Raw genomic sequence first — 56353 nt, forward strand, 5'->3', positions numbered from 1 at the left:
GCCGGGAAGTCGCGGCGTTGGCCGTAGTCGCCGATCCGGTCCAGGAATTCGTCGAACAGCGCATGGGCGCCGTCCGAGCCGGTGGGCATGGCGATCTCGGGCAGGTTGCTCGGCGCGAAGCCCAGGTCGGCCAGCGTGGGCAGGTCCCGACGATACTCGCCCGGTACCGGCGCCAGCGCGCGACGGTACTTATCCACAGGATAGGGGCGCAGGTCGAACGGCTGCACCGTGCGCAGCCACGCGTTCTTGTAGGGCGTGAACACGGCGAATGGCGCGCCCTGGCCGTTCAGGACCTCGTCGGCCTCGAAGATGACCTGGTCCTTGAAGGTGAACAGGAGGCGGGCGTCGGCGGCCAGCGCGTCGCGCACGGCGGCATCGCGGGCGTTGGCGGACGGTTCGTAGTCGTGGTTGGCGAACACCGCCTCGGCTTCCAGGGCGGCCGCGAGTTGCGGGATCGCCTCGCGCGCCATGGCATCGAGCACGATCAGACCGCCGCCCCACTGGCTCAGGGCCGCGTGCAGCGGGGCCAGTGAGCGCAGGATGAAGTCGACGCGACGGTCGGCCTGGAGCCCCCGTTCCAGCAGGGGATCGAGGATCTCGCGGTCGAAGACGAACACGCACCATACCTGCCGGCAGTGCTTAAGGGCATAATGCAGCGCCGCGTGGTCGTCGGCGCGCAGGTCGCGCCGGAACCAGACCAGGCCGCGTTCGAACCGTTGTTCGATACGATACGGCGCGCGGCCGGCGGCATCCATCGATTGGGGCTGGGACGATCTTGGCATCGTCGTACCCTAACATATGGATACCCCGGCATCACATCCGCATTTCAGAGCATTCCCATGGCCATGACACTCGATCGAATTCTGCAATCCCAAGGCTTCGGCACGCGCCGTTATTGTGGCGACCTCGTGGCCGCCGGGCTCGTCGAGGTCAACGGCGAGCTATGCGAAGACCCCGGCGCACGCTTCGAGGTGGATGGCCTGCAACTGACCGTGGATGGCGAGGCGTGGCTGGCCTGCACCAAGGCCTACCTGATGCTCCACAAGCCCGCCGGCTATGAGTGTTCGCAGCGGCCGCGACACCACGAGAGCGTCTACAACCTGCTGCCGGTGCCGCTGCGTCAGCGCGAAGTGCAGGCCGTGGGCCGGCTCGACCACGACACCACGGGCCTGCTGTTGCTGACGGACGACGGCCAGTTCATCCACGCCCAGACCTCGCCCAAGCGCAAGGTGCCGAAGTTCTACGAGGTAACCACGGCCGAGCCCGTGACCGAGGCGCAGGCCGAGGCACTSCGCACCGGCGTGAAACTCGACGACGAACCGGCCCCGATCGCCGCCGAAGGCTGCGAGATCACCGGCGAACACAGCCTGCGGCTGACGCTGATCCAGGGCAAGTATCAYCAGGTGAAACGCATGGTGGCAGCCGCCGGCAACCATGTGAGCGGGCTGCATCGGAGTGCCATCGGCCGCCTGCAGCTCGACCCGGYCCTGGCGCCGGGCGAATGGCGCTGGCTCACGGCGGACGACCTGGCCGCGCTGAAGCCGGCCGACTGACGGGCCGCATCGACGAACCCTCCGGTGACGGATGCTGCGCAGGCCGGCAGAAAGTTTCGGGCCGACCGGCAGCGATTTGATAAAATGCAGCCATGGCGACGCCCGAAGCTCCAATCAATCTCACGAATCAGTTCCTGATTGCCATGCCCGGCATGGCCGACCCGACTTTTTCGGGTTCCGTGGTCTACCTTTGCGAGCACAACGAACGCGGCGCGCTCGGCCTGGTCATCAACCGGCCGATCGACATCGACATGGCCACGCTGTTCGACAAGATCGATCTCAAGCTCGAAATCCAGCCTGTGGCCCATCAGCCTGTCTACTTCGGCGGCCCGGTGCAGACCGAGCGCGGCTTCGTGCTGCACGATCCGGTCGGTGTCTATGTGTCGTCGCTGGCGGTGCCGGGCGGGCTCGAGATGACCACCTCCAAGGACGTGCTCGAAGCCGTGGCCAACGGCAGCGGGCCGCACCGGTTCCTGCTCACGCTGGGTTATGCCGGCTGGGGCGCCGGGCAGCTTGAGGAAGAACTGAGCCGCAACGGCTGGCTGACCGTCCAGGCCGATCCCGAGATTATTTTCAGCGTGCCGCCCGAAGAGCGGTTCGCCGCCGCAGTGCGCCTGCTGGGCATAGATTTCACGATGCTCTCGGGCGAGGCGGGGCATGCCTGATCAGGCGGGGCGCGCGACGCCCCCGGACGGCACCGTCCTCGCCTTCGACTATGGCGAGAAAAAAATCGGCGTGGCGCTCGGTAATTTCATCACCCGGCAGGCCCGCGCGCTGACCATTCTTCCCAATGTGACCGTGGAAGGCCGCTTCGAGGCCGTGAGCGCGCTGGTGCGCGACTGGACGCCGGTGCAGTTCGTGGTGGGCATGCCGGTCAACCCCGAAGCCGGCCCCGACGATGCCGAACAAGCCTCCATGCGACTTGCGCGCCGCTTTGGCAACCAGTTGAACGGCCGCTTCGACCTGCCAGTGGCCTTCGTGGACGAGCGCTACAGCTCCCGCGCCGCCGCCATGGCTGGGGCGAAGCGCGGCGCGCTGGACGCCGAGGCCGCCCGCATCATCCTGCAACAGTATTTCGACGAGCTTCCGCTATGACCCAGACCTCCACTCCCGACGCCGAGGCGCTCTACCACGCGCTGCGCGACCAGGCCCAGGCGCTGATGCCGGCGGCCGAGCGCGCCAACTGGTCCGTGGCCGGCATCTACTCCGGCGGCGCCTGGATTGCCGAGCGCCTGGCAGCGGACCTGAAGCTCGACAGCCATGGCGTGATCAACGTGGCCTTCCACCGCGACGACTACGCCAAGAAGGGCCTGCACAGCCAGGCCGAGCCGACCACGCTGCCGTTCGACGTGCAGGACCGCAACATCCTGCTGATTGACGACGTGCTGGCCACCGGCCGCACGATTCGCGCCGCCGTGAACGAATTGTTCGACTACGGCCGCCCGGGGCGTGTGGCGCTGGTGGTGCTGGCCGACCGCGGCGGGCGCAACCTGCCGATTGCCGCCGACTTTGCCGCGGCCACCATCGAACTGCCCCAAGACAAGACCCTGGTGCTGTCCCGCCAGGGCGAGGGTGCCGCCACGCGCTTCGCCTTCGCCACCGAAGCCCGTGCCTGACCGGCCCCGACCCGCACCTCCGCAAGCCACCCAGACCGACCCTGCCCGCGCCCGACCTGCCATGACCAAGATGTTCCGCAACCCGCAGCTGACCAAGAATGGCGAGCTGAAGCACCTGTTGTCGATCGAGGGGCTGTCGCGTGACATGATCACGCACATCCTCGACACCGCCAGCCAGTTCGTCTCGCTCTCCGACTCGGACCGCGACGTGAAGAAGGTGCCGCTGCTGCGCGGCAAGAGCGTGTTCAACCTGTTCTTCGAGAACTCCACGCGGACGCGCACCACGTTCGAGATTGCCGCCAAGCGGCTCTCCGCCGACGTGCTGAACCTGAACATCAACGCGTCTTCCACCAGCAAGGGCGAATCGCTTCTGGACACGATCAACAACCTCTCGGCGATGTCCGCCGACATGTTCGTCGTGCGCCACGCCAGTTCGGGCGCGCCGTACCTGATCGCCGAGCACGTGGCGCCGCACGTCCACGTGATCAACGCCGGCGACGGCCGCCACGCACACCCGACGCAGGGTTTGCTGGATATGTACACGATTCGTCACTTCAAGAAGGATTTCACCAACCTGACGGTGGCGATCATCGGCGACATCCTGCATTCGCGGGTGGCGCGCTCGGACATTCACGCGCTGACCACGCTCGGCGTGCCGGAAGTGCGCGCGATCGGGCCGCGCACGYTGCTGCCGTCCGGGCTGGAGCAGATGGGCGTKCGCGTCTTCCACAAYATGGAAGAGGGCCTGAAGGGCGTGGACGTGGTGATCATGCTGCGYCTGCAGAACGAGCGGATGAGCGGCGCGCTGCTGCCGTCCGCGCAGGAATACTTCAAGGCGTACGGGCTGACGCCGGAGCGGCTGGCGCTGGCCAAGCCCGATGCCATCGTCATGCACCCGGGRCCGATGAACCGCGGCGTGGAGATCGACTCCGCCGTGGCCGATGGCTCGCAATCGGTGATCCTGAACCAGGTGACGTTCGGCATCGCCGTGCGCATGGCGGTGATGGGCATCGTCGCCGGCAACAATGATTGAGTCAGGCTCCCCCGAACAACCGAACGCCAAGCGACAGAACATGAAGATTCACATCCAGGGTGGCCGCCTGATCGACCCGGCCGCGAACCTCGACGCCGAGCAAGACCTGTTTATCGCCGCCGGCAAGGTCGTCGGCGTGGGCCGCGCACCGGCCGATTTCAACGCCAACAAGACCATCGACGCCCGCGGGCTGATCGTCTGCCCGGGGCTGGTGGACCTCTCCGCGCGGCTGCGTGAACCGGGCTACGAGTACAAGGCGACGCTGGAATCCGAAGTGGCCGCCGCCACCGCCGGCGGCGTGACCAGCCTGGTCTGCCCGCCCGACACCGATCCGGTGCTGGACGAGCCGGGCCTCGTAGAAATGCTGAAGTTCCGCGCCCGCACGCTCAACCAGACCCACGTCTACCCGCTGGGCGCGCTGACGCTGGGCCTCAAGGGCGAGATCCTGACCGAGATGGGCCAGTTGACCGAGGCCGGCTGCGTTGGCTTCAGCCAGGCCGAGATGCCGATCCGCAATACCCAGGTGCTGCTGCGCGCGATGCAGTACGCGCAGACCTTCGGCTACACGGTGTGGCTGCGTCCCGAGGACCCGTTCCTCGGCGGCGGGGTGGCGGCGAGTGGCGCGGTGGCGTCGCGGCTGGGCCTCTCGGGCGTGTCGGTGATCGCCGAAACCGTGCGCCTGCATACGATCTTCGAACTGATGCGCACCACGGGCGCGCGCGTGCACCTGTGCCGGCTGTCGTCGGCGGCCGGGCTGGAGCTGGTGCGGCAGGCGCGCAAGGAAGGGCTGAGGGTGTCGTGCGACGTGAACATGCACCATGTGGCGCTGACGGACGTGGACATCGGCTTCTTCAATAGCCAGATGCGCTTCTCGCCGCCGCTGCGCAGTGCGCGGGACCGGGATGCCATCATCGCCGCCCTGGCCGATGGCACCATCGACGCGCTGTGCTCGGACCATACCCCAGTGGACGACGACGAGAAGCTGCTGCCATTCGACGAGGCCTCGCCCGGCGCCACCGGCCTGGAATTGCTGCTGCCGCTGACGCTGCGCTGGGCCAACGAGCACAAGGTGCCGCTGGTGAAGGCGCTGGCGCGCATCACCAGTGAGCCGGCCCGCGTGATCGGCCTTGGTGCTGGCACGCTGGCCACCGGCAGCGCGGCAGACGTCTGCGTGTTCGACCCGAAACAGGTGTGGAAGGTGGAGCGTAGCGCGCTGAAGAGCCAGGGCAAGAACTCGCCGTGGCTCGGCTACGAGATGGAAGGGCGCGTGCGCATGACGCTGGTCGGTGGCCAGATCGTGCACGAAGCGCGCTGATCAGCACGGATCTTAGTCGATCAATATCATCCGAGAGCCCTTACGATGATCTGGTTACGCAAGACGCGCCTCATCCTGCTGATGCTGCGCGGCATGCTGATCTGCGCCACGGTGTTCCCGTGGGCGAGTGTGGCGATGCGCGAGCGGCTGATCCGCAACTGGTCGCGCAAGCTGCTGAAGCTGTGTGGCGTGGAAGTGGAGGTGCAGGGTTTGGCGCCCGGCCAGCCCGCGCCGCGTGGCGCGATGATGGTTGCGAATCACATCTCCTGGCTCGACATCTATGTGATCCATAGCTGGCATCCCGCACGCTTCGTGGCGAAGTCCGAGATCCGTAGCTGGCCACTCGTCGGCTGGCTATGCGAGAAGACCGGCACGATCTTCATCGAGCGTGGACGCAAAAGGGACGCGCACCGGGTGCTCCATCACATTACCGAGGTGATGCGCGACGGTGACTTGGTGTGCGTGTTCCCGGAGGGGACGACGACGGATGGGACGGAGGTGCTGCCGTTCCATGCCAATCTGATGCAGGCCCCAGTGGCGGGCGGGCTGCCGGTGCAACCGGTGGGGCTGCGGTATCTGGACGCAGCCACCGGCGAACCGACGGCGGCGCCGGCCTATATCGGCGATTTGTCGCTGCTGGACTCGCTCGACATGATATTGCGGTCGCCGCCGATCAAGGCGCGGCTGACGCTTGGGCCGCAGCTGATGGCGCAGTCGGCGAGTCGGCGGGAATTGGCGGAGTCGGCGCGGGAAGTGGTTGTTCACCTCGCACAGGGGACGCCGGAGGCTGCCATCGCCGTGGCCGACCGGCTTCACCAGCCCGCGCCGGCACTGGCGCCGGTGTCCGCTGCCATGAACTGAGGTTCACGGCTTCCCCGCTGGCGCGGGGCTGACGGACTCAGGCGAGCGGATCAGAATACTGCGGGCAATCGACCTGGACGATGGTCCGGTCCGCCGGATCGGATGCGAGTCGGGCGGCCGTCAGCTTGCCACCCCAGACACAACCGGTATCGAGCGCCATGAGGTTGGGCCGCGTCATCAGTCCGAGCGTGGACCAGTGTCCGCAGACCACGGTGACATCGGCGGTACGGCGGCCGGGCACATCGAACCAGGGCATGACGCCGTTTGGCGCGCCGCCCGGACCTTCCTTGGTTTTGAGATCCATGACCCCGTCCGCGGAACAGAAGCGGAGGCGGGTGAGGGCGTTCACGACCACGCGGTGGCGGTGGATGCCAGTCAGGTCATCTTGCCAGCGATCCGCGGCGTTGCCGAAGACATTGCCGAGGAAGTCTTGCCAGTTGGGCCCCTGCAGCTCCGCTTCCACTTCGCCCGCGAGATCGACGACCTGCGTCGCGGTCCATTGCGGCAGCACGCCGGCGTGGACGATCAGGAAGTCATTCTCCAGGATCGCTAGCGGCTGATGGCGCAGCCATGTGAGTAARTCRTCACAATCKGRGGCGGCSARGATGTCGTCCARGGTGTCCGAYTTGCTCTTCTTGCGCACSCCGGCWGCGACGGCAAGCAGRTGGATGTCGTGGTTGCCCAGCACGGTCCGAGCACGCGGCGCCATGTCCTTGACCATGCGAAGGGTTTGTAGCGAAGCCGGGCCGCGATTGACGAGGTCGCCGGCGAAGCGAAGGGGGGCCTCCCCCGGAAGTTGAGCGAGAAGCGGCGCTAGGGACTGAGCACAGCCCTGCGGATCGCCAATGGCGAACGGGACCGGCGTTGGGTTGGGGAGTTTGGGCATCTTTGCAGGTTGTCCGGAAATTAAGAAGTGCTCGCATTTCCGCGTAATCGTTTTCGCCGAAGGTTACAAGAGGCTACAAAAAGTTGAGGATTGGGCCAGAGCGGCAGGAGTTGCTCAGATAGAATACCGTCACCTCCACAAGGACTAAGCAATCCGCCATCCTGAAAGGGATGAGGCGGTGCCCCGGCTGTTGCCGGACACTCGAAACATATCGATAGGCAGGAGCAAGGTTTTGTCGCACATAATGATTACGGGCGGAGCAGGGTTTATCGGCGCCAATTTTGTCCTCGATTGGCTCAGTGAGCCTGCCGCAGACAGTGTTGTCAACGTCGATAAGCTGACCTACGCCGGCAATCTTAAGTCCCTCGCTGTGCTGGCAGACGATTCCCGCCATATTTTTTCCCGCACGGACATCTGCGACCGGGCAGCACTCGATGCGCTGCTGGCCGAGTATCGTCCGCGCGCGGTCTTGCATTTTGCTGCGGAAAGCCATGTGGATCGCTCCATTCACGGGCCGGCCGATTTTGTCCAGACGAATATCGTCGGCACATTTACCCTGCTCGAAGCGGTGCGGACTTACTGGTCCGGGCTCGATGTAGAGGCGCGGGCGGGGTTCCGCTTCCTGCATGTCTCCACGGACGAAGTCTTCGGCTCGCTCGGCCCCGGTGATCCCCAGTTCTCCGAATCCACAGCCTATGCGCCGAATAGTCCTTATTCGGCCTCCAAGGCCGCGTCGGACCATCTGGTGCGCGCGTATCACCATACGTACGGCCTGCCGGTGTTGACCACCAATTGTTCGAATAATTACGGCCCTTACCATTTTCCGGAGAAGCTGATTCCGCTGATTATCGCCAATGCACTGGCGGGGAAGGTTCTCCCAGTATATGGCGATGGTCAGAATGTCCGCGACTGGCTCTACGTGCGCGACCATTGCTCCGCAATCCGCGAGGTGCTGACGCGGGGCCGACTTGGCGACACTTATAACGTCGGCGGCTGGAACGAAAAAACCAATCTCCAAGTCGTCCATACGATTTGCGACTTGCTCGACGAACTGAAGCCGCGAGCGAGCGGTTCCTATCGCGATCAGATTGCGTTCGTGAAAGACCGGCCAGGCCATGACCGACGTTATGCGATCGACGCGCGCAAACTGGAGCGGGAGCTCGGCTGGAAACCTGCGGAGACCTTCGAAAGCGGATTGCGAAAGACCGTACAGTGGTATCTCGACAATCAGGACTGGGCGCAGGACGTGATGTCGGGCGAGTACCGATCGTGGGTGGCGATGCAATATGCCACGTAAGGCACATCGTGCTCGTGTGGTTCTTGTAACGGGAAGCAACGGGCAGGTCGGTTTCGAGTTGCGCCGAAGTATGGCGGTACTTGGCCATGTGATAGCGGTGGATCGTGCCGCCTGCGATCTGGCCGATGCCGATGCGCTGCAGGCGCTTGTCCGCACGGTGCGTCCGGACGTGATCGTGAACGCCGCAGCCTATACGGCGGTCGACGATGCCGAGACGGACGAGACGCGAGCCTTCGCCGTGAACGCTGCGGCCCCGGGCGTACTGGCGATGCAAGCGAAGGCGCTCGGCAGCCTGTTCGTGCATTACTCTACCGACTACGTCTTCGATGGCGCCGCAGACCGGCCCTATGTCGAATCGGATGCGCCGAATCCCTTGTCCGTCTATGGCCGAAGCAAGCTAGCCGGCGAGCAGGCCGTCGCCGAGTCCGGCGCAAGAGCTATCGTGCTGCGGACCTCGTGGGTGGCGGGTGCGCATGGCAAAAATTTCGCCCGGAGCATCTTGAAAGCGGCAGCCGAGCGGGATCGGATGGAAGTCATTGCCGACTGTTTCGGCGCACCGACCACGGCAGCGCTCGTGGCGGATGCGACCGCGCATGTCGTGGCGAGGCTTTGGGGGCAGCGCGGGGCTGAGGCCGCGCACGGTGGCGTGTGGCACCTGGCGGCCGCCGGCGAGACGTCGTGGCACGGCTATGCCAGAGAAGTGGTCCGCTATGCGCTGGCGCGGGGCGCGGCGTTGCGGCTGAAGCCCGAAGCCATTGCCGCAATTCCAACCTCGGCCTGGCCGCAGCGGGCGCGGCGCCCGGCCAACAGCCGGTTAAACACCGATAAGTTGTGTGAGACGTTTGACATTCATCTTCCGGAGTGGCGGCACGGCGTGCACTACCTGATCGATCAGATACTTTCCTGAACTGGACCATGCGCAAAGGCATAATTCTGGCCGGCGGCTCCGGCACGCGGCTCTACCCGATTACGTTGTCGGTGTCGAAGCAGTTGCTGCCCGTCTTCGACAAGCCGATGATCTACTACCCGCTTTCCACGCTGATGCTGGCGGGGATCCGGGACATCCTGATAATCTCGACGCCCGAAGATACGCCGCGCTTTGCAGAGATGTTGGGCGATGGCAGCAAATGGGGCCTGAGCCTGCAGTATGCGGTGCAATCGTCGCCGGATGGGCTTGCGCAAGCGTTCCTGATCGGCCGTGACTTCGTTGGCAATAATCCTTCGACGCTGATTCTCGGCGACAACATTTTCCACGGCCACGCGCTGATCCGGCAACTCAAGGACGTGACCGCTCGGGAGCGCGGTGCGACCGTGTTCGCCTATCACGTCCACGATCCGGAGCGCTACGGCGTGGTCGAGTTCGATGACCAGTTTCGCGCGTTGTCGCTGGAAGAGAAGCCTGTCCGCCCGCGCTCAAATTATGCCGTGACCGGGTTGTACTTCTATGACAACCAAGTCTGCGATATTGCCGCCGAAATCCGTCCGTCGCCCCGCGGTGAACTGGAAATCACCGATATCAACAAGCGATATCTGGAGTTGTCGCAGCTCGAAGTTGAAGTGCTAGGCCGGGGCTACGCGTGGCTCGATACCGGCACGTATGATTCGCTGCTCGAGGCCGCCAGCTTCATCGCCACGGTGCAGAAGCGGCAGGGGCTCATGGTTGCGTGTCCGGAGGAGATCGCGTTCCGCAACAAGTGGATTGGCGCCGAGGCCGTCGAGCAGATGGCAAATGCCCTGTCGAAGAACTCTTACGGCGCATATCTCCACGGCCTGATCTCGGAAAAATCCCGATGAGTGAGCAACCGGCCCTCCTGGCCACGCCAACCTCGATTCCGGATGTCCTGATCGTGGCGCCGCGGGTGCGCCGAGACGCGCGCGGACATTTCATGGAAAGTTTCAACGCGAAGGTGTTCGAGCAGGTGACAGGCATCCGGCGAGAGTTCGTGCAGGACAACGTGACGCGCTCCTTCAGGCACGTATTGCGGGGCCTGCACTATCAGACGCGCCGGCCGCAGGGCAAGCTGGTACGGGTGACTGCCGGGGAGGTGTTCGACGTGGCCGTGGACCTGCGCCGCGAATCGCCTACGTTCCGGCAGTGGGTGGGAGTGATCCTGTCCGCGGACAATTTCCTCCAACTCTGGGTGCCCGAGGGCTTCGCACATGGTTTCATGGTGATGTCGGATTATGCCGACGTGCATTACAAGATGACGGATTACTACGATCCTCAGTTCGAGGTCGCGATTGCCTGGAACGATGCCGACGTTGGCATCGACTGGCCGGCCACGGAAGCCCCGATCCTGCATGCCCGCGATGCGGCCGCGCCGCCGCTGCGGGATGCCGAGAATCCGTTCTGAGGGAAACCGTGACAGAAGAGTGCCTGCGACAGCATGGTGATTGCCATGACGCACTCGTGAGGGACGAGAGCCATGCGCTGTCGGGCCGCCGCGTCCTTCTCTTCTGCGCCAACACGGCGTGGTCGATGGTCCGCTTCCGGCACGGTCTGCTGGAAGACCTGATCCGTGACGGCTACGAAGTGCATGTGGTGGCGCCGGAAGATAGCGAGGTCCCTGCGCTGCTCGCCATGGGCTGCCGGTTCCATCCGATGGCGATGTCGGCCCAAGGACGCAACCCGATCCAGGACCTCCGCCTCGTAGGGGCACTGCTGGCGCTGTATCGGCGGGTGCGACCGGCGTTGATTTTTCATTACACCATCAAGCCGAACATCTACGGCTCTATGGCGGCGCGGCTGGCCGGCATCCGTTCAATCGCGGTAACTACCGGGCTGGGCTATGTGTTCATCAACCGCGGGATCGTATCCGTGTTGAGCAAGCTGCTTTACCGCCTTGCACTTCGGTTTTCGGGGCAGGTGTGGTTCCTGAACCAGGAAGATCGCATGGCGTTCGAGTCCGCTGGGCTGGTGGACGGCAGGAAGTGCACGGTTTTACCGGGCGAGGGCATCGACCTGGACTTTTTCGCGCCGCCGGCGCAGCCGGACGAGCCGGCGCCGGACCAGTTTCGATTTCTGTTGATCGCCCGGATGCTATGGGACAAGGGCATCGGCGAGTACGTGGAGGCGGCGCGTGCATTGAGGGCGCGCCATGCGCACATGCGCTTCCTGCTGGTGGGTCCGCCCGGGGGGGAGAACCCGAGCGCGATCGCCCAGCGGCAGGTCGATGCCTGGGTAGCGGAGGGGGTGATCGAGTATCTTGGCGTCGCGCGCGATATCCGACCCGTGATCGGCGCAGCGCACTGCGTGGTGTTGCCGTCGTACCGGGAGGGGATTCCCCGGGCCCTGCTCGAGGCGGCCGCAATGGGCCGCCCGGTGATTGCCACGGCGGTGCCTGGTTGCAAGGATGTCGTGGATCATGGCGAGACAGGCCTGCTCTGCCGCGCACGCGATGCCGCGGATTTGGAGGCCAAGATGGAAGAGATGCAGCAACGGAACCTTGATGCCTGGCGCCGCATGGGCAACGCCGGGCGGGCCAAGATGGCATCGAGCTTCGACGAGCGTTATGTCATCGCGCACTATCGGAAGGTCATTCGCGCCCTGGTCTAGCGGCACGGGCGGCACAACGGGCACGACGAGTGCAGATAAATTCGCTTCATGCATGAAATGAATTTATCTGCACGGCCTTTATGTTAAAGTTTCATGTTATCGGGAAGCCGAAGTCGGCGATTGCTATGACATTTGTTCCTGTGATTCTTTCGGGCGGAGCCGGTACGCGACTCTGGCCGGTATCGCGCGAGCTGCACCCCAAGCCRTTCATTCGGCTTTCGGACGCGCAGAGCCTGCTGCAGAAGACATTTCTGCGGGCCACCGCGTTGCCGGATGTCGCCGAGGTTCTCACGGTGACGAACCGCGACCTGTTTTTCAAGACGGAGGACGAGTACCGCGAGGTTAACGCGCAGGGCGTGGCGACGTCCTACATTCTTGAGCCGTTCGGACGCAACACAGCGGCGGCGATCGCTGCCGCCGCGCTCGACGTGGCGGAGCGCCATGACGACGATGCAATCCTGCTGATCCTGGCCGCCGACCATGTCATTCGCGACCAGGAAGCGTTCGGCGTTGCGATTGCCAGCGCGCGCGCGCTGGCCGCGAAAGGTGCACTAGTCACGCTCGGCATCCATCCCGACGGGCCTGAAACCGGCTATGGCTATATTGAGGCCGATGGGTCCGCCGTGCGCCGCTTTGTAGAAAAGCCATCTCACGAAAAGGCCGTGGAATATTGCGCCAGCGGTCACTATTACTGGAACGCCGGCATCTTCTGCTTTACCGTCGGGACCGYGCTGAAGGAATTGGAAGCCCATGCCCCGGACGTCCTGCACGCGGTGCGCGAATGCATGAGCCGGTCGAAGCAGCTACGCGGCGAACACCTGATCCAGCGAACGTTGGACGCCGTGGCGTTCGAACAGGTGCCGAACATTTCGATCGACTACGCGCTGATGGAGAAATCTTCGTCCGTGGCAGTCGTGCCCTGCGAGATCGGCTGGAGCGACGTGGGCTCTTGGAGCGCCATCAGCGACCTGTCCAGCGCAGACGACTGCGGCAACCGCGTGGAGGGGGAGGCGCTGCTGCACGATTCGTCGAACTGCTATGTGCGCAGCGAGGACCGTCTGGTCAGCCTCGTGGGTGCCACCGACCTCATCGTCGTGGACACTGCCGACGCCTTGCTGATCGTGGACAAGACGCGTGCGCAGGACGTCAAGGAAATCGTCCGGCAACTTAATTCCCAAGGCCATGCCGCCAGCCGCATCCACCGTAAGGTGCACCGCCCATGGGGCACCTATACCGTGCTCGAGGGCGGTTCCCGGTTCAAGATCAAACGGATCGAGGTGAAGCCCGGTGCTTCGCTGTCGCTACAGATGCACTATCACCGCAGCGAGCATTGGATCGTCGTGAGTGGTATGGCCAAGGTGATCAACGGTGAAAGGGAATTGCTGGTCAACACCAACGAATCCACCTATATTCCGGCCGGCAACCGCCATCGGCTCGAGAATCCCGGCAAACTGCCGCTCGTCATGATTGAAGTTCAGTGCGGGGACTACTTGGAGGAGGACGACATCGTCCGCTTCGAAGATTCTTACGGCCGCGCTTAAAGACAATACAGGATACGCAATGAAGAAGGTCGCCCTTATTACAGGCATCACCGGTCAGGACGGCGCCTACCTCGCAGAATTGCTGCTCGAGAAAGGCTACGAGGTGCATGGCATTAAGCGCCGCGCCTCGCTGTTCAATACCGACCGCATCGATCATCTGTATCAGGATCCGCACATCGATCAGCGGAATTTCATCCTCCATTACGGTGATCTGACGGACTCCACGAACCTGATCCGCATCATCCAGCAAGTACAGCCGGACGAACTGTACAATCTTGGGGCGCAGTCGCACGTGGCCGTATCGTTCGATAGCCCAGAGTACACCGCCAACAGCGATGCGCTTGGGACCCTGCGCCTGCTGGAAGCGATCCGGATTCTGGGCCTCGAGAAGAAAACGCGTTTCTACCAGGCATCCACGTCGGAACTCTACGGCCTGGTGCAGGAGATACCGCAGAAGGAAACTACGCCGTTCTACCCGCGCTCGCCTTATGCCGTGGCCAAGCTCTATGGCTACTGGATCACGGTGAATTACCGCGAGTCGTACGGCATGTACGCGTGCAACGGCATCCTATTCAACCATGAGTCTCCGCTGCGCGGCGAGACGTTTGTCACACGCAAGATCACGCGCGCCATCAGCCGCATTGCGCTCGGACTGCAGGACTGCCTCTACCTTGGCAACCTGAACAGCCTGCGCGACTGGGGCCACGCGCGCGACTACGTGGAAATGCAGTGGCTGATGCTGCAGCAGGAGAATCCCGAAGACTTCGTCATCGCCACCGGTGTGCAGTATTCGGTGCGTGACTTCGTGCGCGTTGCCGCCGCTGAGCTCGGCATCGCCATGCGCTTCGAAGGCGAGGGCGTGGACGAAGTCGGTATTGTGGACAGCGTGGACGCGCAGAAGGCAACCGCCGCCGGGATCAGGGTCGCGGCGGGTGAGACCGTCGTGCGCGTGGACCCGCGTTACTTCCGTCCGGCGGAAGTTGAAACGCTGCTCGGTGACCCCACCAAGGCGCGCCAGAAGCTCGGCTGGACGCCGCGCACCACCTTCGCCGAACTGGTCAGCGAAATGGTGGCCGCCGATTTCGATCTGGCGCGGCGCGACAGCCTCGTCAAGGAAGCCGGCTTCAAGGCATTCAACTATCACGAGTGAAGACGGCCATGCAAGCTCACGACAAGATCTATGTTGCCGGACATCGCGGCTTGGCGGGCTCGGCGATCGTGCGGCGGCTGCGCGCCTCCGGCTACGACAACCTGCTGTTCCGTACTCACGCGGAACTCGACTTGACCGACCAGGCTGCCGTCGATGCTTTCTTCGCTGCGGAACGTCCAGAGTATGTGTTCCTGGCCGCGGCCAAGGTTGGAGGTATTCATGCCAACAACGCCTATCCGGCCGAGTTCATCCGCGACAACCTCGCTATCCAGACCAACGTCATCCATTCGGCTTGGCAGCACGGCGCCACCAAGCTGCTGTTTCTCGGCTCGTCTTGCATCTACCCGAAGTTCGCGCCGCAGCCGATGCCGGAGAGCTGTCTGCTGACCGGCGAGCTGGAGCCCACGAACGAGTGGTACGCAGTGGCCAAGATCGCCGGCATCAAGATGTGCCAAGCCTATCGGCGCCAGTATGGGTTCGATGCAATCTCGGCAATGCCGACGAATCTTTACGGGCCCGGCGACAACTTTGATCTGCAAAACTCTCACGTGCTTCCTGCGCTGCTGCGTAAGTTCCACGAAGCGAAGGCGGCCGGAGACGAAGAGGTGGTGATGTGGGGGACGGGCACGCCTCGCCGCGAGTTCATGCACGCCGACGACCTGGGCGATGCACTGACATTTTTAATGCAGCAATACTCGGACGAGGGCATCGTCAACGTTGGGGTTGGGGCTGATGTGACAATTCGCGAGCTGGGCGAAATCATCCGGAACGTGACGGGATACCAAGGACGTATTGTTCAGGACCTTGGCAAGCCAGATGGCACGCCACGCAAGCTGATGAATACAGATCGCCTCAGCTCGTTGGGCTGGCGTGCGCGCATTGAACTAAAAGACGGGGTAGCAGCCACCTATCAGTGGTTCCTGGATCACTACAACAAATAGCCTTTTGGCTCAGGGAAAAATGTTTCATGACCCTGCGCCGAAGGGATGGACTGCAGTTTGTGGGAAATTGGATGAGTGCGAGCGACAACATAACCGTCCTGGCCAATGGCCGGTCTGCAAAAGACTATTGGACGGATTTCTTCATGCATCGCGAGTTGCTTTACTTCCTCGCGTGGCGCGACATTCTGGTCCGCTACAAGCAGACGCTCATCGGCGCGGGTTGGGTCTTGATTCGCCCGTTGCTGACAATGCTGGTCTTTACCGTGGTCTTTGGCAAGATCGCGGGTTTGTCGTCGGGGCCGATTCCATACTCGCTTGTGGTGTTCGCGGGCATGCTGCCATGGTATTTCTTTTCGAGTTCCCTGACAGATTGTAGTAATAGTCTGGTAACTAATGCCCAGCTACTATCGAAAGTTTATTTTCCACGCCTGATCGTGCCGTTCAGCACGATGCTGGTCAGTCTGGTCGACTTCACGATTTCCGGGGTTCTGCTGGTCGGCCTTATGCTCTGGTTCGGGCACTGGCCCGACTGGCATATGCTATTCCTTCCGTTCTTCGTTGTTCTGGCTGCCACATTCTCGATGGGACTAGGACTTTGGGCCGCAGCCCTGAACGTGCGGTATCGGGATTTCCGTCACCTCATTCCGTTTTTCCTGCAACTAGGCATCTATGTTTCACCGGTCGGCTACTCCGCGGAGCTGATTCCCGAGAAGTGGCGTCTGTTGTATTCGCTCAACCCGATGGTGGGAATCATTGCCGGTTTCCGTTGGAGTATTCTTGGCGGGGATACACAGCTTTACTGGCCGAGCGTTGTAATAGCCGCGTTCGCGGGAGTGTTGCTGACTTTCACCGGGATTCGCTATTTTCGAAAAGCCGAAGCCAGTTTTGCGGATGTGATCTGAACCATGACGGCTGCAATCAAGGTAGAAGACCTTTCAAAGAAGTATCTGATTAACCATCTGGTTGGCAATCAGCCTCGCTCGATTCGAGAGGCCTTGGGCCGTAAGCTTGCAAGAGTGCTTCCATTTGGCGCCGGACATGCGCGCAATGCCGTGATGGATGAAGGCGAATCGACAACCACAGAAGAATTCTGGGCGCTGCGTGACGTCTCCTTCGAAATCAAGGAAGGCGAGCGCATTGCCGTGATCGGCGGGAATGGGGCGGGAAAATCCACGCTGCTGAAGATCCTGAGCCGCATCACCGAACCGACTCGAGGACAGGTTACCATTCGCGGTAAGGTTTCCAGCCTGCTCGAGGTCGGTACAGGGTTCCACCCGGAATTGACCGGCAGGGAGAATATCTTTCTGAATGGCGCCATCCTCGGGATGCCGCGGGCCGAGATCCTGCGTAAGTTCGACCAGATTGTGGGTTTCTCGGGCGTCGAGAAATTTATCGATACGCCAGTGAAGTACTATTCGAGCGGCATGTATGTCCGGCTCGCGTTTTCAGTATCCGCGTGGCTGGATCCGGATATCTTGATCGTTGACGAGGTCCTGTCCGTGGGCGATCAGGCTTTCCAGAAGCGGTGCATGGATAGGATGCGCGAACTGACCGGATCTGGCCGCACTGTGCTGTTCGTCAGTCATAGCATGGCCGCGGTGAAGTCGATGTGCGAGAAGGCGTTGTATTTGAAGAAGGGCGAGGTTGTTTCGTTTTCGCCTGTCGAGGATGCCGCCACCGCGTACGTTCGCACCCTCGCTGATGAAACGGAGACAGGGGCTTGGCATAAGGCACAATTCCAGTTTCCGGACCCCGATATCAATGTGCAGATCGATTGCGCGGACTACGTGACGTGTCTGGGGGGCGGCATTCGGGATCACGACGGCAAGGAAACCGCCCACCTCGACATCGACAAGCCGTTCAGCATTGCATTGCGATATCGCGTCAACAAGGATGTGCCGTATAGGGTTGTTCCCAACTTCCACTTCTACGATGAGTCTGGAGGACGCGTGTTCATTGCATTCCCAGAAGCCACGCCGCCAAATATGGCTGGTGAGTATGAAGTGGTCTGTCATATCGATCCCTTTCAGTTCAATACGGGCCGCTTTAATCTCATGCCCGCCCTAAGCAGCTACGAGCTTGAGAATCCGCTGCATTTTGCGTTGGAGAACGCGTTGCGTTTCGAGGTCTACGAGCCGGGGTTGATCGATCCGCGCCGCCATGGCTGGACCGGCGGACTCCCGGGTGTTTCCCGGCCGCGTTTGAAATGGGATTGTCACAAGCTCTGAGGGGCGCCGTACGCATGTTTAAAAAAATCCTGGGAACACTTCGCGGTAGAGAGTCAAATACGAACCCTGCGCTTGCGGGCGAAGTACGTGACGATATCGTCAGCGAAGGACGCCGCTCCTTCGCGCAAGCCGGCGAGGACATGATTGTCGACTTCATCTTTCGGGCCATTGGCATCGACAGGCCAAACTATCTCGATATCGGTGCTCACCATCCCACTCGGCTCAGCAATACACATTTCTTTTACACCCAGGGTTGCCGTGGCGTAAATGTCGAGCCTGATCCGGATCTGTTCGACGCGTTCCTTGTAAAGCGTCCTGAAGACGTAAACCTCAATGTCGGGATTGGTGAGGGGAACGTGTCGGCGTTGCCGTTTCATGTAATGTCTACGCGAACCTTGAACACGTTTTCAAGTGCGGAAGCGGCCAGGTACGAGGGCACGGGCTTGCATCGTGTCGAGAAGATTATCGAGGTGCCGGTCGTCAGCATCAACACGGTCATCGAGACCCATTTCGGTGGTGCATCGCCTGATTTCGTGTCTGTCGACGTGGAAGGTCTGGACATTGAGATTGTCAAGAGCCTTGACCTAAAGCGGTTCCGGCCGGCCGTGATTTGCGTGGAAACATTGACATTCAGTGAAACCCGCGAGGAAGAGAAGATCCCGGAAATTGGCGATTATCTTGCCGCGCAGGGCTATTTCGCCTACGCAGATACCTATATCAACACGCTGTTCGTCGATCGGGCGCGGTGGAAGGGCAATTGACTGCCGCCGTTATTCAATGCGTTGGCGTCGGGGTGAAGGAAGATGAAGAAAATGATGTCCAAAATGGCTGCATCCGTGCAGCGATTGCTGTTGAAGGTAGTCACATATTCCGCGGAGCGCGGTGTCCGGATGCAGCCGGAAGATGTCGTACCGCTCCTGGCAACTTTGGTGAAGGCTCAACCGGGCCTTGCTGCTTCGGTGGGCCAGCAACTCGCTTCCGATGACGCCGGGCAGGCGCAAGCGCTGTTGCAAGGTGTGCTTGGCGATCCCGGCAATCGCGCGGCCGCGCGGGAGGACATGGACCAACTCATCAATTTTTCGGCGTACTGGCGCGATGATTGGGTCGCGAGGAAAGCCGCTGAGATGCCGATGGGCGCGCGCGTGCTGGACGCCGGGGCAGGCCAGTGTCGCTACAAACCGTTATTCGCGCATACGGCTTACAAGGCGCAAGATTTCGCACAGTACCAAGGTAGCGTGGACGGACCGCTGCGGGAAACTTGGGACTACGGCGCCATCGATTACGTCTGCGATATCACGAATATCCCGGTTGATACAGGGGTGTTCGATGTGGTGCTCTGTACGGAGGTACTGGAGCATGTACCTGATCCCATTAGTGCATTGCGTGAGCTTGTCCGGGTCACGACCTCCGGCGGGCGCCTGCTATTGACAGCACCGCTGGGCAGTGGCATCCATCAGGAGCCCTATCATTTCTATGGCGGATTTTCGCCATATTTCTACGAGCGTTACCTCGCCGACTTTGGTTGCGAGATCGTTGAAATTAAGCCGCTGGGCGGATTGCTGCGCCACGTGGCCCAGGAGGTACATCGTGCCGGGCGGACACTGACCGAACTGCAAAACGGGGTGACGCCGGCGCAGTCCTATGTGCTGATGGACTGGCTGCCAAGGCTACTGAGCCAAGCAGAGAATGACTGCCTAATCGAGCAGTTTACAGTTGGTTATATGGTCGAAGCGCGAAAGCTTCCCATCGCTTAGTCGGATTACAGTTCATCGTCATGTCGAAAATCATTACCAAACTGATAGGTGGCCTCGGCAATCAGATGTTCCAGTATGCTACGGGGCGCGCACTCGCCCATCGACTGGACGTGCCGCTTTCGCTCGATGCATCGGGGTTCGAGCACTATGATCTGCGACGCTATGAGCTCGGCGAGCTGGCCATCTGGGCCACCGTCGCCTCCGAGGAAGAACTCGCGCAAGCGGGCGTTACATCGCGGCCGCATTCGCTGGCTGACCGGGCGATGAAATTCCTCGGTGTGCGGCGCCCAGCCAACGTAATACGAGAAGCCACGTATGCCTATGACGAACGTCTGGAGTATGCGGGCGCGCCAGCGTATCTGGATGGCTATTGGCAGAGCGAGCGCTACTTCAGCGGCATCGCGGATCTGCTGCGACAGGAGTTCTCGTTGAAGGCTCCCGTGAATGATGCCAATGCGGCGCTGGCGCGGCAAATCGGTGCAGCAGGCAGCAATGCGGTGTCCTTGCATATCCGTCGCGGCGATTATGTCAGCAACGCACAAACTGCCCAGTATCATGGCGTCTGCTCGCTCGACTATTACCGGGCAGCGGTCGATCACGTGGCAGAACGCATCGATGTACCGCATTTCTTTGTTTTTTCCGACGACCATGCATGGGTCAGTCAGAACTTCCGGCTCGACCATGCCGCGACGCTTGTCGATGTGAATGATGCCGACCACGGTGCCTGGGATATGGCGCTGATGAAAGCGTGCCGTCACCACATCATTGCCAACAGCTCATTCAGTTGGTGGGGTGCGTGGCTCAATCCCCATGCGAATAAAATCGTCGTGGCACCCGAACGCTGGTTCAGCGGGGCGTCGCACGATACGAGCGATCTGATTCCGGCTTCTTGGAGTCGACTATGACGACACCTCTCATCAGCGTGGTCTTGCCCGTCTATAACGGGGCGGCGGATGTTGAAAGAGCCGTCGGCAGTATCCTGACGCAAACGTGCGACGACTTTGAGCTTATCCTGATCAATGATGGCTCGAAGGACAACTCGGCTGACGTGCTTGAATCTATGCGAGATCCGCGGATTCGCCTGTTTCATCAGGGCAACATAGGACTGGCCGGCACATTGAATCGGGGCATCGGGCTAGCGCGTGGTCGTTATATCGCGAGGCAGGATCAGGATGATCTTTCGCATCCCGAGCGCTTTGCCCGACAGGTGGAATTTCTCGAGCGCCATCCAGACCATGGCCTGCTCGGTTCCGCGGCCGAGATCTGGGTCGGTGACGCGCCCACTGATCGCACGCACGATCATCCGATTGACCATGGCGCCTTGAGCTTTGAACTCCTGTTCAACAATCCGTTCGTGCATAGTTCGGTAATGGTGCGCAAGTCGGCGATCGAGGCGGTAGGAGGATATACCACCGATCCTGCCCGGCAGCCGCCGGAAGATTATGAGCTTTGGTCGCGCATGGCGCGGCACACACGCGTGGCCAATCTGCCGGAGCGGTTGCTGATCTATCGCGAAGTACCCGCTAGCATGTCGCGCACGGGACCAAATCCTTTTCTAGAGCGTCTGGTGCTGATCTGCGCGGAGAATCTTGCTGCGGTGCTGGGTTACAAGGAGCCCCCAGTGGAAGTTCTGGACGTGGCTGCCCTCACGCATTCCGCCCTGCATCGATTGTCCCCGCATCCCGATATCGAGCGTATGTGCCAAGCGGTGCATGCCGCCGGGGAAAGACTGGCGAGCGAGTCGCCCCATTCCGATGTACCCCGCCGCCTGGCATCGCGCATTGAGAGCTTGCGCCACCAATACTTGATTCACAAGCACAACATGCATTGGGCTCGACCGATTGCGCGCAAGTTGCGCGCAATCGGTCGGCAACTCGGCGTTTTGCCACGCTGAGCGGGGGGCGAGGAATGCGATTACTGTTCTGCTGCGAATTCTATTTTCCGAGCGTAGGCGGGGTGCAAGAGGTCATGCGCCAGATTGCTGAGCGACTCGTCATGCAGGGGCATGACGTCACGGTCGCCACTACGCGGTTGGCGGAGCGGAACTTTTCGGCTCACAAGGGCGTGAAGATCGTGGAGTTCGGCATTACGGGCAACACGGTGCGTGGCATTCACGGGGAGGTGGAACGCTATCTCGAGTTCGTGACCGCCTTCGACGGTGATGCGATCATGATCAAGGCCGCCCAGCAGTGGACTTTTGACGCGCTCTGGCCAGTACTGGACCAGATCCGTGTGCGCAAAGTATTTATTCCCTGCGGTTTTTCGGGTCTCTATGAGCCATCCTATACCGAATACTTCAAGGCGCTGCCCGACGTACTCAGGCAGTTCGACCATCTGATCTTCTACGCGGAGCGATATCGCGACATCGATTTCGCGCGTGAGCATCATCTCGCGCCGTGCACCATCCTGCCAAATGGGGCAAGTGAGATCGAGTTTCTTGTGCCAAAGGATCCGGATTTCCGCCGGCGCCATGGCATTCCTGAGGAAAGTTTTGTTTTTCTCACGGTTGGCAGCATGACGGGCGTGAAAGGGCACAAAGAAATTGCTGAAGCGTTTGCCCGACTTCGCAGCGATCGCAGACATGTCACACTAATCCTGAACGGCAATCCGCCACCTGCTCCCGCCGTGATGATCACGGAAGGGCCTCGTGCCGGAGCCCAGTTCGTTGAGAGCGGCGGCACCAAGCGAGTACTCGCCTTCATCGGTCGCCGAATTCGGCGGGTGGCGGGCTTGGCTTGGCGGTCGATCAGTGTGTTGCGGCGGGAAGGTTTGCCTGGCGTAAGGTCACGCATCTCCGCATTGGCTGTGGCGCAACTGGAAGATATTGGACGTTTGCAGTGGGTACCGCGAAACTGGCGCAAATCTGCCGACCCTATTGGCTACTGGACGGAGCGTGCCGGCGGGCAGGCAAACAAGTACGTGCTCAAGGTTGACCTTGGGCGCCAGGAACTGGTCCAGGCGTACATGAATGCAGATCTGTTCGTGTTCGCCTCGAATATCGAGTACTCACCGCTAGTGCTATTTGAAGCCACCGCAGGCGGCACCCCCTTTCTCTCCGTGCCGGTGGGGAATGCGGAAGAGATTGCGCGATGGACGGGCGGCGGTTTCATCTGCCCCGCGCCGAAGGACGAGCGGGGATATACGCGCGCCGATCCGCAGCAGTTCGCGGCGGAGATGAAGCGATTGATGGACGAGCCGGAGGCGTTGTCGGAGGTTGGCCGCGTGGCGCGCGAACGATGGATGAAGCAGTTCACATGGGCTCGCATCGCGGAGCGCTACGAGTCTATTCTGCGTGGGTCTGAAGCGGTGCATCGCCCGGAAAGCACCGCTGAGCGGTCTGTGACGTAAAGAAGGCGGTTTTGCGAGTGAAAGTAACCAAGGTGAATCGATGATGCATTGTTCTGTGATTGGGGGAGCCGGCTTTATCGGCGCTTGGCTCGTCCGCGAACTCTTGGCGTCCGGGCGTGAGGTGACCGTGCTCGGCCGACGGCCGACGCGGCCTGTTCACTTATCCCAGGCGGCGCGCTATGTATCGGTCGGCCAGGGAGAGGTGGACTGGCGTGCCCAACTTGCTGACGCGCACGAAGTCATCGACCTTGCGTACGCGACCGTGCCGAAAACGAGTTATGCGGATCCTGTCTTCGACATCCTCGCCAATCTTCCCCCTACAGTCGGCTTGCTGGAAGCCGCATGCCAGTTGCCGTTGCGCAAGATGGTGATGGTTTCTTCGGGCGGTACAGTCTATGGTCACGCGTCCACACTGCCTATCGTGGAATCCAGTCTGACCAACCCGGTCTCGCCTTACGGAATCACGAAGCTGACGCAGGAAAAGTATTCGCTTATGTTCCATCGGCTGCATGGCGTTCCAATCAGCATCGTGCGACCCGCGAACGCTTACGGGGTGGGGCAGCAACCGTTCACTGGACAGGGGTTCATTGCGACGGCAATGGGCGCGATTTTGAGCCAGCAGGATGTGACCATATTTGGCGATTTCGGCACGATTCGCGACTATATTCACGTCGCCGATGTCGCACGCGGCATCATGGCCGTCCTCGACAGCGGAGTCGTAGGGGAAATTTACAACCTGGGCTCAGGTGTGGGTAGAAACAACCTTGAGGTAATGCGAGCGATCGAGCCGTTGACTGCGGCCAGCAACTTGCCGATGCGGATTCGTCACGAGCAGGCGCGGCAGTTCGATGTATCGGCAAATGTGCTGGATAGCAGCAAGCTGCAGGCGTGCACAGGGTGGGCGCCGGACGTCGACTTCCAGCAAGGCCTGTCGACAATGTGGGAAGCCATTTCCAGCGACATGGCGCGGCGGCAATGAGGGAGTGGAGCTGAGCCATGGGACCAACGATATCCATCCTTCTTCCAGCCTTCAATGCCGGGCAGACGCTGGGCCTGGCATTGCGCTCGCTGTGCGGGCAAACGTTTTCGGATTTCGAGATCCTGGTGCTCGATGACGGCTCGGACGACGATACGGTTGATATTGCGCAGTCCTTCTCCGATCCGCGAGTGCGTGTTATTCGAGACAGGCGCAGATTGGGCTTGGCGCGTCGCTTGAACATGGGAATTGAACTGGCGCAAGGCCGATATATCGCGCGGATGGATGCTGATGACGTGAGTTTTCCGGAGCGGCTGGCGCGCCAGGTGGCTTTCCTTGAAGCACATCCCCACATCGATCTAGTGGGATGCCGGGCGGTGGCGTTCCGCACAGACGGCGAGGTGCTAGGCCTTCTGCCGTTCGCGGGCACGCATGAGGCAATGTGCGTGCGGCCGTGGCGAGGTATTCCTTTGCCGCATCCGGGCTGGATGGGTCGTCGCGAGTGGTTTACGCGCTTTCGCTACGGCTTGCCGGAGGTCATGCGAGCAGAAGACCAGGAGTTGCTGCTGCGCAGTCATCGCGAAAGCCGCTTTGCGTGTCTCGAGGACGTATTACTTGGCTACAGGCAAGGCTACTTCAATCTGCGCAAGACGTTGTTGGCCCGTCGCTCGTTGCTAGGGGCACAATTGAGATATTTCATGCAGCAACGGCAGATCTCGTATGCTGCAGGCGCGCTGGCGCTGACTGGCGTACGTGTTGCGGTAGATTTGCTGGCTGCGTTGCCGTTTGCCGGCCGTCTTTATTTCATGCGCATGTCGGAACACGCGCCATTGGAAGTGGTCGCCACGCTTCGTAGCAGTCTGGAGCGGTGCGCGGCGCCTGTCGGCAAGCGATAGACTTTACAGTGACCTCCTGTACTTAGGCATGCCTGCGCAGTTTCCGGATTACCGCACCATACAGTCGTGCAAATACGGCAGTTGTGCGCCCGCCGACATACCAGCACAGCATCAGCAGCGCGTTGCATCGAGCATCTGCGTGTTTCAGTACTTTCCGATTCTTCCACAGAAACCGCGCGGTGTTATAGAGCGCATAGGCCTCATACGACAACCGGCCCCGTCCGCGTGCGCCGCCTGTCGCTTGGGATGGGGGCAAGTTAATTTGTAGGGCGCGAGGTTCATAGGTGATGGTCAACCCGCGCGCACGGCAGCGCACCAAGAAGTCTGTCTCTTCGCGATAGCAGTTGCCGATGTAGCCCGTATCGAAGTCCAGGGCCTTGGCTGCATCAGCGCGGATCAAGAACGATGCGTGGCACACAGGCACTTTCAGCGGACGCGCGGCGTTTGCGGCAAAGTCGAACTGAAGTCGGCTGAGATTCACCACATCGTCTACTTCGGTCGCTACCGTTCGGCGTGCGATGACCGCGCTTTCGCTATCCTGGTCATCACGCAGATACAGTGCAGAGGCGCCGACGATATCGCTTGACGTCTCTCTTGCCGTGCTCAGAAGAATGTCAAGTGCACCGGGACTCAGGCAAGAGTCATCGTCGCCAAAGTAGACGAACTCGGTAGTTGCCAGCGCCTTGCCACGATTCTTTGAAGTCGTCTGCTTGCTATTCACCTCGTTACGAAGATACGTGATCCGCGGGTAGCGCCGCATGAGTTGACGCGCCACTTCCGGTGTATCGTCGGGCGAACAATCATCCACGAGCACCAGTTGCGCCACTTCGGCCTGCAGATACGTCGGGATTGTCTCAGCTAGCAAATGCGAGCGCTTGTAGGTCGGAATGACAACAGTGACTTTAGGCTGGTTCTCTGGCATGGACCTTTGCAATGATGAATACGAGTCCGGCAAACAGCATGGCCTTCAACAGCGGGACCAAGAAGAAGAATTGGTTCTCGCGCGGTAACAGTAGGAAAAAGGGGAGCGTGGCGGCAAAAACGAACAATCCACGAGGAGAAGCTTTCGCTGCCTGGTAGAGGAATCGCAGGCAGCCGCCGGTGAAGAGACCGGCAATCAGTGGGCCAAACAGTTCCGAGTAAAGCATGGACTCAGCGACGGCGGAACCGCCCATGCCCTTGCCGTTCAGGTACATCTCAGCATCGACGATGAACGAGATACGGTGTGCGAGACTCGTGGTGTGATGGGCGAAGTCGATGGTCTGGACCACGGCCATGTCGCCGAAAAAGCGATGGTAGCCATCAATGAACAGGGCAAAGGTCGAATTCAGGCCGTCGAGCACTGGCGTGAACTGCCCAAGGTGCTTGATTGTGGAAACAACGAAGATTAGCGACACGCCCTGGCCGTAGAAGAAGCCAAAGAGCGTTTCGAAGGGGTCAGCGGAGAAGACTGTTCCGATCGGCATGCCTATGCGGACGCGGCCTACTATGTCGGCGAGCACGGCGAGGCCGACGCCGGCGGCCACCGTTTTCCAACCTGAGACGCGGATACCCTGCGTGGAAATCAGGAGCCAGGTCAGGCAAAGGATCTGCGCCATGGGAATCCCGCGAGCACCCTTGAACATTTCCATCACACACAGGAGCAGGCCGAGGCCGTAGGCGACGAGCGCTTGGCGCCGCGTCGGCCGCGACGCAAGGTAGGCGAACGCGCAGAGGATCATCCAGCCGCCCAGCGCGTACAGCAGGCCCCCCGGGCCGCCATACTTGTACATGGACAGGTAGTCGCCGCTCTTCCAGGTGTTGAGATTGACATACAGCCGGTACGTGGCGAAGGGCAGCAACAGCAGCCCAGCACCGAGTGCAAAGCGGCCCAGCGCCGCATCGTGCCTCAACTGAAATTCTCCCAGTTTGCCTGCCGTCAGCACAATGCCGCATAGGAAGAGGGAGATCGCGGCCAATGCCTGGGCCAACATGGCGTCGTCCATTGGGCCCATCAGGAACCAGTCGCCATATCGATAATCGGCCCAGCCGAAGAAATAGGTAATCACGAACCGGCTCAGCAGAAACAGGGCCGTCGTGAGGCAAAGCAGGCTAGTTGGGTTGATCCGGCTCGATGAGGCCTGACTAGCCCGTGCAATACAGACGAGAAGCGACAGTGCGGTAATCGGCGCCTGTACGTCCAGGCTGCCGAAGGCGCCGCTGACCAGATTGGCCATGGCCATCGCCAGCGTGGCAATCAAAAGCATATCAGGCATCCCGTGTCCTCCAGAACATAACAAAAGCGGTAAGCAGCAGGCTCAGGTTGGCGAGTACATAGGCGATCGGGGCGCCAGCCAGACCTGCGATACCGRTGAGCACATAGGTGGCCAATACAAAGCAGATCGAGAACATCAGTTCAAGAATCCACGAATAACGCAAATTTCGCTGATAAATAAAAAACGCGACAAATGGCATAGCCAGGCATTTGATGGCATCGCCAAGCAGTTCGATCCACAGTAGCGGCGCGATACTAGCGAACTGATCGGAATACAGCAGCCTTACAATCCGGTCGGCACCAAACGCTAGAATCAACAGCCCTAACGCGCCGCCAGCTGCGACCAGCAAGACATAGCCACGCAATCGGCCCCTGAGTGTACGGTGTGGCGATTCGCTACGAAACACCTCCGGAAGGAGGACAAAGCCCACCACTGCCTGTGCCATGGCCATCACTGCATCGGATATCCGAAACATGCCTTGCCATAAACCGGCCGCGTCCAAGCCGAGTCGCATGGCGATGGTTTCCCGAACGGCGATGACCGCGGCGGTGCCAACCACTGCCGGCGCCAGCGCGATAGCCACGTAGGGTGCCAGCGAGCAGGCGGCCGCGAGGGCCTCCCGGCTCGGACGCACGCCGCCCAGCCAACGTGTACCGGTTGCTGCAGCCACAAGTAGCCACACCGCCAGGGTGGCGCCAAAGCCTGCGAGCAGCCCATGCACGGCGCTCTGCACCGAGTCGGTCTGGACGAAAGTCCAATAGCTCGCCAACGCCAGCAGACCCGACAGCGCCACCACCATCGCATTCAGACGGGAGCGGCCCTGGGACAGCAAAGCTGCCTGGATGTGCAGCGCCAAGCCGGCGAYTACCGCCAGCACCAGCGCGGCCAGCGGCGTCAGCCACGCCGCGCCGCTGACGATGTTCAATTCGCGGAAACCGGCATGCCAGACGGCGATCAGCAACGGCATGCCGAGCACGAACAGCATGCCGCCTGACAACCAGGTCGCGCGGGCGCGGTCTGTCCGGCCCGGCGAGGACAGCCGGGCGATCAGGCCCTGGCTGATTCCGCCGTTCGAAAACGTGGTGTAAAGCGTGGCCAGGCTGAACACGTTGCCCCACGTGCCAAAGGCTGCCGGGCCCAGTTGTGTGGACAGGATCTTGTTGGCAGCCAGCCCGCAAATCAGCTTAAGGAGAACGCCCAGACCTGAAATCAGCGCGTTCAATGCCATGGAGGCGACGTCAGCGTCTGGTTCGGTCCGAAAACGCGGGCAGCGAGGCGCGACGCCATAGCGGTGCAGAGAAAGCTCGCCAGGAAGAACGTCGATGTGAGTTTGCCGAAGCCTTCCATCGTCCGCATGATGAACCATACCGACTTCGCCGAACGCACCTTGTTCGACGAGAACGAACGCTTGCGCACACGATACCAGGCGAGCGCCTTTGGCAGCCGTTCGCCGCGCAGCCCGCCCTTGATCAGAATTGCCCACGCCGCGAAATCCTCGGCCACGAGGCCGGGCGGCATTGCCGGGAACACGCCGTCGCCAGCGATACTGCGCTTGAGCATTACCGCCAGGCAGCCCACGCCGCGCCGGGCATTATGGGTAAACAGGGTCAACCGGTCCGGCCCGCAAATCTTGGAGAGAGGGCGGCCGCTGCCGTCCTCGAACGGAATATAGTCGTGATAGCTGAAATCGAGCGCATGGTCGCGCATGAATCCAACCTGCTGCTCCAGCTTGGTGGCATCCCAGATGTCGTCGGCATCGAGAAATGCCACGTAATCCCCCCGAGCTGCAGCGATGCCGATATTTCGGGCCTTGGCGGGACCATATGCAACGGGATTTGTGATTATCCGAATGCGTGCATCGGACGCGGCAAGGCGGGCGAGTACCTCAGCGGTCTCGCCATTCGAGCCATCGTCGATCAAAATCCACTCATAATCGCCGAGGCTTTGTTGCAGGATCGAATTGGCAGTGGCGCCAATATATCTCCCGTCGTTATGTACTGGCGTAATGATACTGACCAGGGGTCTCGCGCTCGATGTAATCATTGTGCGAAAAGTAGCAATTCAAGCCGCCGAGTCTGCGATGCCTGCGAGTATAAGGCATTGAATGCGGCCAAAGCGATATTGCGAAGTGACGCAAGATCCTGGGTTTGTAAAATTCTGTGAAGCGTCTGCGCCATCTCTTGTTCGGTTTCGACGACGCTAATGGCCTCGCGATATCTTTCGTCGGACAACGCGGTTTCATAGCCGACGGCCGCGTTCGGCATGCACACGACTGGGATGCCGAACGACAGTGCTTCCGCAACCTTGGTCTTCATGCCGCTGCCCCAGCTAACCGGTGCGGCGTAGAGGGTCGCCCGGGCAAAAGTGGCCGCCATGGTATTTGGCGCGGGGGTGTCCACCACTTCTAACTGTGGATAGGGCGCAGCCATTTCGGCGGCGCGGGCCCCGGCGGCCACGAACGTGGCCGGCCGAGCGCCGATCTCGCGGTAGCGCGCCGCGACGTCGGCAAAATGACGCAGCGCCGTCTGGTTCGGCGCGAAGCCGAAGTGGGCCGTGAACAGGATTTGCGGCACGTCGCTCGATGCACCCCGTGCGGACGTGTCGCCTGGAGAGAGCGAAATCGGCAGCACGCCGGTACGCGCCGGGTGGCCGAAGTGGCTGGCGAACAGCGCGCGGTCCGCTTCGGTAATGAATGTCATGAAGTCGGCCGAACGACACGGCGCCTCGGCGCGATGAATGAGCCACAAATCCACCGCTTGACTTACTTGCCGTAACACATTCCCGGCAAGGTGCTGGCGCTGCAGTTCGGCCTCCACGTTATCACTCAGGATCGCATAGGTCTTTCCCGGCACGCGACGCCGGATGATGTCCATCAGCAGCCCGCAGCGTGAATTGTGGAACAGCACGATGTCCGCCTCGCGGGCATGCCGGACCAGTCGGGAAAGGTAGGTGATCAGATAAGTCGGATATAGCCGGGTGCGCGCCAGGATGTCACGCACCTTGTTCTTCCGGAGATAGACCGTGCGGCAGTGGGCGGGCGGCACGAAGGCCATCTCGGGCCCCATATCCTTGCTAACGATGGTGACCTCGGTCACGCCGCTTACGGCGCAGACCGCTCCCGCAAGCGAGCGCAAATAGAGTCCGCCGCCGGAAAGCTCCTGCAATCCGTTGGGCGATATCAGCAAGACTTTCACAAGTGTGTGGCGTTGAGCAGCGCGCGTATCTGGTCGCAGAAGCGCTGGGTGGAAAAGGAATTGGCGATGAACGCGTGCATGGCGGGCGGATCGTTCTGCGCGCGCAGCCGGGTAAAAATCGCAGAAGCTTGCCTGAAGAATGCGGCGCTGTCTGTCGGCAGTTCGCCGACCCAAGGCACGTTCCGGCGCAGGAATACATCGCAGGCGCCAACACGGGTGCCCAGCACGCTGACGCCCGACGCCAGCGCCTCGAGCGTGACCAGTTCGAAGCCTTCGAACAGTGACGGAAAGACAAACACGTCGATATCGTCGTAGAACGCCGACATCCTCTCCGGCGGCAGGCCGGGGACGATCGTGACATTCTGCAAATCCCGCAATTCGGCTGGAATGTCGCTCATCGTCGCGATGACGAGCCGCACGTCGGATTGGCCGCCGACCCAGCGGGCGACGTCGATCAGGTAGGGTAGCCCCTTGCCGTATTCGAGCCGGCCGGCAAAGCCGAGGCGGACTACCCTGTCGGTGAACTTGGGCTGGGCGTGGAACACCGAGGCGTCGATGCCATTATGAATTATGATGCACTTTTCAGCCGGAATTCCCTGCAGATCCACACACAGGTCGCGCACCGCTTCCGACACACACGCCACCCGGTGCGCACGCCGCATGGTCAGAGCCTCGAGTCGAGCGAGCACCCGCATGCCCAGGAACCGGTTTCCCGATGCCGCGAGCGCCTGGATATAACCGGCCGCCGAACCGTGTACGATGACCACGTCAGCGGGAAAAAATGGCGTATAGGATGAATTTGAAATTGTAAGAAAACGGTTACCGCATAATCGTTTTATCCATAACCAAAGCGACGCGGCGATCGGAAAGGTAAACTGTGCCAGGCGTTTGGTGCGCAGGAATTGTGGTAAAACCAGAGTTTCGTCGACGAGCGTAACGTCGGCCCCGTGCTGGGTCAGGTCATTCAGGAGCAGGGACACGACGCGTTCCACGCCGCCGGTGTTTTGGACTCCATTACGCGATACGAGATAGATAGGCAAGAGCATGAACGGTACCGGTGTCGTGCCATTGTGGTTTGCACAACGCCAAGGGCTGGCCCCACTATCGGAGCGTCATTACGTGAAGTCTAATAACGGCTTGCCGCCGGACAGGAGTACGCGTGCCCGGCAACGGCTGGAATGCGAAGCAGCGTGATCACAAGATGGCCCGGTCTGCGCTGCGGCGCGGCACATTCTACGCGAACCACTGCGCTATCCTTCGCCCCGATCAATTTTTGAGTTTCCATGTTCGAACTTTTCTGGCTTCCTGCGATTTCGGCAATGCTGAGTGCAGGTGCTGTGCTGATTCTTCGCCCCCTTGCTACGCGCGGCGGCCTGCTGGACCACCCTGGTGGCCGCAAGCGGCATGAGGGATCGACGCCGCTCGTGGGCGGCATCGCCATCCTGATCGCGATCTGGGTGGGCACCGCGATGTTCGTGCGCGGCTATGATCATTACAACGCGCTCTTTGTCGGCCTGACTCTGCTGGCGCTGGTCGGGCTGTTCGACGACCTGAACGGTATCCCGCCGCTGAGCAAGCTGGCCTTCCAGTTCACGGCTGCCATCCTGATGACGTCCTGGGGCGAGGTGTACCTACACTCGCTCGGCGACCTCCTCAACAAGCGCGACGTCATTCTCTATGCTTGGGGCATTCCCCTGACTCTGCTGGCGATCCTCGCGGTGGTTAACGCCATTAATATGACCGATGGCATGGATGGGCTGGCCGGTGGCTTATCGCTGATCGTGTTCGGCTGGTTCGCATGGCTTGCCCATGATATTGGTAACCCCGGCGCGTACCGTATTTGCCTGCTGATCTGCGGCGCCATTGCCGGCTTCCTACTGTTTAACATGCCGAGTCCATTGCGCCAGCGACTGGTCTTCCTTGGCGATGCCGGCAGCCTGTTGCTCGGCTATGGCATCAGTTGGTTTGCGGTGGAGTTGTCTCAGAAGGAATACAATGCCGGCCGCCACGTACCCCCTGCGGTCATGCTATGGGTGGTCGGACTGATTCTGGTGGACCTATTGGCCGTGGTCCTACGCCGCGCCATCCAGGGMAAAAACCCGCTGGCGGCGGACAGAACACACTTGCATCACCTGCTTCTGAGAATGGGGCTGAGCAGCAAACTGGCGGTCTGGTTTCTGCTGATAGGCAATTTTCTGCTGGGCCTGCTTGGCGTGGTCGCCTGGAAGCAGGGCGTACCGGATTCCATCATCTTCGCCGCGTTTCTCGTGTTCACTGGCATCCACCTTCTAATAATGCAGCGGGCGTGGGTTGTCATTCGCTGGGTGAGGCGTCTCCGTTCCCGGTAACCACTCCCCGGAGCAGCGCTTCCCATTTTTGGTCGACGATCCGGTTGATCGTATGGGCCGCTGCGGTCAGCCTGCCACCTTTGGCGAGCTGCCACCGGAGATTGGGGTCACCGATCACCCGCAGCAGCGCCCGTGCCAGCGCCGGCCCGTCCTCCGGTGGCACCATCACCGCATTTCCCCCCTCCACGAGCAGCGCCTTCGGCCCCGTTTCGCAGGCACTTGCCACCACTGGCAGGCCGAACGCCATCGCCTCGAGCAGGACCAGACCGAAACCCTCATAGCGTGAACTCAGGCAGAACACGCCCGCCTGCTGGTAGGCTGAGGTGATGTCGGTGCGCGCCCCGGGCATCGACACCGTCCCGGCGATGCCGTACTGCACGACAAGCGCCTCGAGCGTCGGCCGCGCCGGCCCCTCGCCGACGATTTCCAGCCGCCAGTCCGGCGCCTCCCTGGCCACTAWCGCCCACGCCTCCAGCAAAATGTCGAAGCCCTTGGCTTCCACCAACCGGCCGACCGCCAGCACTGTTTGCGYCTGCGTTAGGGCTTCCATCGCCGGCGGAAGGTCGAACGGCAGCGGATTGGCGATCACGGCAATCTGGAACCGATGGCGAATGGCTGCGCGCCAACGCAGGCGGTCGAGGTCAGTCAGTACCACCACCACCGCAGCCGTCCGGGCCGCCAGCCGCCGGGCAATACGCCGCGCTGGCTTGCCGAGATCTTCGTCGAAGTGGCAATGCTCCCAAGCCACGCGGCGGGTGCGGCTGCCAAGCAATGCTGGCAGGGTGAACAGCGTGAGCATCGGGTCCACCTCCACCAGCACGTCGACATCATGCTCGGTCATAAAGCGCCTAATGCGCCATACTGTAGCCACATATTGGCGTTTGAACGACGGGCGCGCTGGGAAGAGGGTGCTGTGGATGACGGCCGGATGCAGCGGAAAGGCACTGGTCTCATCCCACAGGCTCAGCACGTGGATTCGATATCCGCGTGCTGCCAGCGCGCTCGCGATGCTCGCCGTCACGCGTTCCGCCCCGGCCAGTGCGTTGAGCGTGCCGGTAAGGAAGCAGACCACCGGGCGGCACGTCATCGAACCGTCCGCCATGCGTGGCACCACATGCCCAGCCCGAACAGCGTGGTGATCGCGCTGGCAACGGCGTAACCGAGGATGGCACCTTCGGCGCCGTAGTGCGGAATGGCGATCCAGTCCACCGCGATTGTGGCGGCACAGGCGATGCCCCATTTGATGGCGATCCAGCGTGGCCGGCGCAGATAGACGGCGAGCACCGTCAAGCCGACATCGGCAAAGACCAGCGGCGATACCATCAGCGCCAGCCGCAGTAGCGACGCCGCCTCGGCGAACGCCGCGCCATAGAGCCAGTGCACGATCCACGGCGCCAGCCCGATCAGCGCGCCAGCGCCGAGGACGCCCAGGGCTGTCAGGAGCAGCGCCAGTTTCAGGATGTTGCGGATGGCGGCGCCGCACTCGCCGCGCGCATAGATATAGAGGGGGGCAATGCCGCTGGCCASAATTGTGGCCACGGTGGTGAAGTTGTCCACGATCTGCACCGTGGCTGCATAGGCCGCGAATTCGGTCGTGGGCACATGGGGGCGGAGCAGCAACTGGTCCACGCGCCGCGCCCCCATCATCAGCATAAAGCTGATCCAGAACAGCGAGCCATCGTGAAACAGCTGGCGCGTCAGCGCGGGGTCATGCTGCACTCGCCCGTATGGCATGCGCCGGCGGTAATACAACGCCAGCAGCAGCGCCGCCAGTACCGGTTCGGCCACCACCGCCAGCGCGTAGGCGTTGGCCGCGTGGATGCCGGCCCACGCCAGCGCCCCCACGGCGGCGGCCTTGAGCGTCAGCGAGGCCAGGTTGACGTATACCCCGGGGCGGTTGTGCGTGTGGGCCTGCATCCAGGCGATGACGGCGCCCGACGGCTCGCGCAGCAGGATGCCAAGCCCGAGGATCAGCGCGGGGCCCCAGCTCGGCCCCGCATGCGGCGAGGCCGCCAGGAACGCGCCGACCAACAGGTAGCCGCCGCAAGCCGCCAGCCAGCGCAGTCGGAATACATGGGCGAGCAGCCGGTGCTGGGCCGCCGCGTCCCCCAGCGCCACGAGCCGCGGCACCACGACCTCGCCACCGCAGATCAGCGCCACGGATGCCCCGATGAAGACGATCGACTGCGCATACTGGAACGCGGCGAAGTTCTCCGTGCCGAGCGCGCGCGCGAGGATTGCTACGACGCCCAGCCCGACCAGGACCTGCGCGCCGCGGTCGAGCAGCATCAGGCTGACGTTGCTCGCTATGCGTCGGCGCATGGGCGAACCGGCCCAGGGCGGGCGCCGGCCGGCGGACACAGCTGCTCGAAGAGGGCCAGCCAACGGTCGGTGGCGGCCTCGATGCCGAAATGCGTGATGATGCGTTCGCGGCGAGTGGTGGCGGCATCACTACTGCCGTCCTGGTCAAGCGCGGCGCGCATGGCGGCAGCCAGCGCATCCGTATCGTCAATTGGCACGACGGTGTCGATGTCGCCCATCAGTTCCGCCACGCCCGGCGCGGCGGTGGCGACGACAGGTCGCCCGCACGCCATGGCCTCGCCAATGACGAGCGGCATGCCTTCCACGCGCGACGACAGCACGAACAGATCGGCCGCATTGAGCAGGGCGGGGATGTCACGGCGCGTGCCCAGCAGCGCGGCGGTGTCGCCTAGACCGTGTCTGGTGATGCGGGCCGCTAGCGCTTGCCGCTGCGGGCCGTCGCCGGCGATCAGCAGCCGTGCTGGCGTGGTGCGGTCCATGCGCGCGAAGGCGTCGATCAGCATGACCTGCGCCTTCTCGGCGGCCAGGCGTCCGATCGTCAGGATCAGCCGCGTCTGCGCGTCGAGCCCGAGCCGGGCGCGCGTGCTGGCACGCAGAGCGGGGTCGGGCCGGAACTTGTCGGTGTCGATGCCGTTGTACATCACACGTACACGGTCGGCGCTGACCGCGCCTAAGCGGATCATTTCTGCGCGGCTGGCTTCGCTGACCTGGGTGGTCAGCGTGCACCACCGGCTGGTCAGCCGATAGAGCCACATGCGCAGCCGTCCGCCCTCGGAAAAGCTGTGCGCCGCGCAGACCAGCGGCGGTATTCGGGCGAACCGCGACAGGAGACGCGCAAACATATTGGCGTGGAACATGTGCGCGCTGATGACGTCCGGCCGCCATTGCAAGGCAAAGCGTTGCGCAGTGCGCAGGGCCTGGACCATCGAGAGCGGGTTCTTGTGGACGTCGAGCATCAGCCGTTCTACTGCATCGGGCATCGGCACCTCGCAGTCGGGCGTCAGGCTGATCAGCCCCACCTGATGCCCCCGGGCGAGGAATTCCCGAGCCAGCGCTGCAACCTGCTGTTCAGCGCCACCCATCCGCAGGCCGGTAGTGATCAGCAGGATGCGCATGGCCCGAGACGGAAGGGCTGGAGCGGGAGCTTCGAACTCAACGTGCACCGTAGCCGGTTAGCAGCGTCCGCAAGGTCTTGAGTGCGATCAGGAAATCCAGTGCGAACGAGCAGTGCTTGACGTAGTAAAGGTCATAGCTGAGCTTGGTTACCGTTTCCTCGTGTGTGCCGACGTAACCCTGCTGTACCTGTGCCCAACCGGACAGCCCTGGGCGCACCAGATGGCGATAGGGGTAGTACGGAATACTCTGCGAGAACTGGTCTACCATCGGTACCTGTTCGGGTCGCGGGCCGATCAGGCTCATGTCGCCCTTCAGCACGTTCCAAAGCTGGGGAATTTCGTCGAGCCGGTACTTCCGGATAACCCGGCCCACGCGCGTCACGCGCGGGTCCTGCCGCTTTGCGAACTGCGCAGGCGCATCGTCGTCGGTGGTCATGCTGCGGAACTTCAGCATCACGAACGCGCGGCCGAACACGCCGACGCGGGTCTGACGGAATATCGCCGGGCCTTTCGATTCGAGCCGTACCGCCAGGCCCACCAGCACGCTAAGCGGCAGGGCCAGCGGCGAAAGCACAATCACGGCGACGATGTCGAGCAGCCGCTTGAAGAAGCCATAGAAGTAGTGCTTCGCATAGTCGTCAAGGAAATTCTCATCGATATGTGCCAGCCCGACGCGCCCCGTCAGCATCTCGCCAATGCGTTCCACCGAGTACATTCGGACGTGGGAAAGCTTGAGTTGGGACAGCAGGCGGGTCCGTTCCGGGTCGGCCGTGGCATTGCGGTCCACCATCAGGGCATCGCAGCGCGTGGCCTCGAACAGGGAGCGGATGTGCTCGAACCGGTTTGCGCTAGGCGGTGCCGCACCAGGCATGTTCAGGATCTTCTCCAACTGGGCGAGCGTCCCCTCGTCGGAATAGCCGAAGACTGGCACGTAGTTCCTGACGAACAGTCGGTAGCCGCTCCACGTCCAGACCAGGGTGGCGAAGTAGCTGATCACGAGCGCCACGCGCGAGTATTCCACCCGCAGTACGGCAAAACCGGCCAGGAGGATCACGAAGGCAAGGGTCACGGACAGGCCGACCAGGCTGTTCCCCTCGACTGCCGGCAGATGCAACGAACGCAGCATCAGGGCGAACGCGCACAGGTACGCCACGCCCGACCATGCCAGCGTGCGAGTAAACAATACGGTGACCACTCCGGTCTGCCGTAGCGACTCCACGGCCAGGATGGAGAGCCCGAGCAGAAAAAGGCCCAAGAGCGCCCAGCCCATCATACGACTGGCGCGCCGCATGGTTTCGGATCCTCGGGCGCGCACAACTTCGTTGGAGCGGGATACGCTGTTGATTTTCGTCATTCGTCTTTTTGGCCATACGTCCGCTCGCATGGCATTCTGCGTTAACTATCGGAATGCCTCGGCTTGCCCCGGCAGCGATGCATTTCGATGCCGGAAGCGCGCTGCGGCAACGCGTTATGATGCGCTGTCGAGTGGACGAACGTACACAAGTGGGTGGCGGTTGCGCGACGCTTGCGTAGCGCGCGCAAGCGCACACCGTCGGATTCCTCAAGGGAGGCGCACGATTATAACTGGGACGATGCACGATGCCGCCCGGAGTGCATCAAAATGCATCGCCAGTGTGGTCTGCCGTACATTGGTATTGCGTTTTGGCTCTCCCAAAGTTTCTGGAGGCCAGTTGCCGCGCCGCCGCAATCCGGCACAATGTTGCCTTGACATCGTGTCAGCGATCCCGAGACGCGTAGAGAATTCCCCATTCAACCATCGAAACGCTCATGCAAACTGACCCCTCAATCTTCAAGGCCTATGACATCCGCGGCATCGTCGGCAAGACGTTGACGCCCGAGGTCGCCCGCCAGATCGGCCTGTCCTTTGGCTCCGCCGCCGTCGAACTTGGCGAGAAAACCGTCGTCGTGGGCCGTGACGGGCGCTTGTCCGGCCCGGATCTGCTCGGCGGACTCGTGGAAGGGCTGCGCGCTGCCGGTGTCGATGTGATCGACCTCGGCATGGTCGCCACCCCGATGGTCTACTTCGGCACCAATATCGAGCTGGAGGGCCGCCGCGCCGGGTCCGGCATCATGGTCACCGGCAGCCACAATCCGCCCGACTACAACGGTTTCAAGATGGTGCTCGGTGGCAAGGCCATCTACGGCGACCAGATCCAGGCGCTGCACCAGCGCATCGAGGCCGGCAAGTACACGCAGGGCAGTGGCGGATACAAACTAGTCGATATCCGACAACAGTACCTCGACCGTATCGTCAGCGACGTCAAGCTGGCCCGCCCGATGAAAATCGCCCTGGACGCCGGTAACGGCGTGGCTGGCGCCTTCGTCGGCGACCTGTTCCGGGCGCTCGGCTGCGAGGTCGTCGAGCTGTTTTGCGATGTCGACGGCCATTTCCCGAACCACCATCCGGACCCGGCCCACGTCGAGAACCTGCAGGATCTGATGCAGTGCCTGCGCGACACCGACTGCGAGCTGGGCCTCGCCTTCGACGGCGACGGCGATCGCCTCGGCGTGGTCACCAAGGATGGCGAGGTCATCTTTCCGGACCGCCAGCTGATGCTGTTCGCCGAGGAAATCCTCTCGCGCAACCCGGGCGCGCAGGTCATCTACGACGTCAAGTGCACCGGCAAGCTGGCGCCATGGATTCGCGACCACGGCGGCGAGCCGCTGATGTGGAAGACCGGCCATTCGCTGGTCAAGGCCAAGCTCAAGGAAACCGGCGCGCCGATCGCCGGGGAGATGAGCGGCCACGTGTTCTTCAAGGACCGCTGGTACGGTTTCGACGATGGCCTCTACACGGGCGCGCGCCTGCTGGAAATCCTGTCGCGCCACGCCGACCCGAGCGCCGTGCTGAACGCGCTGCCGAACTCCAACTGCACGCCCGAATTGCAACTGAAGTGTGCCGAAGGCGAGGCGTTCACGCTGCTCGACAAGATCCGCGCCAATGCGAAGTTCGAGGGCGCGCGCGAAGTCATCACGATCGACGGCGTGCGCGTGGAGTACCCCGATGGCTTCGGCCTGGCGCGTCCGTCCAACACCACGCCGGTGGTTGTCATGCGTTTCGAAGCCGATAACGATGCCGCGCTGGCGCGCATCCAGGCCGAGTTCAAGCGCGTGATCCTGGCCGAGAAGCCGGATGCAAAGCTCCCGTTCTGAAGTGGGGCAGCCGGCCGGCGCCGCAACGTCGAACCAGGCCGCGCCGCTCGCCGTGGCCGCGCCGTTCGCGTTGCCGGCCCCGCCGCGCATCCTGGTCGTCAAGGTCTCGTCGCTGGGCGATGTGGTGCACAACATGCCCCTCATCCACGACCTGCGCGCGCGCTGGCCCGATGCCGAGATCGACTGGGTGGTGGAAGAGGGCTATGTCGATCTGGTGCGGCTGCTGCCGGACGTCCACCGCGTGATTCCGTTCGCGCTGCGGCGCTGGCGCAAGCGGTTCTGGCAGGGCGATACCTGGGCCGAAGTCGGCGCGCTGCGCGACGCGATCCGGGCGCGGCCCTATGACGCGGTGCTGGAGACCCAGGGCCTGCTGAAGACCGCCATCGTGGCGCGCACCGCCGCGCGCACGGCCGGGGCGCCCGTGATCGGGCTCGGCAATGCCACGCAGGGTTCCGGCTACGAGCCGGCATCGCGCCTGTTCTATACCGCGCCAGTCAAGGTGCCGCGCCAGACCCATTCGGTGCGGCGCTCGCGTCTGCTTGGTGCCGCGCTCACGGGTGGCACGCCACCGGAGCCGCCGCGCTTCTTCGGTCCTGCGGCGACCTCGCTGCATGTCGATGATCCGCTCTGGGCCGGGCTGCCGCCTCGGTACGCGGTCTGTTTCCATGCCACGGCCGGCGCGAAGAAGCGCTGGCCCGTGGCGAACTGGCATGCCCTCGGTCAGAAGTTGCATGCCGAGGGCCTGACCGTGCTGCTGCCCTGGGGCAGCGAATCCGAACGCCGCGATGCCGAGGCGCTCGCCGCCGGCATGCCCGGCGCGCAGGTGCTGCCGCGCTTCTCGGTCATGCAGGGCTTTGGCCTGATCAATCGGGCCGAAGTGGTCATCGGCGTGGACACCGGCCTGGTGCATATCGCCGCTGCGCTGTGCCGGCCCACTGTCGAGATCTACACCGCCACCTGGCGCTGGAAGACCGAGGGCTACTGGTCCGACCGCATCGCCAATGTGGGCGACGACGGCATCGTGCCGTCCGTCGACGAGGTCTACGCCGCCGCCGTGCGGGTACGCGGAGTGCCTGCCTGATGCTTCGTCTGGTTTACACGTTGTTGTGGGGGGTGATCCTCCCACTGGCGCTGCTGCGCCTGGTCTGGCGGTCGCGCAAGGAACCTGGCTATCGCCGCCACATCGGGGAGCGGCTTGGCCGATATGGTGGGCTGTCGGCCAACGGGCCGTGGCTCTGGGTCCATGCGGTGTCGGTCGGCGAGACGCGCGCCGCGCAGCCGCTGCTCGACGCCTTGCTGGCCGCGTATCCCCGCCATCGTATTTTGCTGACCCATATGACGCCGACCGGCCGCCAGACTGGCCAGCAGCTCTATGGCGACAACCCACGCGTGCAGCAGTGCTACCTGCCGTACGACGTGCCGGCGCTGGTGCGCCGCTTCCTCGCGTATTTCCGGCCCGAGGCAGGGCTGATCATGGAGACCGAGGTTTGGCCCAATCTGGTCCACGTCACGCGCCGGGTGGGTGTGCCGCTGTTCCTGGTCAATGCCCGACTGTCGCCGCGCAGCTATCGACGGACGGCGCGCTTCGGCGGCGCGGCGGCCTCGCTATATAACGATTTCACGGCGGTGCTGGCCCAGACGGCTGGCGATGCCGAGCGCTATCGCGCGCTCGGCGTGAAAGCCGTGCAGGTGACCGGCAATCTCAAGTTCGACATGCAGCCGCCGGAGGCCGGCGTCACGCGTGGCCAGACCCTGCGCCGGGCGTTCGGCGCCCGCCACGTGCTGGCCGCCGCGAGCACGCGTGAAGGGGAGGAGCCGCTGATCCTGGAGGCCTTCGCGCGCTGGCCCGGCGCGGCGCGTCCCGCGCTGCTGCTGGTACCGCGCCATCCGCAACGGTTCGACGAGGTGGCGGCGCTGGCCACACGCGCCGGCTTCAGCGTGCAGCGCCGCAGCCAGTTGGACGTGGAAACCCTGGACACGCCGATCACCGCCGACATCGTGCTCGGTGACTCGATGGGCGAGATGGCGATGTACTACGCCGYCTCGGATATCGCCTATATCGGCGGCAGCCTGATCCCGCTCGGCGGACAGAATCTGATCGAGTCCTGCGCCGTCGGCACGCCGGTGCTGATGGGCCTGCACACGTTCAACTTCGCCCAGGCCACCGAGGATGCCATCGCCGCCGGCGCCTGCCTGCGCGTGGCCGACGCCGACGCCCTGATGGCCGCCGCCTCGGCCGTGCTCGCCGATGAAGTGCGTCTGGCCGACATGCGCGCCCATGCGCTGACGTTCGCCGGGCTGCATCGGGGTGCCACGCAGCGCACTTTGGCATCCGTCGCGCCAGTGTTGCGCTGACATACAGGCGCCACGCGGGCGTCTACACTGGTTGCATAGTGAGGAAAAGTGCGACATCCGCCTCTTTATCGTGGCATGCGCAACCAGGAGCTCGATCGATGCAACATCCCTTCTCCATGCGTGGTGTTTTCGCCACATTGATGCTGGCCGCCGTGGCGGCGGTGGCGGGCTGCGCCACCGGCCCGGCGCCCGACCAGCCATCGGCCAGCGCCAGCCTTAACGAGACCCGCTCCGGCGGCCCGAGCCGCTGGGAACTGATCCGCTGGCAGAACGCCGATGGCACAGTCCGCGACATTCCGCATGGCGACAACGGCCAGCCGGTCATCTTCGAATTCAATGACGGCATTGATGCCTCCCAAGGCACCGTGAGCGGCACCAGCGGCTGTAACCGCTTCACCGGCGGCTATGGCAAGACCAGCGCCGGCATCCGCTTTGACCGCATCGCCGGCACGCGTATGGCCTGCCCGGGCRTGCGGATGGAGGTGGAGAGCGCGCTGCTGAAGGCCATGCAGTCGCCCTTTACGACGGTCGGCACGCAGCCGTCCGCCGGCGCCACGGGGCGCCAGATCATCTGGAAGACGGCTGACGGCGATCTGTTGCAATTCGTCGAACGGGAAGGCGTGGGCCGGCGCGGCGCCAAGGCGGACGCCGCCGCGGGGCACGAGAAAATCGTCTATATCGACTCCCAGCGCGTGGAGTGCTCGGGCGTGGGCCGCATGCAGTGCTACCGCTGGCGCGAATCGCCCGATGCCCCGTGGCAGCTCTGGTACGGGCCGATCGAGGGCCTGGATTTCGAATCCGGCGTGAGCTACAAGCTGCGCGTGCGCGAGTACCAGGTGCCGAATCCGCCAGCCGACGCGTCGGCCATCCGCTGGCAGCTGTTGAGCGTGGAGGAGCGCAAGCGCGGGGGGTGATCCATACGGATCGATTAGAATGCCGGACCAAGCTTGGGGGCGACTGACCCGCAAGCCACCTCGGGTGACTCGTATTGCAGGGTTTTTATGCTTGATCGCAAGAATCGGCTGTCCACGCTCGCCGACGTCCTACTCTTCGCCTTTCCTATCCTGATCCTGTGCGTTTCACACGGGGCCGGGGTATTTCTGGGGGGCGTCTGCCTGCTGGCCCTTGCTGGATGGCGGGAGATGGGCCGTGCCTGGCGCGACCATGTTTCCGTGCTGCGGCCGCTGGCAATTGCCGTGCTGGCATTCATGGCAGTATGCGTCGCCTCGAAGATTTATCACGACACGCCGTGGAACGTGATCGACAATCCATCGCGCGCGCTGCTCGTGGTGCTGACCTGCTGGGTCATCGTCCGCGTGGCGCCGAATCCGGAGCGGCTCTGGCAGGGCATTACTGTGGCGCTATTCCTGGCCCTGCTCATCATTGCGTACCAGTACTTCTGGCTGGCCGACTCCCGCCCCTCGGCGTGGGTACAGCCGATCGCGTTCGCCAACATGGTGGCTGCGCTGGCGCTCGTCGGGTTTGCCCGGCCCGGASACAGCCGGCGAGACCATGCCGCCGCCTGGTTCAATGTCTTCTGCGCGGTGTCCATCCTCATGATGAACGGCACGCGCGGGGCAATGATCGCGATGCTCGTGACCCTGTTTCCGCTGCTGCTGGTGCGCTACCAGCGCTTCAGCGCGCGAATGTTCCTCGTCGCCACGTTGGCGATCGGGGGGCTGGTGGCCGGTTCATACTTGGTGCCGCATAGCCCCGTGGCGAAGCGAGTGGACCAGGCGTTCGTCGAAATCCACAAGTTCGAGCAGGGTAACGCCGAGTCGTCGGTCGGGGCACGGCTCAAGATGTGGGAAATCGGCCTAGCCTATTTCGAGGACCATCCGTGGACGGGTATCGGCATAGGCCAGTTTGCGCGCGTCCTGCGTGCGTCGCCCTACTGTGATGGCCGCACCAAGCCCTCCATGGTTTGTGTGCTCGAACATGCACATAATGATATGGTCGAAGCGGCGTCGACCACGGGCGTGCCAGGGCTGGTGACGTTCCTCGGACTCTTTCTGGTTCCGGCGGGTATTGCAGTCTCGACGCTGCGACGCTGCCGTGCCAACCAGAGCGACCGTGGCGTGAGTCTGGCGTGCGCCTGCCTTGGCGTAGTGATGGCGTCGCTGATCTCGGGGCTGACCCAAGTGACGATGGCACACCAGGCCAACGTGGTCTTCTACGCTGGTCTGATCGGCCTGTTGTTGGGGTTGGCGGGACGTGAGGCCTACGCCACTCGCACCCTTCCGGCCAAAAGCGCGCCGGCGACGCTACCATCGGCGGGCGCGCGTCGGATGAGTGCCAGCAGTGTCTGAGCGTCTTTGATTTTCAGGAGGGGTTCCGGCTACCGCGGCGCAATGGAGATGGCAGCGGCGCCGACCCCACCCGCGCCTTCTCCGGCAGCTTGTACATCGTGCCCGGCACCGACGTCAGCAGCGTATTGATCTGCACGACGTCTTCCTCGCTGAGCACTGCCGTCGACGCCTTCAGGCGCAGCCCGTTCATGATCGTGTCGTAGCGGGCCTTGGCCAGGTCGCGGCGGGTCGAGAACAGCTGCGCCTCGGCATTCAGCACATCGATATTGATGCGCACACCCACCTCGTAGCCCAACTGGTTCGATTCCACCGCGCTCTGTGCCGAGCGTTCGGCCGCTTCGAGCGCCTTGACCTGCGCCAGCCCGTTGGACACCCCCGAGTACGTCTGCCGCGCAGTCTGCGCAGCCGTGCGGCGCGCGAATTCGAGGTCGCTGGCGGCCTTGTCGGCCAGCGCCAGCGTCTCCCGCACGCGCGACTGGATCTGTCCGCCGGCGTAGATCGGAATGCTCAGTTGCACGCCCACCACGCCCGAGTTGTAGCGGCTGCCGACATTGCTGAGCTGGGTCGCCGTGCCCTGCGCATTGGTATAGCCGTACGAGGCGACGAGGTCGACGGACGGCAGGTGGCCGGCCCGGGCCTTGTTCGATTCCCGCTGGGCGGTCTCGAGGTTGTAGCCGGCAACGCCGACCTGAAGATTGGTCTGCTCCGCCTGCGCGGCCCAGGCGTTCACGTCGGCGGGCATCGGGCCCGGAATGGCGGCCTCGGCGCGCAGCCCCATCAATTCGTCGACCGGCTTGCCAGTGATCTGCTGCAACGACGCGCGTGCCACTTCGAGCGCGCTTCGGGCCGAAATCTCGGTGGCCGTGGCCAGGTCGTACCGCGCCTGGGCGTCGTTGGCATCGGTAATGGTGGCCGTGCCCACCTCGAAATTGCGCTTGGCCTGCTCGAGCTGCTCGCCGATGGCCTTCTTCTGGGCGCCGGCCAGGTACAGGTTGTCCTGCGCGGCCAGCACGTCGAAATAGGCCTGGGAGGCCCGCGTGATCAGGTCGAGCTGCGCCTGCTGGAACGTGACTTCGCCGGCCAGCGTGGCCAGTTCGCCCTGCTTGTACGTTTCCCAGCGATCCCAGCGGAACAGCGGCTGCGTCAGTTGCAGCGCCCAGGTGTTGGCGTTGAAGTAGCGCGTGACGTCCACGGGCGAGCTGTAGTCGGCCATGGTGCGCTGCACGCCCGCCGTGCCAAGCACCTGCGGCAGCAGGCCGGCGCGTGCYTGGGGCAGGCGCTCGCGCGTGGCCAGCAGTTGTGAGCGGGCGCTCGCGAACTGGGCGTCATTGGCTTGCGCATCGCGGTAGACCTGGAGCAGGTCCGCCCCCGCAGCGGCCGGAACATGCAGCAGGGCCAGCAGGGACACGGCGAGCGCCAGGGGTTTCCTGGCTGCACCGGGCACGGCGAGAAGCGCGAAACTCATGACATCTCCAGCTCGGCCAGCGCGCGCGCGGCCATCGTTCTTGTTGGTCTACGGGTGATACTGCTGAGGCGAGCGACTTCGGGACTTCGGGATTCAGCGTGACGGCGGGGCCCGGACATCGCCCGGGCCGCCTCCCTCAATACTGCGGAACGGACGGGTCCACCTGCGTGGACCACGCGTGGATGCCGCCAGTCAGGTTGTAGACGTTGGCGTAGCCCTGGCGCTCCAGGAAGCTGGCCACCTGCATGCTGCGCGCACCGTGGTGGCAGATGCAGACGATCTGCGCTTCATCGTCGAGTTCGCCGAGGCGGGCCGGGATCTGGCCCATCGGGATGTGGGTGATGCCGGGCATCGCGGCGGTGCGGATCTCGAGATCCTCGCGCACATCGAGCAGCACCGGCTTGGCGCGGCCGGCGTCAGCCAGCCATTGCGCGAGTTCGGGGGCAGTAATGACCTGCATGGCGGCTCCCGGCGGCTCAGAACTGGAACCGCGACGGCTGGGCAGCGCCTTGCAGCGGCTTGACCAGCGTCTCGAACAGGTTCACCGACTGGTAGCCGGATTCCGAGGTGCGCGTGATGATGCGCGCTTCCATCACCGGCGCGTCACCGACGATGACCGCGATGCGGCCGCCCACCTTGACCTGCGACAGCAGCGCCTGCGGAATCTCGGGCACCGAGCCCGACACGCAGATCACATCGTACGGCGCGGCGGCAGCCCAGCCCTCSGCGCCATTGCCTTCGGCCACTTCGGCGTTGCTCACGCCGGCGGCGGCCAGGTTCTGCCGGGCCAGTTCGGCCAGCTCGGGCACGATTTCCACGGTCAGCACGTGGCGGGCGCGGTTGGCCAGCAGGGCGGCCATGTAGCCGGAGCCGGCGCCGATTTCCAGAACATTCTCATGCTTGCGCACGTTCAGGTCCTGCAGCAGACGGGCTTCCACGCGCGGGGCCAGCATGTTCTGGCCGGCCGGCAGCGGGATCTCCATGTCGACGAAAGCCAGCGCGGCGTATGCCTGCGGCACGAACTGCTCGCGCTTGACCACGGCCAGCAGGTCCAGGATTTCCTGGTCCAGCACGTCCCACGGACGAATTTGCTGTTCGATCATGTTGAAGCGGGCTTTTTCGAGATCCATCTTGCCTTTTCCTTCCAATTCCAGTGCTTGCGGAGAGCCCGCCATTTTACCCCTGCGGACTGCCGCAGGATGTTTACAGATTATTGGCAACGACTTGCGCGGGGCCAGTTGTTGCGCGTTGGCACAGGRCCGGCGCTCAGCTGTCCTCGCCGCCAGCCCGCTCGGCCGCCTGGGCGGCCAACATTTCATCCCGGATCTGTTCCCAGACCCAGGGGCCGGACTTCGCCGGCAGCGGCGTGTCCCGGGCCGSGCCCGTGGTCAGGCCGAACAGCAGCATCTGGATCAACTGGTCCACGAACGCCGCCGGATCGATCTCCTGCACCGCCACCTGGCTGAACGCGCGCTGCCACAGCATCAGGAAGACCAGCGGGGCGCAGATCAGCGTGGTGGCGGGGTTTGCCGGGGTCTCACGGAACTCCCCGCGCGCCGCGCCCCGGGCCAGYACACGGGCGAACAACTCGTCGCCGGGGCCCATCACTTCGTCCTGGTAAAACTGGGCGATGTCCGGGAAATTGCCCGATTCGGCCATGATCAGCTTGGTCAGCCCGGCGGCGCGCGTGGCGCCGATCAGGCCCCACCAGCCCAGCAGCAGCTCGCGCAACAGTTCGGGCGTGGACCCTTCGTAGGTCTCGACCAGATCGATTCCCCGGGCCAGCGCCGGCACCATGTTCTCGCGCACGACGGTCTTGAACAGCTCTTCCTTGTTCGCGAARTACAGGTAAACAGTGCCTTTCGAGACACCTGCGGCGGCGGCAACGTCCTCGAGCCGGGTCGCGGCGTAGCCGCGCTCCACGAACAATTCCAGCGCGGCCGCCACCAGCTCCTGCGGGCGCGCGGCCTTGCGCCGGTGCCACCGGCGCGCGTCGGGATCTTTCTTGGGCGAGAGTTCGGTCACAGGGCAGGGATACGCGAGACGGCGGCGCACGTCCGCGTGGCGGCGCCGCATCGAAATTAAATAACTTGTGGGTCAGTAATGTAGAGGAGCGGTCTTGAGCGGTCAAGCCAGCACCATCCCGCATTGTGACGCATCCGGCGCAGGTTGCGCTTTGTTGCAGGTTGGACGGGACGGCTCAGGCAGAATGACGCCTTTCGCGTACCTTTCCCGATGTCTTGCATGACGACATCTGCGCCTGAACCTTGAGCATGGCCTGCCAGTCTGACTTTTCCTGCCGCGATGGTTGCGGCGCCTGCTGCATCGCGCCGTCCATCACGTCGCCCCTGCCGGGCATGCCGCACGGCAAGCCGGCGGGGCAGCCCTGCGCGCAGTTGCTGCCCGACATGCGCTGCGCGGTGTTCGGCCAGTCGGAGCGCCCGGCGTTCTGCGGCGGGCTGCGCCCTTCGGCCGAGATGTGTGGCAACTCCCGCGAGGCGGCGCTCCACTGGCTGACCCGGCTCGAGGTGCTGACCGCGCCATCCACCGTTGCCGCCTGACTGGCATCAGGCCGCAGCCCGTCTTTTGGAGGTTCTACGATGATCGCGATGACACGCCGGCGCTGGCTGGCGGCCGCAGGCATCGCCACGGCAACTGCCGCCACCGCCTGGCTGGCGGCCTGCAGCGGGTTCATGAACGAATACACGTTCTCGCAAAGCCAGCTYCAGTCGGCGCTTGAACGCAAGTTCCCGTTCAACAAGCGCTATATGGAGTTGTTCGATATCCAGCTCGCCAACCCGCAGTTGGCGCTGGACCCCACGCGCAACCGCGTGACCGTGCAGTTCGACGCCACCATCGACAACCGGCTGTTCTTCCGCCAGCCGCTGACCGGCCGTTTCGCGCTGGACAGCGCGTTGCGCTACGACCCGCCGTCACACTCGCTGGTGCTACAGGACCCCGAGGTGCGCCAGTTCGACGTGCAGGGCATGCCGGCACAGTTCTCGCGTCAGCTCAATGCGCTGGGCGGGATCCTGTCCGAGCAGCTGTTGCAGGGCTACCCGCTGTATACGTTCAAGCCGGAGCAGTTGCGGCTGGCTGGCGCGCCGGCGGAGCCCGGTACAATCACGGTCCTGCCGGACGGCATCAACGTCAAGATTAATCGTCCGTAAACACGGTTTCCCAATAATAATGCCGAGGGTTCGCGCATCCCCGCGCGGACCGAACCGCGCCTGACCTCTCCTGAATCCGCATGGATATCGCACTTGCCCTGAAAGCCGTGATCCTCGGCATCGTCGAAGGACTGACCGAGTTTCTCCCCATCTCCAGTACCGGCCACCTGATTCTTGCCGGCCAGTTGCTCGATTTCAACGACGAGAAGGGCAAGATCTTCGAAATCGTGATTCAGTTCGGTGCGATTCTGGCGGTGTGCTGGGAATTCCGGCGCAGGATTGGTGCGGTGGTCAGCGGCCTCGGTTCCGATCCGAAAGCCCAGCGGTTTGCGATCAACGTCATTGTGGCCAGCGTGCCGGCCATCGTGCTGGCRCTGATYTTCGGCAAGTGGATCAAGGCCCATTTGTTCAATCCGATGAGCGTGGCCATGGCGTTTATCGTCGGCGGCGTGGTGATTTTGCTCGCCGAATGGCGCGACGCACGCCGGGGTACGGTTTCGCATCCGCAGGGCAATGCGCTGCTGGAAGCAGCCAAGGCCGGGGCGCCGCGCATCGAATCGGTGGATGACCTGAACTGGCGCGACGCGCTGAAGGTCGGCCTGGCGCAGTGCTGCGCGCTGGTGCCCGGCACGTCCCGCTCCGGCGCTACGATTATCGGCGGCATGCTGTTTGGCCTGTCGCGCCAGGTGGCGACCGAGTTCTCGTTCTTCCTGGCCATTCCGGTGATTTTCGGCGCCACGGTCTACGAGCTGTACAAGGCGCGCGCGCTGCTCTCCGCCGACGACCTGGGGATTTTCGGCATCGGCTTTGTCTTCGCGTTCCTGTCGGCGTTCCTGTGCGTGCGCTGGCTGTTGCGTTTCGTCGCCACGCACGATTTCAAGCCATTCGCGTGGTACCGGATTGTCTTCGGGATTATCGTGCTGGCCACGGCGTGGACCGGGATGGTGTCCTGGCACGCTTGAGGTAAGCGGAGCAAATAAAAAAGGCGTGGTCTCTATCGGCCACGCCTTTTTTGTTTCTGCTGGTGCCCCAGCGATCAACGCTTGCGGAACACCACGTCCCAGACGCCGTGTCCGAGCCGGACGCCGCGCTTCTCGAATTTGGTCACGGGCCGGTAATCGGGCCGCTCGGCAAAACCGCCCTCGGCCTGCGAGGTATTTTCCAGGGCCGGTTCGCCCGACAGTACTTCCACCATCTGGTAGGCATACTCCTCCCAGTCCGTGGCGCAGTGGAGATAACCACCGGGCTTCAGGCGGCTGGCCAGCAGCTTGACCAGCGGCGGCTGCACCAGCCGGCGCTTGTTGTGCTTCTTCTTGTGCCAGGGGTCGGGGAAGAAGATATGCACGCCATCGAGACAATTCTCAGTCAGCATGTGTGCGATGACCTCGACCGCATCGTGTCGCATGATGCGAACATTCTCAATGCCGCGCTCACCGGCCAGCTTCAGCAGGGCGCCAACGCCGGGCTCGTGCACCTCGCAGCCCAGGAAGTTGTCCTGCGGACGCAACTGGGCGATATGCGCGGTGGTCTCGCCCATGCCGAAGCCGATCTCGAGGATGGCCGGGCCCGAACGGCCGAAGGTGGCCGTCCAGTCGAGCGGCGTGGGCGCATAGGGCACGATGAAGCGCGGGCCAAGGTCGTCGATGGCGCGCTGCTGCCCGGTGGAGGTGCGCCCGGCGCGCCGCACGAACGAGCGGATGCGGCGTGGATGCGCAACGTCATCGCCGGGTTGGCGCGGGGCATCTGACGTGGCCTCGGCGTCGTCGGCCGGCTTCGGTTCGGTACTGGCGTCTTGGGGGAGCATGGCAACAAAAAGCCGCCGGGCGGAGTGCCGATCGGACTATCGACCGGGTGCCAGAGGCGGCTTGTTCAATCAGGGGTGGAGCGGGCGATGGGAATCGAACCCACGTCTTTAGCTTGGGAAGCTAAGGTAATGGCCATTATACGACGCCCGCTATGGCTACAGGGGCCGGATTCTAGCACGACTCTCAGCGCAGCACCCTCTTCGATTGTTCTTTGGTGGTGTCCACGCGCTCACTCGGGCAGCAAAAACCGAGAGTGTTTTGGCCGGCACTTCACCGCGCCATTGCATGGTCACTACGTGGCCCGCCCTATAAGCAGACGGGCGCTGAATGCGCCCCATCTGCTTCGACGGGGTCAACTGCGAACCCGCTGAGGTCTGCCCGGGCCTAACTGGGTCCCCGTGGGTGCGATCCCGGCCTTTTTGACTCTTGCCTGGCGAAATTTCTCGATAGGCCTATCAATGACCAAAACGACCAGCACCGATATTGCAATAGAGCCAATTACGGGGTAGATGTTGCCCGGTCCAAAAGCTCCACTACACAACGGTATGACCATCATCTGGCTCAAATATACCGGGTAAGATAACTCTCCGATCCATCTGTCCACTCGACTCGACTTCGATAAATGGAATATTGCCGGAATGCTGATAAACACTGCGAGCAGGTAAAGAAGTTGACCGGTATAGAAGCCCGGAATAACTGAGGCCGCAGTCGAAAGATTGGGATAGTAGACGGTTAAGGCCAGCACAGTAGTTAGGCACAGCCACCCGACCAATCTGCGCCTAAGAAAGCTGACCTCCTTGTACGCGCGGTAGGCAATGGAGCCGAGAATAAAGAGGCCCAACTCAAAGGGTAGGAATCGATAGGTCCAAGGGTCTTCCGCGAGCCCATTGTTGAAGGCGTACGCCCTGGCAGCAGTACTCGCCGCTGCGACTGCAACGAGGACCGCAAGTTTGCGCCGGAAAATGAAGGGCGCAATCAGGTAGACGGCGATCTCGATGCCAAGCGTCCATGCCTGAGGAACGAAAGCAAGTTCGAAGGCTCGCGGGTGAAAGCTCAGGAAACTGGTAGTCGCCGCAATCTGCGGTCCATCGAACCTGAGGAAGAAACCCCAATCCATTCCGATCAGCGAGATGTTAGTGACCAGCAAATAGAGTTTGCTAGCGAAACCGAGATCATCGAAATATCGGCTGAAATTACGAAGGGTTCCGATCGTATGGGCGTTGGGGTGCGACTGCTCCAGGAGCGAGAGCGCGATCGAGGCCGCAAGAATTGTCCAGTAAATCGGATAGATTCTCAAGAAACGATTTGAATAGAAGAGCTTCGTGCCCGTCAATCCAGGTCCGTATTTCTCGTTCAGGATAAGCGAAATATAGAAACCGGAGACGATATAAAACGCCTGGACTGCAACGGCGCCCCCGGTAAATTCCCACCCGAAAAGTGGCGAAGAATGCGCGACAACTACAGCGATAGCGAGTAGTAGACGGAAAAATCCCATCCAGTAGCTCCGTTTTTCTTGAGTCCCGGATTATATGTCAAAGCTAATACGTATCTGATGCCGGCCTCCGCTCATCAAGTCAGCCAGGAAAGTCACTTGCGGAACAAGGATTCGTACTCTGGGTCGTATGGCGCCCGCCAGCCTCTCGCAATTCGGTCTATTGCCTTCTGCTGACAAACGCCATCCTGAATCAGCCGATGGAGTTCAGCATTCGCGGCGTCGCTCTGGAATACTCGGGCGGTGATGGGCTCTTCTACAGGGCATGGCTCAGGTTCTTGGGGGGGGACCGCCACCGCCTTGGCACTCTCTGGCACTAGGTCGCAGAACCAAGTCTTGCCGTCGCAGCGCCTGCCACTGTCATTGGTCCAGTACGCGAAAAAACCAAAGGCGAGGAATGCTATTAGCATGACTGCGGCCCGTTGGCTTACGAATCTCCAAAAATAAAAAACTGCTCCCGCCATGGCGATGACGCCCATTCTGTAAATCTCCGCTTTGCTGCGACTGTTCCTTGGCTTTACTTTCCCCCGGGCTGTCTAGAAGAGACACGCCTGCTGTCCCACTTCTATGGAGGAAGGTAGCACGCAATTTCAAGCCTAACCGGCGAGGATACCGCAAAGCTCAACCATCGGTAATCCAAAGAGTGTGGGTGACGAATTCATCACTGTGACTCCAATTTGCCCGCAGAGCTATTGACGCCGCCTGCCGAAAATCCGATGGACAATAGTGTCCACTTCAATCCCTCCGCATCCGCCGTGCACCTCGCCCCCGCCCAGCGCTTCAATGCCGAATTCCTGCCGCGCATCATCGCGCGCATTCACGCGTTGTCTCGCGGCACGCTTCAGACCGAGGTACGGCCCGCCGATCGCCCGCATCTGCCGGCCTGCCTGCGGGTCTCCGGGGCCGCGCGGGCCGGCGGCGGGCGCTATGCGCATCCGCTGGACATCACGCTGTCATGGGATGGCTACGAGGTGGAGCGGCTGTTCGAGATCGGCGGCGAAACGCGCTTTGCCGCCTACCTGGAGGCGCTGCCTGCCAAGCTCGATGCCTGGCAGGATGCCCGCCAGCTCGATCTGAACACCCGCACCCAGGCCGATCCGGCGGTCTTGATCGGCGGGCTCGATTTCGAGCATCTGGTTCGCTAGCCCGCGCGGGGGCTCAGATGACCAGCCGGCAGACGGCCGATTCGGCCTTGCCTGGCGCCAGCCACCGCAGCCCCTCTCCATGCCCGATCGCGTTGGGCAACCCCAGCCACGGCTCCACGCAGTAAAAGTCAGAATCTTCTCGCTCGGACCACGTCGTGATCGCGTGCCATGGCGCGCGCCCCGGGACGTTGAGAACGAAGTCGATCTCGCGCGCCGGCATTTGCAGCCGCAACGTGCCCGGCCCGCGCAGGATGTGGAAGGTGTCCTGCAGCCGGGCGTCATCCAGTCGATAGGTGCGCTCGCCCGGTTCGGCGCCGGTCAGGCCGCCGTCCGGGGTCTGTCGCACGCGGTCTGCGGGCGGCAGGGACAGGCGGGTTGCCGATCGCTGCGTGTGAGGCAGCGCGAAGTAGAAATGATGGCCGGCGTACCACGGCAGCGGCGCCGAGCCCGTGTTCCTGACTTCTAGCTCGACCTCCAGCCCTTCGGGCACGAGCCGGTAGGTGGCCGTGAAGACAAAGGCGAACGGATAGCCCGCCTGCGTCGCCTCGGACGATGTCAGCGTCATGCTCACCGCAGACTCGGAGAAATCCGATACCTCGAACGCCATGTCGCGGGCAAAGCCGTGCTGCGGAAGCTCGCGCACCACGCCGTCGGTATCGCGCCATTTCCCYGGTTCGCCGTCGACRAAATGCCGGCCGATGAATGGGAACAGCAGCGGGTTGCCGCCGCGCACCTTGGCCACGCGGGACCAGTCGGCATCGTCTGGCCAGTAAAGGATGTCCTGGCCGCGATGGACCCATCGCACCAGCCGGCCGCCATGCGCCGGCGCCAGCAGCAGGTAGTTGTCACCCGTGCCAATGCGCACCAGATCCTGCCCTTGAAAACGTTCCATGCCGACCTGCGCCATGCGCCTGCCTCCCGCAGAAATTCGGAAAACCCCGAGGGTATCGCAACTTCCCGCCGGTATCCCTTTGGGGYGGCCCRCATCGTCCCCCACAGACTTTTCTCATGTGCGCCCGCGCGACACGGCKGTTGTCGACCAGRGTTTGAGAGATTYCTTCYTCTACCGCGATCTCGGCATTGCCGATGCTACGCACGGCATTCTYGCGATTCGGCATTCGCTAATCGGCCATGTGGATCGTCTCGCGCACCAGCGGATAGACCTGCGACTCCCAGTGCTTGCCGTTGAACACGCCGTAGTGGCCCACGCCGGTCTGGATGTGATGCATCCGCATGTAGGGCCGCACGTTCGTGCACAACTCCTGCGCCGCCATGGTCTGGCCGATGGCGCAGATGTCGTCGCGCTCGCCCTCCACGGTGAGTAGCGCGGTGCGGCGGATGGCCTGCGTGGCCACGCGCCGGCCGGCCACGTCGAGCAGGCCCTGTGCGAGCAGAAATCGCTGGAATACGAGGCTCACGGTCTCAAGGTAGAACTCGGCCGTGAGGTCCATCGTGGCGAAGTACTCGGCGTAGAAGGTCTGGATGGCATCGGCCTTGTCGTGCTCGCCGCGTGCGCGCAGGTCGTAGAGATCGCGCAGGGCCTGCTCGTGGCGCTCCCGGTTCATGCTCATGAATGCGATCAACTGCACGAAGCCCGGATACACGCGGCGCGTGGCGCCCGGAAAGCGCCACGGCACGTAGCCGATCAGCGTCGATTCGAACCATTCGATGGGCCGGCTCATGGCCAACTCGTTGACCTTGGTCGGATTCACGCGCGCGTCGATCGGGCCGGCCATCAGCGTCAGGCTTGGCGGCTGCGCCGGGTCGCCGTCCTCGGCCATCAGCGCCACCGCAGCCAGCGCTGCCACGGTGGGCTGGCACACGGCCATCAGGTGGGTATGGCCGCCSAGCGCGTGCAGGAAGGTGATCAGGTGCTGCACGTATTCATCGAAGCCAAACCGTCCGTACAGCACCGGGACGTCGCGCGGGTTGTGCCAGTCCGTAATGTAGACGTCATGGTCGCGGAGCATGGTTTCCACCGTGCCGCGCAGCAGCGTGGCGAAGTGGCCGGACATCGGCGCCACCAGCAGCACGCGCGGCTGCGCGGGTGCGCCTTCGCGGCGGAAACGCAGCAGGGTGCAAAACGGCGTGCGCGTGACGATTTCCTCGACCACCGGTACCTCGCCGCCATTCACGCGCACGCTATGGATGGCGAATGGCGGCCGGTAGTGGGTCAGGCGGGCCAGCGCCAGCACCTCGCAGGCGGCGCGGACGGATCTCAATGGTTCGCATTCGTCGGCGCCCGGATAGCCGGCGATCAACGTGGCAGCGATATCGGCCAGRGAGCAGGCCGGCTGCATCATGTCCGCGTAGGTCTGGTAGGCCTGATAGAGCATTGCTCGTTTTCCTCCGCGGCATGGCGCCTCGCCTGATGTAAGCGTAGTGCGCCGCAATATATATGCCACCGATAATTGAACTTGGCACGCCGCTTGCGCGTGGCGAGTGGCATGACAAGCAGGAAGGAGGGAGTGCGGCAAGGGGCGCTTCCGCAGGCCATGCGCCACATCCGGTGGCGGGATACGGCCTCGGACTGGTGCCGGGCCGCGCACCGCGCGGGTGCTTGGCGATGCGGCATCCGCCACCGATACTGCAAACGATGCATCGCGCACTGGCCCCGGGGGGCCGAGGAGGCATGATGGCGAAGACCACGCTGACCATCAGCAGCAAGACCTATTCGTCCTGGTCGCTGCGCGGCTGGCTGCTGGCCCGGTTCGCGGGCCTGGAGTTCGAGGAAGTACTGGTGTCGCCCGAAGATCCGGCGGCGCGTGCCGAAATCCTGCTGCTGTCGCCGTCGATCCTCGTACCCTGCCTGCGCCATCAGGGCGTGACGGTGTGGGACACGCTGGCGATCGCCGAATACCTCAATGAGATTCGTCCCAAGGCGGGACTATTGCCCGACGATCTCGTCGCGCGCGCCCACTGCCGCGCCATCTGCGGCGAGATGCATTCCGGTTTCGCGGCGATGCGCGCCGCCTTGCCGATGAACCTCAAGGGGCATTTCCCCGGGCTCAAGGTCTGGTCGCGCGCCCAGGCCGACATCGACCGGATCGTCGCGATCTGGACCGAGTGCCTGACCCGCTACGGCGGCCCATTCCTGTTCGGCGAGCGCCGCACGATGGCGGACGCGATGTACGCGCCCGTGGTCACGCGCTTCGTCACCTACGGCGTGATGCTCGATCCTGAGCCGGTGGCCTACTGCAAGGCCATCCTCGCCATGCCCGAGATGCAGGAGTGGATCAGCGCCGCGCGCGAG

The 56353-nt window shown here is 62.9% G+C and carries 56 protein-coding genes and 1 tRNA gene (1 of these 57 cut by a window edge); 35 read left to right on the forward strand and 22 right to left on the reverse strand.

The window, feature by feature from the left end; translation table 11 throughout:
* Window positions 1–782, reverse strand: a 782-nt coding sequence (locus tag AB4Z27_RS20990) for a deoxyribodipyrimidine photo-lyase (RefSeq protein WP_441645155.1), incomplete at its 3' end; no start/stop codon positions are given.
* Between the two features lie 63 nt (window positions 783–845).
* Between AB4Z27_RS20990 and AB4Z27_RS20995 the strand changes: the two genes are divergently transcribed.
* From AB4Z27_RS20995 to AB4Z27_RS21025, 7 genes are all read left to right on the forward strand, one after another.
* A complete protein-coding gene (locus AB4Z27_RS20995; RefSeq protein ID WP_441645204.1) occupies window positions 846–1553 on the forward strand; it encodes a pseudouridine synthase in 708 nt (235 codons plus the stop codon).
* A 92-nt stretch (window positions 1554–1645) separates the two neighbouring features.
* Window positions 1646–2218 carry a YqgE/AlgH family protein gene (locus AB4Z27_RS21000; RefSeq protein WP_092290645.1) on the forward strand — a complete coding sequence of 191 codons (573 nt, stop codon included), beginning with the start codon at window positions 1646–1648 and terminating at the stop codon, window positions 2216–2218.
* Window positions 2211–2648: a Holliday junction resolvase RuvX gene (gene ruvX / locus AB4Z27_RS21005; RefSeq protein ID WP_092290643.1), complete on the forward strand. Its 438-nt coding sequence runs from the start codon at window positions 2211–2213 to the stop codon at window positions 2646–2648. Before AB4Z27_RS21000 ends, ruvX begins: the two co-directional genes overlap by 8 nt.
* Window positions 2645–3169, forward strand: a complete 525-nt coding sequence (gene pyrR / locus AB4Z27_RS21010; RefSeq protein WP_092290641.1) for a bifunctional pyr operon transcriptional regulator/uracil phosphoribosyltransferase PyrR — start codon at window positions 2645–2647, stop codon at window positions 3167–3169. The genes ruvX and pyrR overlap by 4 nt, the downstream gene beginning before the upstream one ends.
* Before the next feature lie 61 nt (window positions 3170–3230).
* A complete protein-coding gene (locus AB4Z27_RS21015) occupies window positions 3231–4202 on the forward strand; it encodes an aspartate carbamoyltransferase catalytic subunit (protein ID WP_092290639.1) in 972 nt (323 codons plus the stop codon).
* Window positions 4203–4242: 40 nt separating this feature from the next.
* Window positions 4243–5517, forward strand: a complete 1275-nt coding sequence (locus AB4Z27_RS21020) for a dihydroorotase (RefSeq protein WP_092290637.1) — start codon at window positions 4243–4245, stop codon at window positions 5515–5517.
* Between the two features lie 45 nt (window positions 5518–5562).
* Complete coding sequence (locus AB4Z27_RS21025) at window positions 5563–6378, forward strand: lysophospholipid acyltransferase family protein (protein ID WP_441645156.1); 816 nt, start codon at window positions 5563–5565, stop codon at window positions 6376–6378.
* 37 nt (window positions 6379–6415) lie between these two features.
* Here AB4Z27_RS21025 and AB4Z27_RS21030 read toward each other — a convergent pair whose 3' ends face one another.
* Window positions 6416–7264 carry a symmetrical bis(5'-nucleosyl)-tetraphosphatase gene (locus tag AB4Z27_RS21030; RefSeq protein ID WP_441645157.1) on the reverse strand — a complete coding sequence of 283 codons (849 nt, stop codon included), beginning with the start codon at window positions 7262–7264 and terminating at the stop codon, window positions 6416–6418.
* Window positions 7265–7496: 232 nt separating this feature from the next.
* On the opposite strand from AB4Z27_RS21030, the gene rfbB reads away from it, so the two are divergent.
* The 17 genes from rfbB to AB4Z27_RS21115 all read left to right on the forward strand — a co-directional run bounded on the left by rfbB (window position 7497) and on the right by AB4Z27_RS21115 (window position 24951).
* Window positions 7497–8561 carry a dTDP-glucose 4,6-dehydratase gene (gene rfbB / locus AB4Z27_RS21035; protein WP_441645158.1) on the forward strand — a complete coding sequence of 355 codons (1065 nt, stop codon included), beginning with the start codon at window positions 7497–7499 and terminating at the stop codon, window positions 8559–8561.
* The gene (gene rfbD, locus AB4Z27_RS21040; protein WP_441645159.1) at window positions 8551–9468 is read left to right on the forward strand and encodes a dTDP-4-dehydrorhamnose reductase; all 918 of its coding nucleotides are present in this window, start codon (window positions 8551–8553) and stop codon (window positions 9466–9468) included. The genes rfbB and rfbD overlap by 11 nt, the downstream gene beginning before the upstream one ends.
* 8 nt (window positions 9469–9476) lie before the next feature.
* Window positions 9477–10355 carry a glucose-1-phosphate thymidylyltransferase RfbA gene (rfbA, locus tag AB4Z27_RS21045; RefSeq protein ID WP_441645160.1) on the forward strand — a complete coding sequence of 293 codons (879 nt, stop codon included), beginning with the start codon at window positions 9477–9479 and terminating at the stop codon, window positions 10353–10355.
* Window positions 10352–10915, forward strand: a complete 564-nt coding sequence (gene rfbC, locus AB4Z27_RS21050; protein WP_441645161.1) for a dTDP-4-dehydrorhamnose 3,5-epimerase — start codon at window positions 10352–10354, stop codon at window positions 10913–10915. Before rfbA ends, rfbC begins: the two co-directional genes overlap by 4 nt.
* Before the next feature lie 125 nt (window positions 10916–11040).
* Window positions 11041–12117 (forward strand): glycosyltransferase family 4 protein, encoded by a 1077-nt coding sequence (locus tag AB4Z27_RS21055; protein ID WP_441645205.1) that lies wholly within the window; start codon window positions 11041–11043, stop codon window positions 12115–12117.
* 125 nt (window positions 12118–12242) lie between these two features.
* Entirely contained in the window at window positions 12243–13658 is a 1416-nt protein-coding gene (locus AB4Z27_RS21060) for a mannose-1-phosphate guanylyltransferase/mannose-6-phosphate isomerase (RefSeq protein WP_441645162.1), read from the forward strand.
* A gap of 19 nt (window positions 13659–13677) precedes the next feature.
* Window positions 13678–14808, forward strand: a complete 1131-nt coding sequence (gene gmd / locus AB4Z27_RS21065; protein ID WP_441645163.1) for a GDP-mannose 4,6-dehydratase — start codon at window positions 13678–13680, stop codon at window positions 14806–14808.
* A gap of 8 nt (window positions 14809–14816) precedes the next feature.
* The gene (gene fcl, locus AB4Z27_RS21070) at window positions 14817–15749 is read left to right on the forward strand and encodes a GDP-L-fucose synthase (protein ID WP_441645164.1); all 933 of its coding nucleotides are present in this window, start codon (window positions 14817–14819) and stop codon (window positions 15747–15749) included.
* Between the two features lie 26 nt (window positions 15750–15775).
* On the forward strand, window positions 15776–16651 hold the full coding sequence (locus AB4Z27_RS21075) for an ABC transporter permease (protein ID WP_441645165.1): 876 nt from the start codon (window positions 15776–15778) through the stop codon (window positions 16649–16651).
* Between the two features lie 3 nt (window positions 16652–16654).
* On the forward strand, window positions 16655–17977 hold the full coding sequence (locus AB4Z27_RS21080) for an ABC transporter ATP-binding protein (protein WP_441645166.1): 1323 nt from the start codon (window positions 16655–16657) through the stop codon (window positions 17975–17977).
* Between the two features lie 14 nt (window positions 17978–17991).
* Complete coding sequence (locus tag AB4Z27_RS21085; RefSeq protein WP_441645167.1) at window positions 17992–18738, forward strand: FkbM family methyltransferase; 747 nt, start codon at window positions 17992–17994, stop codon at window positions 18736–18738.
* Window positions 18739–18780: 42 nt separating this feature from the next.
* Window positions 18781–19731, forward strand: a complete 951-nt coding sequence (locus AB4Z27_RS21090; RefSeq protein ID WP_441645168.1) for a class I SAM-dependent methyltransferase — start codon at window positions 18781–18783, stop codon at window positions 19729–19731.
* Between the two features lie 20 nt (window positions 19732–19751).
* Complete coding sequence (locus tag AB4Z27_RS21095) at window positions 19752–20636, forward strand: alpha-1,2-fucosyltransferase (protein WP_441645169.1); 885 nt, start codon at window positions 19752–19754, stop codon at window positions 20634–20636.
* Window positions 20633–21625, forward strand: coding sequence for a glycosyltransferase family 2 protein (locus tag AB4Z27_RS21100; RefSeq protein WP_441645170.1), 993 nt, complete (start codon window positions 20633–20635; stop codon window positions 21623–21625). Before AB4Z27_RS21095 ends, AB4Z27_RS21100 begins: the two co-directional genes overlap by 4 nt.
* A gap of 74 nt (window positions 21626–21699) precedes the next feature.
* Window positions 21700–23079: a glycosyltransferase family 4 protein gene (locus AB4Z27_RS21105; RefSeq protein WP_441645171.1), complete on the forward strand. Its 1380-nt coding sequence runs from the start codon at window positions 21700–21702 to the stop codon at window positions 23077–23079.
* A gap of 40 nt (window positions 23080–23119) precedes the next feature.
* Entirely contained in the window at window positions 23120–24058 is a 939-nt protein-coding gene (locus AB4Z27_RS21110) for an NAD-dependent epimerase/dehydratase family protein (protein WP_441645172.1), read from the forward strand.
* Window positions 24059–24075: 17 nt separating this feature from the next.
* Window positions 24076–24951, forward strand: coding sequence for a glycosyltransferase family 2 protein (locus AB4Z27_RS21115; protein WP_441645173.1), 876 nt, complete (start codon window positions 24076–24078; stop codon window positions 24949–24951).
* 22 nt (window positions 24952–24973) lie between these two features.
* On the opposite strand, the gene AB4Z27_RS21120 is transcribed toward AB4Z27_RS21115, so the two are convergent.
* The 6 genes from AB4Z27_RS21120 to AB4Z27_RS21145 are packed head-to-tail and all read right to left on the reverse strand — an operon-like array spanning window position 24974 to window position 31446.
* A complete protein-coding gene (locus AB4Z27_RS21120; protein WP_441645174.1) occupies window positions 24974–25873 on the reverse strand; it encodes a glycosyltransferase family 2 protein in 900 nt (299 codons plus the stop codon).
* On the reverse strand, window positions 25854–27206 hold the full coding sequence (gene wzy, locus AB4Z27_RS21125; RefSeq protein WP_441645175.1) for an O-antigen polysaccharide polymerase Wzy: 1353 nt from the start codon (window positions 27204–27206) through the stop codon (window positions 25854–25856). Before wzy ends, AB4Z27_RS21120 begins: the two co-directional genes overlap by 20 nt.
* Window positions 27199–28434, reverse strand: a complete 1236-nt coding sequence (locus tag AB4Z27_RS21130) for a hypothetical protein (protein WP_441645176.1) — start codon at window positions 28432–28434, stop codon at window positions 27199–27201. Before AB4Z27_RS21130 ends, wzy begins: the two co-directional genes overlap by 8 nt.
* Window positions 28425–29249, reverse strand: a complete 825-nt coding sequence (locus AB4Z27_RS21135) for a glycosyltransferase family 2 protein (protein WP_441645177.1) — start codon at window positions 29247–29249, stop codon at window positions 28425–28427. The genes AB4Z27_RS21130 and AB4Z27_RS21135 overlap by 10 nt, the downstream gene beginning before the upstream one ends.
* The gene (locus AB4Z27_RS21140) at window positions 29246–30400 is read right to left on the reverse strand and encodes a glycosyltransferase (protein WP_441645178.1); all 1155 of its coding nucleotides are present in this window, start codon (window positions 30398–30400) and stop codon (window positions 29246–29248) included. The genes AB4Z27_RS21135 and AB4Z27_RS21140 overlap by 4 nt, the downstream gene beginning before the upstream one ends.
* On the reverse strand, window positions 30397–31446 hold the full coding sequence (locus tag AB4Z27_RS21145; protein WP_441645179.1) for a glycosyltransferase family 4 protein: 1050 nt from the start codon (window positions 31444–31446) through the stop codon (window positions 30397–30399). Before AB4Z27_RS21145 ends, AB4Z27_RS21140 begins: the two co-directional genes overlap by 4 nt.
* Before the next feature lie 237 nt (window positions 31447–31683).
* Here AB4Z27_RS21145 and AB4Z27_RS21150 point away from each other — a divergent pair, with 237 nt between their 5' ends.
* Window positions 31684–32748 carry an MraY family glycosyltransferase gene (locus AB4Z27_RS21150; protein ID WP_441645180.1) on the forward strand — a complete coding sequence of 355 codons (1065 nt, stop codon included), beginning with the start codon at window positions 31684–31686 and terminating at the stop codon, window positions 32746–32748.
* On the opposite strand, the gene AB4Z27_RS21155 is transcribed toward AB4Z27_RS21150, so the two are convergent.
* The 4 genes from AB4Z27_RS21155 to AB4Z27_RS21170 are packed head-to-tail and all read right to left on the reverse strand — an operon-like array spanning window position 32714 to window position 37539.
* Window positions 32714–33850 (reverse strand): glycosyltransferase family 4 protein, encoded by a 1137-nt coding sequence (locus tag AB4Z27_RS21155; RefSeq protein WP_441645181.1) that lies wholly within the window; start codon window positions 33848–33850, stop codon window positions 32714–32716. The two genes, AB4Z27_RS21150 and AB4Z27_RS21155, sit on opposite strands and share 35 nt — an antisense overlap.
* A complete protein-coding gene (locus tag AB4Z27_RS21160; RefSeq protein ID WP_441645182.1) occupies window positions 33832–35070 on the reverse strand; it encodes a lipopolysaccharide biosynthesis protein in 1239 nt (412 codons plus the stop codon). Before AB4Z27_RS21160 ends, AB4Z27_RS21155 begins: the two co-directional genes overlap by 19 nt.
* Window positions 35055–36185, reverse strand: coding sequence for a glycosyltransferase (locus tag AB4Z27_RS21165; protein ID WP_441645183.1), 1131 nt, complete (start codon window positions 36183–36185; stop codon window positions 35055–35057). The genes AB4Z27_RS21160 and AB4Z27_RS21165 overlap by 16 nt, the downstream gene beginning before the upstream one ends.
* 37 nt (window positions 36186–36222) lie before the next feature.
* Entirely contained in the window at window positions 36223–37539 is a 1317-nt protein-coding gene (locus tag AB4Z27_RS21170; protein WP_441645184.1) for a sugar transferase, read from the reverse strand.
* A gap of 434 nt (window positions 37540–37973) precedes the next feature.
* Here AB4Z27_RS21170 and AB4Z27_RS21175 point away from each other — a divergent pair, with 434 nt between their 5' ends.
* The 5 genes from AB4Z27_RS21175 (at window position 37974) to AB4Z27_RS21195 (ending at window position 44023) form a co-directional block, all read left to right on the forward strand.
* Window positions 37974–39359 (forward strand): phosphomannomutase/phosphoglucomutase, encoded by a 1386-nt coding sequence (locus tag AB4Z27_RS21175; protein ID WP_441645185.1) that lies wholly within the window; start codon window positions 37974–37976, stop codon window positions 39357–39359.
* Window positions 39340–40440 (forward strand): lipopolysaccharide heptosyltransferase I, encoded by a 1101-nt coding sequence (waaC, locus tag AB4Z27_RS21180; protein WP_441645186.1) that lies wholly within the window; start codon window positions 39340–39342, stop codon window positions 40438–40440. The genes AB4Z27_RS21175 and waaC overlap by 20 nt, the downstream gene beginning before the upstream one ends.
* On the forward strand, window positions 40440–41714 hold the full coding sequence (gene waaA / locus AB4Z27_RS21185; protein WP_441645187.1) for a lipid IV(A) 3-deoxy-D-manno-octulosonic acid transferase: 1275 nt from the start codon (window positions 40440–40442) through the stop codon (window positions 41712–41714). Before waaC ends, waaA begins: the two co-directional genes overlap by 1 nt.
* 116 nt (window positions 41715–41830) lie before the next feature.
* Window positions 41831–42628 carry a DUF4377 domain-containing protein gene (locus tag AB4Z27_RS21190; protein WP_441645206.1) on the forward strand — a complete coding sequence of 266 codons (798 nt, stop codon included), beginning with the start codon at window positions 41831–41833 and terminating at the stop codon, window positions 42626–42628.
* Window positions 42629–42715: 87 nt separating this feature from the next.
* On the forward strand, window positions 42716–44023 hold the full coding sequence (locus AB4Z27_RS21195) for an O-antigen ligase family protein (RefSeq protein WP_441645188.1): 1308 nt from the start codon (window positions 42716–42718) through the stop codon (window positions 44021–44023).
* A gap of 13 nt (window positions 44024–44036) precedes the next feature.
* Here the strand turns inward: AB4Z27_RS21195 and AB4Z27_RS21200 are convergent, their stop codons facing one another.
* From AB4Z27_RS21200 to AB4Z27_RS21215, 4 genes are all read right to left on the reverse strand, one after another.
* Complete coding sequence (locus AB4Z27_RS21200) at window positions 44037–45488, reverse strand: TolC family outer membrane protein (RefSeq protein WP_441645189.1); 1452 nt, start codon at window positions 45486–45488, stop codon at window positions 44037–44039.
* Window positions 45489–45624: 136 nt separating this feature from the next.
* Complete coding sequence (locus tag AB4Z27_RS21205) at window positions 45625–45948, reverse strand: rhodanese-like domain-containing protein (protein ID WP_092290575.1); 324 nt, start codon at window positions 45946–45948, stop codon at window positions 45625–45627.
* Between the two features lie 16 nt (window positions 45949–45964).
* Complete coding sequence (locus tag AB4Z27_RS21210; protein ID WP_092290573.1) at window positions 45965–46618, reverse strand: protein-L-isoaspartate O-methyltransferase family protein; 654 nt, start codon at window positions 46616–46618, stop codon at window positions 45965–45967.
* A 136-nt stretch (window positions 46619–46754) separates the two neighbouring features.
* Window positions 46755–47513 (reverse strand): TetR/AcrR family transcriptional regulator, encoded by a 759-nt coding sequence (locus AB4Z27_RS21215; RefSeq protein WP_441645190.1) that lies wholly within the window; start codon window positions 47511–47513, stop codon window positions 46755–46757.
* A gap of 248 nt (window positions 47514–47761) precedes the next feature.
* Between AB4Z27_RS21215 and AB4Z27_RS21220 the strand changes: the two genes are divergently transcribed.
* The 3 genes from AB4Z27_RS21220 to AB4Z27_RS21230 all read left to right on the forward strand — a co-directional run bounded on the left by AB4Z27_RS21220 (window position 47762) and on the right by AB4Z27_RS21230 (window position 49620).
* On the forward strand, window positions 47762–48049 hold the full coding sequence (locus AB4Z27_RS21220; RefSeq protein ID WP_441590645.1) for a YkgJ family cysteine cluster protein: 288 nt from the start codon (window positions 47762–47764) through the stop codon (window positions 48047–48049).
* Window positions 48050–48088: 39 nt separating this feature from the next.
* Window positions 48089–48658, forward strand: coding sequence for a DUF1439 domain-containing protein (locus AB4Z27_RS21225; protein ID WP_092290567.1), 570 nt, complete (start codon window positions 48089–48091; stop codon window positions 48656–48658).
* Between the two features lie 80 nt (window positions 48659–48738).
* On the forward strand, window positions 48739–49620 hold the full coding sequence (locus AB4Z27_RS21230) for an undecaprenyl-diphosphate phosphatase (RefSeq protein WP_441590643.1): 882 nt from the start codon (window positions 48739–48741) through the stop codon (window positions 49618–49620).
* 74 nt (window positions 49621–49694) lie between these two features.
* Here the strand turns inward: AB4Z27_RS21230 and trmB are convergent, their stop codons facing one another.
* The 4 genes from trmB to AB4Z27_RS21250 form a co-directional block, all read right to left on the reverse strand.
* Window positions 49695–50462 (reverse strand): tRNA (guanosine(46)-N7)-methyltransferase TrmB, encoded by a 768-nt coding sequence (gene trmB, locus AB4Z27_RS21235; RefSeq protein WP_092290563.1) that lies wholly within the window; start codon window positions 50460–50462, stop codon window positions 49695–49697.
* A 76-nt stretch (window positions 50463–50538) separates the two neighbouring features.
* Window positions 50539–50613: transfer RNA gene (locus AB4Z27_RS21240), tRNA-Gly, on the reverse strand.
* Window positions 50614–50815: 202 nt separating this feature from the next.
* Entirely contained in the window at window positions 50816–51958 is a 1143-nt protein-coding gene (locus AB4Z27_RS21245) for an acyltransferase family protein (RefSeq protein WP_441645191.1), read from the reverse strand.
* A gap of 92 nt (window positions 51959–52050) precedes the next feature.
* The gene (locus AB4Z27_RS21250) at window positions 52051–52434 is read right to left on the reverse strand and encodes a hypothetical protein (protein WP_441645192.1); all 384 of its coding nucleotides are present in this window, start codon (window positions 52432–52434) and stop codon (window positions 52051–52053) included.
* A gap of 237 nt (window positions 52435–52671) precedes the next feature.
* Here AB4Z27_RS21250 and AB4Z27_RS21255 point away from each other — a divergent pair, with 237 nt between their 5' ends.
* The gene (locus AB4Z27_RS21255; protein ID WP_441645193.1) at window positions 52672–53100 is read left to right on the forward strand and encodes a DUF5594 family protein; all 429 of its coding nucleotides are present in this window, start codon (window positions 52672–52674) and stop codon (window positions 53098–53100) included.
* Between the two features lie 13 nt (window positions 53101–53113).
* Here AB4Z27_RS21255 and AB4Z27_RS21260 read toward each other — a convergent pair whose 3' ends face one another.
* Together AB4Z27_RS21260 and AB4Z27_RS21265 are read right to left on the reverse strand one after the other, a co-directional pair.
* Window positions 53114–54007 carry an aldose epimerase family protein gene (locus AB4Z27_RS21260; protein ID WP_092290559.1) on the reverse strand — a complete coding sequence of 298 codons (894 nt, stop codon included), beginning with the start codon at window positions 54005–54007 and terminating at the stop codon, window positions 53114–53116.
* 214 nt (window positions 54008–54221) lie between these two features.
* A complete protein-coding gene (locus AB4Z27_RS21265; RefSeq protein ID WP_092290557.1) occupies window positions 54222–55436 on the reverse strand; it encodes a polyhydroxyalkanoate depolymerase in 1215 nt (404 codons plus the stop codon).
* A 299-nt stretch (window positions 55437–55735) separates the two neighbouring features.
* Between AB4Z27_RS21265 and AB4Z27_RS21270 the strand changes: the two genes are divergently transcribed.
* Window positions 55736–56353, forward strand: partial view of a glutathione S-transferase family protein gene (locus AB4Z27_RS21270; RefSeq protein WP_092290555.1) — the 5' portion only. The gene runs 39 nt beyond the window's last position; only the first 618 of its 657 coding nucleotides appear in the window; it begins with the start codon at window positions 55736–55738; its stop codon lies beyond the right edge, outside the window.

Origin of the sequence: Cupriavidus sp. KB_39 (genome assembly GCF_052114485.1) — a bacterium.
Taxonomy (GTDB): Bacteria; Pseudomonadota; Gammaproteobacteria; order Burkholderiales; family Burkholderiaceae; genus Cupriavidus.

What these genes read in the sequence shown, in the direction of transcription:
- waaC (WP_441645186.1), top strand. Translation starts at nt 39,340, where the DNA reads ATGCAAAGCTCCCGTTCTGAAGTGGGGCAGCCGGCCGGCGCCGCAACG.
- pyrR (WP_092290641.1), top strand. Translation starts at nt 2,645, where the DNA reads ATGACCCAGACCTCCACTCCCGACGCCGAGGCGCTCTACCACGCGCTG.
- AB4Z27_RS21145 (WP_441645179.1), bottom strand. Translation starts at nt 31,446, where the DNA reads ATGCTCTTGCCTATCTATCTCGTATCGCGTAATGGAGTCCAAAACACC.
- AB4Z27_RS21110 (WP_441645172.1), top strand. Translation starts at nt 23,120, where the DNA reads ATGATGCATTGTTCTGTGATTGGGGGAGCCGGCTTTATCGGCGCTTGG.
- AB4Z27_RS21095 (WP_441645169.1), top strand. Translation starts at nt 19,752, where the DNA reads ATGTCGAAAATCATTACCAAACTGATAGGTGGCCTCGGCAATCAGATG.
- AB4Z27_RS21115 (WP_441645173.1), top strand. Translation starts at nt 24,076, where the DNA reads ATGGGACCAACGATATCCATCCTTCTTCCAGCCTTCAATGCCGGGCAG.
- rfbC (WP_441645161.1), top strand. Translation starts at nt 10,352, where the DNA reads ATGAGTGAGCAACCGGCCCTCCTGGCCACGCCAACCTCGATTCCGGAT.
- AB4Z27_RS21025 (WP_441645156.1), top strand. Translation starts at nt 5,563, where the DNA reads ATGATCTGGTTACGCAAGACGCGCCTCATCCTGCTGATGCTGCGCGGC.
- fcl (WP_441645164.1), top strand. Translation starts at nt 14,817, where the DNA reads ATGCAAGCTCACGACAAGATCTATGTTGCCGGACATCGCGGCTTGGCG.
- ruvX (WP_092290643.1), top strand. Translation starts at nt 2,211, where the DNA reads ATGCCTGATCAGGCGGGGCGCGCGACGCCCCCGGACGGCACCGTCCTC.
- AB4Z27_RS21085 (WP_441645167.1), top strand. Translation starts at nt 17,992, where the DNA reads ATGTTTAAAAAAATCCTGGGAACACTTCGCGGTAGAGAGTCAAATACG.
- AB4Z27_RS21220 (WP_441590645.1), top strand. Translation starts at nt 47,762, where the DNA reads ATGGCCTGCCAGTCTGACTTTTCCTGCCGCGATGGTTGCGGCGCCTGC.
- AB4Z27_RS21000 (WP_092290645.1), top strand. Translation starts at nt 1,646, where the DNA reads ATGGCGACGCCCGAAGCTCCAATCAATCTCACGAATCAGTTCCTGATT.
- AB4Z27_RS21090 (WP_441645168.1), top strand. Translation starts at nt 18,781, where the DNA reads ATGAAGAAAATGATGTCCAAAATGGCTGCATCCGTGCAGCGATTGCTG.
- rfbD (WP_441645159.1), top strand. Translation starts at nt 8,551, where the DNA reads ATGCCACGTAAGGCACATCGTGCTCGTGTGGTTCTTGTAACGGGAAGC.
- AB4Z27_RS21100 (WP_441645170.1), top strand. Translation starts at nt 20,633, where the DNA reads ATGACGACACCTCTCATCAGCGTGGTCTTGCCCGTCTATAACGGGGCG.
- rfbA (WP_441645160.1), top strand. Translation starts at nt 9,477, where the DNA reads ATGCGCAAAGGCATAATTCTGGCCGGCGGCTCCGGCACGCGGCTCTAC.
- AB4Z27_RS21105 (WP_441645171.1), top strand. Translation starts at nt 21,700, where the DNA reads ATGCGCCAGATTGCTGAGCGACTCGTCATGCAGGGGCATGACGTCACG.
- AB4Z27_RS21250 (WP_441645192.1), bottom strand. Translation starts at nt 52,434, where the DNA reads ATGGGCGTCATCGCCATGGCGGGAGCAGTTTTTTATTTTTGGAGATTC.
- gmd (WP_441645163.1), top strand. Translation starts at nt 13,678, where the DNA reads ATGAAGAAGGTCGCCCTTATTACAGGCATCACCGGTCAGGACGGCGCC.
- AB4Z27_RS21075 (WP_441645165.1), top strand. Translation starts at nt 15,776, where the DNA reads ATGACCCTGCGCCGAAGGGATGGACTGCAGTTTGTGGGAAATTGGATG.
- AB4Z27_RS21120 (WP_441645174.1), bottom strand. Translation starts at nt 25,873, where the DNA reads ATGCCAGAGAACCAGCCTAAAGTCACTGTTGTCATTCCGACCTACAAG.
- trmB (WP_092290563.1), bottom strand. Translation starts at nt 50,462, where the DNA reads ATGCTCCCCCAAGACGCCAGTACCGAACCGAAGCCGGCCGACGACGCC.
- AB4Z27_RS21170 (WP_441645184.1), bottom strand. Translation starts at nt 37,539, where the DNA reads ATGACGAAAATCAACAGCGTATCCCGCTCCAACGAAGTTGTGCGCGCC.
- AB4Z27_RS21175 (WP_441645185.1), top strand. Translation starts at nt 37,974, where the DNA reads ATGCAAACTGACCCCTCAATCTTCAAGGCCTATGACATCCGCGGCATC.
- AB4Z27_RS21255 (WP_441645193.1), top strand. Translation starts at nt 52,672, where the DNA reads ATGGACAATAGTGTCCACTTCAATCCCTCCGCATCCGCCGTGCACCTC.
- wzy (WP_441645175.1), bottom strand. Translation starts at nt 27,206, where the DNA reads ATGCCTGATATGCTTTTGATTGCCACGCTGGCGATGGCCATGGCCAAT.
- AB4Z27_RS21245 (WP_441645191.1), bottom strand. Translation starts at nt 51,958, where the DNA reads ATGGGATTTTTCCGTCTACTACTCGCTATCGCTGTAGTTGTCGCGCAT.
- AB4Z27_RS21080 (WP_441645166.1), top strand. Translation starts at nt 16,655, where the DNA reads ATGACGGCTGCAATCAAGGTAGAAGACCTTTCAAAGAAGTATCTGATT.
- AB4Z27_RS21135 (WP_441645177.1), bottom strand. Translation starts at nt 29,249, where the DNA reads ATGATTACATCGAGCGCGAGACCCCTGGTCAGTATCATTACGCCAGTA.
- AB4Z27_RS21205 (WP_092290575.1), bottom strand. Translation starts at nt 45,948, where the DNA reads ATGCAGGTCATTACTGCCCCCGAACTCGCGCAATGGCTGGCTGACGCC.
- AB4Z27_RS21055 (WP_441645205.1), top strand. Translation starts at nt 11,041, where the DNA reads ATGGTCCGCTTCCGGCACGGTCTGCTGGAAGACCTGATCCGTGACGGC.
- AB4Z27_RS21165 (WP_441645183.1), bottom strand. Translation starts at nt 36,185, where the DNA reads ATGCGCATCCTGCTGATCACTACCGGCCTGCGGATGGGTGGCGCTGAA.
- AB4Z27_RS21020 (WP_092290637.1), top strand. Translation starts at nt 4,243, where the DNA reads ATGAAGATTCACATCCAGGGTGGCCGCCTGATCGACCCGGCCGCGAAC.